A 50,196-nucleotide genomic window follows, 5' to 3' on the forward strand; every position below is an offset into this window, starting at 1 on the left:
AGTTGGTTTAGGACTTATTGGTAATAAAGGAATAAGCAAAATCACTACACTCGCAAATGGTGCGAGTGTAGCAAAATTCTCAGAAGGTATTTCGCATTTTACGAATAAATTGCAAATGGGAGATCGCTTTGCATATGCTAGCGTTAGTGAGTTTAGAGATATTCCAAAAACTTCTTTTAATTCTTTAGAAGATGCACGTAATACATTTATGTTTGCTGATTCTGGTAATTTAAATACACCTAGATTCCAAGAATATCTTAGCCAAGTAGAAGAAATAACAAACAGAAAAATCCCTGAAAATCAAAGAGAATTGCTTCAGGAAGCTTTAGAAAAGAATGCTTATGAACGATTAAGCAAGGAAGAAGTAGATCAAAGAAGGGCTGAGTTCAATACTATAAAAAATAAGCTGATAGCTGAATGGGAAAAAGAAACAGGCCAAATATGGCCTACATATACAGAGGAAGTTATTTCCAGAAGAGGTAAAGTATCACGGAGAATTGATAAGCCATTTGATGCACATCATTTTATTGAAAATGCACATGGCGGAGAACATGAATGGTGGAATATGCACCCAGCTAAATACCCTGATGAACATCAAGGTGGTATACACGCTAAGGACAGTATCTCAAGAGAAATTTTAAAAAAGTAATTAACGGAGGTAACGAAAGCTATGTTTGATTTTTTGAAAAAGTATGTTGTAGCTAATGAAAGTGTAAAATCTGACCAAACACCTATTTTCTATCCTTTAAAAAGTGAGGAAATAGAAGAGGCAGAAGAGCTGTTAAAAATGAAATTCCCTAAAGAATTAAAAGATTTTTACAAGGAAATTGGTTATGGTTTTTTAGAAGCATCAGATAGGTTCTTTTTTAATAGATTTATGGACCCATTTTCGGTTTCTGATTTTCGTTTAAGGGAAGATATTTATGAATACAACCCCAATATAGATGGTGTTGATGATGAAGAATCGCTGGTTTTCTTTGAAGTAACAGAATTAAATTTTTTAACAATTAAATTCAAAGAAGAAAATGAATTAGGCCAATGTCCTATTTACTCGAGTTCTACAAAAATAGCGGATTCTTTAGAGGAATTTATAAATAAAATGGTTGAAAATCCTGATTATTATATTTAATCTTTTTAAACAAAGAGAGAGTCTGCTCAATATAAGCAGACTCTCTTCCTACTTCACATGTACATAGGCTTCATTAGTTGTTACATAGTATGTTTTCCCTTTGCTTTTGTGTAGACAGTTACTTTCGCATCAATCGTAAATTCTAAACCTGCATCTACTGAGCCAATGATACCTTTTGATGAGCATTTAAAAGTTCCTCTTGATAAAGTTTTTGATTAAGGAGTGTTGAGAACAATGGGGAGATATCCACTAATAGCAATCATAAAATAAAATGAGGATAAAGAAAATGTGATTTACAGTTTTGGTCCAGATACCGAATCTTGTATGTTAAATCCAGAGCTTTATAGTAGATGGAATTTTAAAGTTGCAAAGAATGCAACTAACCGTGTCGAAGCATTTATTTTACTAGATGATATGCCTGAGAAACATGTGGCCTTGTTATATAAATGCGTTCATAAAATATATGCTCATATAGAGGAAAATGGTGGTATAGAGAATATGAATAACATTGATTTCCCGGAATATTTCGAGTTTATTGTTTAATAGATATCAGCATTAAACTTTGACATAATAATTATAAGAAACCGACTCTCTTTTATAGGAATCGGTTTCTTTGTCATGCTGTTACTAAATTAATATATATTTACATAGGCCTCATTAGCTGTTACATAGAATATTTTACTTAACCTCATACCACCAACCTTTACGGTCAAGGTATCCTTTAATTGCATTAAGTTGTGTATCTGATGTTGGCTCAGAAACAAAATACAGTTTCTTATTCCCTTCACACATTAAAGAGTCGTTAACTTTTGCTACCTTCTCTTTAATATATGAAAAAAGATAAGACTCTTTAAGATGATTCTTTTTGATTTCTCAATATAAAGAGTCTTAGATTTCCGCTAACAATCCTATACTATATGAACAAAGAGTAAGGTACGATTGAATGATTGAATATATCCACTAGCGATGGCACTATATTCTTTGCCGGCATGTACATGTATAAAGCTAATATTTTATATGAATATTCATAGTCAGTATTCATATATTACAATAGCGTCAGAAGTACCATTAAAACAATTAGAGCAACTACCACAGCTGCCACAACCGCCACAACTAAAACAACCAAAACAACCGAAGCAACCAAAACAACGGAATCCACCACAACGAAATCCACCGCAACGACCTCCACAACGACCACAGCCACCACAACGACGAGCAGCATCTTCAATATAGTAATATGGATATTGGTTTTGCTGGTCCCAATACACAACATTTCCAGACTGGTAATCATTAAGGCTTAACGCTTGTAGTTCTTGTTGAAACTGATTCATTTTCATGACCTCCGTTTATTAACTTTTAACCTTTTGACGCTTTCCTATATTTCCTAAGTAGAAATAGCGCTATAAAGTGAAACGTTAATCAGTGGGGGTTTTGTTCATCATCCACTGATTATTAGTTGAACCAATCGGACGTTAACGGACAGCCCGACTCCCACCTAACTTCTTTGCTCCAACTGAATTTTGAGGTGGGAGTTTTACTGTCCGTTAACGCGGGATAAACTAAGTTCAATACATACACCTACAAAATATGACCTATCACTAGATAATGCACCTTGTTCATGTACCTATTTTTCCACGGGCTCATTTTTATAAATTAAAAAAAGACGCATTTAGATTGATGCGCCTTTTTGCGATACTTCTTTTGTTAAGTATTATTCATACCTGTGAATAGCAATACCTCTTCTCTTTATCCTATTACGTTTTGCTCTTCTGTACTTACCGGCCACTTTTCTAATGTATAAGCCATTTCCCAAAATGAATATTCATATTGACTACTAATAATAAAATGTTGTCTCATTCGATTTCGGTCTGCCTCTGTTACTTTTTCAGCTATTGCATCTAATCGTGTAATTTGCTCTTCAACTAGTGTTCGGAACCAATCGGATCCATAAGCAGAAATCCATTCCTTATAAATTGGCTCTTCTGGCTTACACTCTTTTAAACGCTCACCAATTTCATAATATAACCAATAGCAAGGTAAAATTGCTGCAATAACATCGCCTAAATGTCCTTCATACGCAGCACGATACATATGTGAAGTGTACGCATATGCAGTTGGAGCAGGGATAAAATTATCTTTTTCTTCTTGTGTTATCCCTAGTTTCTTCGCAAAATTCTCATGTAATGATAATTCCGCCTCATATGTATTTTGGGCATGGTGTGCCATACGAGCTGTCGTTTCTAATTCCAGTGCTTTTGCAGCTCCTAATGTTTGTACTCTAGCAAAGTGACTTAAATAATATGAATCTTGAAGCACGTAATAGCGAAAACTAGCTAAATCTAACGTTCCTTCACCAAGCTTTTTTACAAAAGGATGATGAAAACTAGCTTCCCAAATTGAGTCTACTTCTTTACGTAATGATTGTGAAAAAGTCATGTAAATCCCTCCAATTATGTATGAAATTTAAGTATTTACCCACCATTATTAAATCTGTAAAACAAAAAAACTTTCTTTACAGACGTAAAGAAAGTGAAATTGACAGTATTTATTCATAAAATAACAATGTCTTTCCCACTTCCCTACGCTGGCATTAACCAGATCAGGTACTAAGAGTCTCAAATTCCAATTTGATCTCAGCCTATAATAGGCCCCCCTAGTGGATAAATATATAAATTTCGTATCGTATTCATCATAACATACTTCATGTTACTGTCAAAAGTATTCATGGTACTGCTACTTAAAACCCTTCTTCTTCCCTTACTCTTAATGAAGTTTCAATAATCATATCTAATAGTTTACTATAGTCAATTCCCGCTGCAGCTGCACTTTTGGGAAGTAAACTCGCTTGTGTCATCCCTGGTAATGTATTAACCTCCATTACATATGGAATACCGTCCTTCACCATCATATCAACCCTTGCATAAACACTACATTTTAATGCTTTATAGCAAGCCAGTGACGCTTTGTTTACACGTTCCTTAAGTTCAGCTGGAAGTTCAATAACTTCTTCAATAGTACCTACATCATCATATTTCGCATTGTAATCAAAGAACTCCGCCGCATGTCGAATTGAAATGATGGGTAACTGTTTACCATCAAAAATGGAACATGTAATCTCATCACCTTTTATATATTTCTCTATTACTACTTCAGAATCCCATTCGAACACAGTTTCCAACATTGAAATTAATTCATCTTTACCATAGACAATCTTTACCCCAACACTAGAACCACCAGAGTTTGGTTTTACCACTAATGGAAATCCTAACTTATCTAATTCATCAACATTTAGATCCTCCATTTTTGTAAGTTCAATCCAATCTGGTGTTTCTATTCCTTCATAACGTAAAATCTTTTTTGACATGTTTTTGTCCATACATATACCGCTAGATAACATATTGCTCCCGCTATAAGGAATACCTAAACTTTCAAGCGTTCCTTGAACTGTCCCATCTTCTCCGTATTTTCCGTGTAATGCGAGCAATGCAAAATCAATGTCTTTCGCTTTTTCGATTAAATCCATTTTTTCATTTAATGTAATTGGTACAATTTCATATTTATTTTTATCTAAATTTGCAATCATTTCATTTCCAGTCATAATTGATACTTGTTTTTCAGAGGATACTCCTCCCATAATAACACCAATTCTCATTTCCTCAACTCCAAATTTCTTTTTTTATCCCGCATTAACGGGCAGTAAGACCCCCACCTCAAAATTCAGCGGAAACAATGCAGTTAGGTGGGGGATCAACTGCCTGTAAAAGCCCGATTGGTGAGGGCTAATAATCAGTGGGGGATGAACACCCCCCCACTGATTAAAGTTTCACTTTATTGTATCACCGATTATTTTGATTCCCCGAACTATTTCTTCTTCTTTCAAACGTGAAAATCCTAATCGAAACGTGTTCGCTCCTCCTCCATCAGAATAAAACACATCTCCAGGAGAAAATGTAACCCCTTGCTCATAACACTTTTGCAAAAGCCTACGGGCATGAATTTTTTCTTCTAACTCTATAAATAAATGAAGTCCACCATCACCGGTCATTCTTTGAAACGGAATGTACTCGTTACACGCCCCAACAGCTAACTCATATTTTTTCTTATAAACAGACCTTGCCTTTTTTAAATATTTTTCAAAATATCCTTCATGTAAATATTGAAAAAGAACAGCTTGATCTAAAGTAGATGTGTGAATAGTTCTTGCTCTTTTCACACTTTCTAAATAATGAATTAGTTCTTTATCTGCAATGATCCAACCTACACGCAAGCCAGGGAAAAGTACCTTTGAAAAGCTACTAATATAAATCACATTATTACCAGCACCAGCAAAAGTTAATAATGGTGCTAAATGTGAACCTGAATAACGTAACTCTTCATTAAATCCATCTTCTATAATAGGAATCTTATATTTTGAAAATAATCTCATCAGTTCCGTTCTTTTCTCTGAACTCGTCACAATGCCGGTTGGATTATGATAGGAAGGAATTAAATACGCAAAATCAAACTCTTTTTCACGCAAGCTTTTTTCAACTTGATTCGTATCAATACCATCTTCATTCATATCAATACCGTGAACTTCAAGGCCATGTAAGCGGAATAGTTTCAGCGCAGCATGGTGAGTTGGATTCTCACAAATAACTCGACCTGATCTCTTTGACAACGAGGATATTACAATGTCTAACCCTTCTGTAAATCCATTTGTAATTAAAATATCTTTGTTCGAAATATCTACACCTTTCATTTCCATATAATGAAGTAGATATTTCATTAACGGTCTATAGCCTTTTGCGTATCCGTAATTTAATACGACATCACCTTCAATGGACATACGAGTAAGAAAAGCTCTTTTGAAATTTTCCACATCAAATAGCTTTTCGTCCGGAGCAATACTGTTAAAAACAATCATTCCTTTTTCCCAACGAACACCATGTTTCATTAAATCTAATTCATCAGCTAATAAAGTAACTGTATTAAGTTTATTTTTCCAATCTATTTCAACAGACGAAGTGTTCGATATATCAACCTTCGCAACAAAATTTCCTTTTCCTTTAACTGCATAAATGAGCCCTTCTTGCTCTAAATCTGCATAAGCAGCGAGTACAGTGTTTCTGCTTACACTAAGTAATTCACTTAGTTCCCTTGTTGAAGGAATTTTTTGATCCCCGAGCAAATGCCCTTTCATAATCATCTTCTTTAAATAATCTTTTAATTGAATATAAACGGGACGATCTTTCACAACTTTAAAATCTTTAAACAATTCCTTACCCCCTGCAATCATTTTTGCATAATTATTTCATTCTCAAAAGGTCCACTACATATGTATTTTTTATAAAGGGCGGTACGGTTTTATAAAATACAACTTTAATCAATTAGTAACTTTACTCCCCGTTAATACGTGACAAATCTTTACGATATAAATTAATTATATCTTTTAAAGCTGCTGCTGCGGCTCCGCGTGGATTTGATGCACCACCAATTGTAGTAACTTGGCCCATCGTATCTGTAAAGAACGTAATCCCTTTTTCTGTCCCATTTACATTTGCTAGCGGATGATCTTTATCTATTTCGCACGGTTCAACATTTAAATTCACATTGCCATCCTCATCTTTATATGCTGATGCAATTAATTTAATAAATTTATTTTGTTCCTTAGCATTTCGAATGTGTTGTTTTGTAACATGTTCGATTCCTTTTATAGGTATATCGGTAAGCGTATTCTCTGCTCCCATTAAACTGTTTGTCAAGAGTAACAATTTACACGCACTATCAGAACCACTTACATCTAATATTGGGTTCGTTTCAGCAATTCCTTTACTTTGCGCTTCTTTCAATGCTTCTTCAAACGTAATATCTTCCTCATTCATTTTCGAAAGAATATAATTTGTAGTCCCGTTTAATATTCCTTCTATTTTTTCAATACGGCAACCGGCCAAACTAAATTGACCAATATCAAGTGTCGGTAATGCCGCAGCAGTTGCACCACTATATCGAATTCGTACATTTGCGATTTTTGCAGCTTCATTTATTTCTCTCCAGTTTGTAACAAGCGCACCTTTTGAAATTGCTACTATATCCATTTGTTTTTCAATCGCTTGTTTTATATATTGTTTCCCTGGATTTCCATCTTTAAGGTTTGTAACTGTTGATTCTACCAGTACTGTACCACTTATGTTATCTGTTGCACGTTCCTCAGGATGATATTCTATATACTTCTCAATTGCTGCGCTACTGCTACCATACGTTAATAAGTCCTGAATAGATAACCCATCCTCATTATGTATTGCAACATTTCTACCTAATAAGCCACTTACAACTAACTCTATACCATATGTTTCATATATATATGAACATTTTTCATGTAGTAATTTTATAAACTCTCTTCCTACTGTTCCATATCCTGATAATACAACTTGAATTTTCATAATATCCCCCCATATTTTTCTACCAAATCCCACTTTCAATATAATGTCAACTACCCCCACTGAGATAAAGCCTTTCAGTGGGGGCTTGAGTTCGAACACTAGGTCTTTTCGTCTATCGCTAGACAGTTTGACGCTCTAGCATTCATGCCACCTTATGGTAACACCCCAAGTATATTTTTGGTTGGTACTAACAACGAACGATTGTTTTCCCACTTGCACCACCCTTTCGAAAAAAAGCAGTTCTCCCTTGTGGAAAAAGCCACCACTCAGATGAATCTGGCGTGTGCTACAAGCCCCGACAAGTCGAGTACACATAGATGGTTGACGCACCCACTAAGCTATGCGCGAGGCAACAGCCTTACGTTTTTACACTTCTAATAGAATCGGCGTTCTCACTTTGAGATTTTCATCTAATTCTACAACTCTCGATTTTTGCAATGTATTCAGCGCACCATTAATATCAGCATGGATACATGTTCCTGCTTTACTTTGGTACAGACCACGCGTGATTCGTTTGCCACTAAAGAGATACTGCATCTTATCATCCTTAGACCAAACTGGAACCGGATCTTTATCCAGAAAACTAGCTTTTGAAGTATAGCTTTCTTCTTGTTTTAAAAAACGAATGCCTTCTTTTATACATTTATTCTCAATTGCTGCAATCAATTTCTGAAATGGGATTTGAACAAACTTTTGATTATTCTTTTTCCCTATATCAGATTTTTGTTTCCAACCCGTGTTATACCCTACAACAATCGTATCTATATCAAATTCTTTCACTTTTTTGAACAACAGGCCTACCGCTTGTGAAATGTAACTATTTATTTGTCGTTCTCGTTTATGCCAAAGTACAGCCATTTTATTCGTTACAATTCGTTTAGAAAGTCCGTTTTCTACATTTTTCAGTTGTAGATTACGTATCACTTTGTTGAAGTACTGGTTAATAGATTTTAGTTTTTTTCCATCAATTAAAAATGCATCACCTGTATTTGTTACGCAACTTACTAATCTATCTACACCTAAATCGCAACTCAAAGCGTTACTTGTAGTCGTGGATGGTTTCTTCATTTGAGAAATGTGCATTTCATATGTGTAATGCACCTCAAAGAACCGACCTTTTTGCTTCGGTACAATCTCAATATAGGAAATTTTTTTATGTCTTAAGTTTTTTGGCATACGTATTTTAATGGAACCGAATTTTTTTCTGAATGCAATATTCATCGGAATAATCCAATACCCGCTCTCATCCACTTTTGGAACTTGGTAGATTTCAATAATTCGTTTGTCAGTGGAACGAGAATAATTGGGAAACTTCGGACGACCTGTGAACTTCTCAGGATTTTTCTTCCACTGTTCCATTGCTTTAAAAAAACTCTTCACTTCTGTAAATAAGGATCTACGAATCGCTTGAACAGAGTTTGATTGCATGCCCCAGTAGTTCATATCGGCTTGCATGGCAGTGTCCACTTCTTTTACGGTAGCCATCTTATTATCATTCAAATAGCTTTGTTTCATGGTATACAAGCCAACATTTCGCAACGCTTTTGAGCTATGTGACATGCGCCTAAGTAAACGAAACTCTTTAGCTGTGAGGCAAGCTCGTCCGATATTCTGTTTCTGCGTGAATCGTTGCATCGTTTCTCTTTTCTTTTGTTTCCGTAATACTTTCACCGCTTTCTTTCTAGCCATTGTTTTCACCACCTTTCTTAGAGCGTTCATTAAAATTATTTTTGACAAATTAATATTTAGAAAGAAATGAAACAAGAACATGTTCTGCATCGTAATTCCTTTTGGATCAAGTAGCGGAATGATAATCATTATCCAATTTCGTTGCCTTACAATCTATTCCCTCCTCATCTACATTATATCGTAAGACAAAAAGAAACAAACATTCGCACTCAAAAAATTACTATGAGCGAAACAAAAGAGTTCAACCTACCTTCTGACGGCAATTCATCTCCACCTGAATTGTTGGGCTTCACCCGTAACACAAATCAGATGGAGTCTTCTTCCCAAAATAGGTAATCCGAAACCACTATAAGCCGATTATGTCCATGTTTCTCAGCATGTGTGGCACCGTAGTCCACTGTACCACCGTTAATTTGGGCATATAATTCACATGCACGGTCCCAATTACTAGAAACTGGCCCAACAGCTGCGGTATGAACTGTATAACCATTACGTTTCAACTCTTCCTGTATATCATGAACACCACCCCAATAGTTTACGCCAAGTATTTCTTCTCTACCCCATCCAGCAAATCCATTCACTAATATGATCGGATAATTATTTTGTTGACTCTCTTCAGCGTATATTACTTTCGTGGCGAATGAACATACAGTCATCAATGCAAAAAAACATATTTTAAAAAATAACTTCCCCATACTTCCTCCCTCTAATAAAGCGTTTACACTTTTTAGTTTACAGCATGCTTTAATAACTTAAACATAATGTAAAGTATTTTATATACGTTGTATATATAGAAAACATATACAGATGTTGATAAATATTACTTCAACTAAACATTTACTTTTTACAATACAGCTTGTAAATCTGTTTATTTGAATTTATAATTAGATATAGTTTCCTCATGTTAAAAAGATTTAAAAACCATAAGAAAACTAATCTCATTGCTTGAAAAGGAGGAAAAAGCATGCAAATCGGATCAAATATTCATACATTATCTCAACCTACTAAAATAACTCCATCTACTCTTGAGCATAATACGATCTCTTCTACTAAACTTGAAGATAAAAAATCAAATGATCCCATCAAATTTGATATTCGTTCATCTGAAAAAGAGATGAAACAACCTGAGCATAAATTTAATGAATTAGATTTATGGAAGATGCTAAAAGATAAAGGTGTTCCTTTATGGATTATACTTGAAATGCTACAAAAGGCTCGTAAAGAAAAAGAAGCACAAAATAATTCAGTTCAAAATTCAAATGCGATTGAAGAAACGAGTGAGACTCGATTAAATGAAGTAATGTAAGTTATTTAAACGGTATTAAAAAGAGCTCGAGCTTGATAAAGTATCCATCAACCTCGAGCTCTTTTTTAAGATTTTTCTCCAATCGTTACAAACTGAACTGATACCTCATCTCTATAACCTTCAATTAACTTTCTTACTTTTACATATTCATTAGTCAATGTATTATCTGTCGACATTTTAGGTTTTTCGTCGCCTAAAGATTTTTTCAAATGAAGAAGTTGTATTTTTGTTTCATTTGCTTTTATTTCATTATACACATTATTTTCCGCGACAATTACATACGATAGTAGTCCATAGTTTCGATTATTACCAAGCCAAGCATCCCTATCATATGTAACTGGTATCGCTTTTCCTTCTATTTCAATACTTTTTATATTCTTTTCTTCTTCATTTATAAATAGTAGCGAACTTTCTTTTGGAAAATTTGGCAACGTATCTAAAGGTTTGGAAAGAGATGATTGATCTCTTTCACGAAAAATTTTTGCTTTAATCATCGCTTTTGCAGTAGATTCATTTAATATTAAAACCCTCTTTTGGTCAAAGCTACCTGTTTTCACAGAAAAAACTTCATGTTCTTTCGTGTTTTCCTTATAACGATCTATAATAGTTGAAGTATTGTCCTCATCTCCAATAACTAGTACGCCGTTTGCTGGAAATCTGTTTTCATTTTTAGAGCATGCGCTTACATTTATTAACAATAATATACTTAATATGAAAATAGATATTGTTTTTTTCATCACAGTTCCTTTCATAACCAAAATTGTTTTTTTACATGCTTTTCTGCAATCTTACTTGCTCATAATCTCTATTGCTCCATAGTTTTATAAAGCTTTTTTAAATAGCGCCAACGAGTTATATAGAAATATAAAACTTGTATACAAATAAATGAAATTAGAATTAAGATAGAACTATTTAAAATAGAAAATTCGACCAATTGTTGCAATGCCATATAAGCAACCACTGTGTGAATTACTGCAATGATAATCGGTAAAAAGAACATTAATAATAACTGTCTCGTTACAACTTTTTTCAACTCTCGTTTACTTAATCCCATTTTCGAAATCATTTTATATTGTTGTTGATCGCGATCCAAATCAGTATATAACCTGAAGTAAATAAAACTAGCGGCGAATGTGAAGAAGACGATTCCAACTAAAACACTTGCCATCAGTAATAATCCATTTGTTTGTTTTGCACTTAACAACTCTATAGTTAGAGCTCTAAATTCAAAATGTATGTCTCTAGGCTCTTTTTCGAATATATTATTTAATTGATTTGAAATTTCTTTCGTTTTTAACCAATCATCTACAACAAATCCATACGTTCGATATTGAATTATATTTTCATAATCTGGACTACTATTAAGCGGAATTTCATCATACACATAATCTTGAATAGCAATATAAATCCCTTCCGTATCATGTGGCAAAACTAAATTATCTACAGTTTTTTTCACATGAAATGTCTTTGTCCACTCTCCTTGAATGACCTCAATATCCTTTTTATAATCACCATTTTTAAATTCCTGTTTTTGTGATACCATTCCTGGGATTAATAACATTTCATCTTCTTTTTCAATTGTTTCTTGTTGATAACCGAGTGCTCTCGCAAGTTCGTTATATTCACTTAGTTTCATTACATATACATTACTTTCAGTATATATGTATGAGGATGAAGCCATTCGATATGGAATATTAGCATCAGCAAAATATTTTTTTATTGTAGAGAGATGTTTATCCGCTATTTTGTTTTTTTCAGGAGCTACATATAGCAATGTATACGGGTTTGTCATCCTTACCAAATCTTTATTTCCAAGAGCAGCTGTCGTTCCAATTGCTGTAAAAGCAACTGCTGAAATAATAGATACTATAAAAAACATTGTTGCATTATCTTTCATACGATAAATTAATTCTGAAAATGTTAATATATTCGTTCTTTTTAAAAAGAAAGATTCACTCCTTTTCGCAAGATGCAATATATAAACGCTACACTGTGTATATAAAAAGTATGTTCCTATAATTACTAAGAGCACACCCATTCCGAGTGTAATAAAACTATAACTTGGGATAAAGCGAAATACTAAAATATAGCCATACCCTATACTAAACAAAGAGAAAATTGATAATAAAATTGACGATTTTGGTTCAGGTTTTGGCTTTTCCCCTGCTTGAATCAGTTCCACAAGCTCTGTAACTTTTATCATTTTAAATGTTACTAGCGAAACAATTAAAAATAAGAACAGAAATGTAATGACTGTTAATAATACAGCCTGTACTGGTATATAAAAAGGTAATCCATTGCTAATCATTAATACACTGGCGCTTATTAATAAAACTAGTTTAGAAAAAATGAGTCCAATAAGAATACCTATACAAATTGAACCAATTCCAATTAACATATTTTCAATTAACAATAACTTCTTAAGCTGTCTCATTGACATACCTTGCATCATTAAAATGCCAAATTCTTTCTTACGCGTTTTTAAAAATGAACTAACTGAATATAGAATGAAGAAAAATGAAAATACAAATATCAACCCTTGCGAAACTTTAAATCCTAATGTACCAAATGTACTTATTGTTGAGCTTGTTGATTTCAACTCCCCCTGTAAATCAGGATGAAATAATAAAAGTGCATACGTAAAGAAAATCATAATCGAAAATGCACTACTTAAAAAATGAGCAGCATATGTACGCTTATTTCGAAAAATATTATTAAATGCGAACTGCCGAAAAGTCATGCCTTTTCCCTCCTAACAAAGAAAGGACATCCATAATCTTTTGATAAAAGGTTTGCCGACTTTCACCACGATAAATTTCGTTATACAGTTGACCATCTTTTATGAAGATTACTCGGCTGCAAAAACTAGCTGCATACGGATCATGTGTAACTAACATCATCGTTGCCTTTTCTTCCTTATTAAGCGTATCCAGCATCTCCATTACATCATTTGAAGATTTAGAGTCTAAATTCCCGGTCGGTTCATCAGCAAGTAATAATTGCGGCTTATGAACAATTGCACGAGCAATTGCTGTTCTTTGAGCTTGTCCCCCTGAAATTTCAAACGTTCTTTTATTCAATATATCTGTAATATTTAATTTCTCTGCAATTTCTTCTACTCGTTTATTCATTTCTTGCACAGAAACACCATCTAACGTCATCGGCAATACGATATTTTCCTTCACTGTAAGCGTACTAAGTAAATTAAATGATTGGAATACAAATCCTAATTGTTTTCTACGGAATAAAGCCAAATCTTCAGATGATAACTGGAAAGGATTCGTACCATTTATTACTATTTCTCCCGATGTTGGAGAGTCGATAGTAGATACCATATTTAATAATGTTGTTTTTCCGCTACCAGATGGGCCCATGATCCCTATAAATTCACCTTCTTGGATTAATAAATCAATATCTACTAATGCTTTAAAAGGTATTTTCCCTTTATATACTTTACTAATATTTTTTGCATGTAAAATTTCCATTTCTATTCTCCCTTCATTTGCACTTCTCACAATAGAGTGTAAATGAATTCTCTTATAGCTCATATTGATTCATCTTTCATTTATCTTACACGCTTGTAAGATTTCTAAAAAAACCGATAATAACATTATTTACAAATTAAAATTAACGCATAACTATCTTATAATAATTGTATAGTGGTAAGAAATACAATCTCCTATCTTTATTATACGAAAAAGAAAAGACCGATAATGGTCTTTTCCTTCCCAAAGTTATATTTTTAACTTACGCCTTTAATTGAAATGTATTTGATAAATACTCTCTGCATCATTGACCGTAAACTCTTGTAGGTATAGATCTCCACAATCTATTCTAAATAACTTAGTCACACTCTCTTCTCCCATGTTAATCCCCCTTACTTATATTAAAGCTCCTTAATCTGCTTCGTAAGTTCCATAAATCGTTCATCCAGAGCTTTATATTCTTTGTCTTTAGAAGTTAAAAAGCTTAATTTCCCTAATACTTCTTGTCTTTCTGTTTCTAACGTTAAACGTAGCTCTTCAATTTCATCTCTAGTTTTCGTAGGTTCTTCAAGCTGCTTTTGTATCGTATTGTTTACAAACACAAGTTTTGTGTTTGTTGTTTTCTCCAGAAAATATCGATCATGAGAAACGATAACGAGTGTTCCGTTATACTCAGCTAATGTATTTTCGAGCTGTTCACGTGAAGGCAGATCAAGATGATTCGTTGGTTCATCTAAAATAAGTACATCTTTTTCATCTAAAATATAAGCCATTAGCTTACATTTTACTCGTTCTCCCATACTCATATATCGTATCGGCTCTTTCCATTGGGAAGGTTCAAACCCTAAATGTTTCATTAAATTTTGGACTTTTCCTCTTTCTTCAAACGTCTCTTTGAAAAATAAATCTTCTGGTGTTTTTTCCAGCGGTAAATCAAATACTTCTTGTGTTAAATAACCGATGTTTGCTGAAGGTGAAATCCATACTTCTCCTTCAGCAGTTTCGTTTCCCATAATCATCTTCAGTAAAGTTGTTTTCCCGCTACCGTTTGGTCCAACAATCGCAATCTTCTCACCGTGTTGAATTGTAAAATTAACGTTTTCAAATAATATTCGATTATTAAATTCTTTCCGCAATTGTTTTACTTCTAAAAAACGTTTTCCTACTTTTTTACTCGCTTGAATAGAGAATTCAACTGAATACTCCTCTTTCACAAGTTCTACCTTCGTTTTCTCTAGCTCTTTTTCGAGACGTTTTCGTTTCGACTTCACTTGTGCATCCATGCGCTTCGCTTTTACACGATAAAATTCTTTAACTCCTTCTTGTTTTGTAGACTGCGCATGTGCCTTTTGTGACCATGAACTTAGTTCTTTTATATGAGTTTCTACTTGTTCTATCTTTTTTTGTTGTTTTTCATATTCACGCTGCTGCGTCATTCTTTTATGCTCACGTGCTTTCATATAACTCGTATAATTACCGCTATGGTCAATTAATTTCTTATCCTCAATTGACCATATTCTAGTCGCGACAACATCTAAAAAATATCGATCATGCGATACGACGATAACTGTACCTTTCATATTTTTAATTTGCTTAATGAGAAATTCTGTACTCATCTCATCTAAATGATTTGTCGGTTCGTCTAATATTAAGACATTAGGATTTTCAGCAAATCCTTTTGCTAATCGAACTTTTAGCTTTTCACCACCACTTAAAGTACGAAAATCATTCGTTGGCACGCCCCATTTCGCAAGAAGTTCTGCTTCTTTTGCAATTATATCCTTACTAACAAAAGATTCTTTTTCTTGTTCAACATATGCTGTTGTCATGTTCATTTGCATCCATTCAACAGTACCTTTTGAAGGCTCAATCTTCCCATTTATTAATTGAAGTAACGTTGATTTACCGGCACCATTTTTACCAATTAATCCGATAACATCCCCTTGTTTTACTGTCACATTCATTTTCTCTAACAACATATTTTCCTTTATTTCAACATAAACATCATTTAATTTTAATAGTTCTTTCATAATACCGATCCCTTTCATTAAGGGAGAATAAAAAAATCCTCCCAAATAAATTTGGCAGGATTAGTCGTTAAAATATTTATACCCAAATAAGCTATTACGCAAATCAAATAGCAATACCGTTGTATGGAAATTGGGCAGACTAATCCTATTTTTTAGAAATTGAAATGTATTGAATTTCAACATTTAAAAATAAGATTAGTTAATCATCGTCCACCCATCATTCCTTTCCGTCATTAGTAACCATATTGTACCATAATAGTACTGTATGAGTAAATGCAATTATTTGTGCTGTTAAAAAGATTGCTTTCTTTTAGACTTATTTATCATTTTTCAACTTCATATTGAACAAGCAAAAATTACATTGATTGTAATACGTCCTTTAGATTTCCCCTGTAAAAAACTTCTAAACACTCTATTATATAAAAATAAAATGTTATTCGTTACCCAATAATAACTTATTGTTTTTCAATAAATTATTATTGATTACTCCCCTTTAATAAGCTATTATATAGTTGCAGAAAATATTAATGTAAGGATTGAATTTATGGACAGGACATTAGAAATCACAAAGTTAAATATGTTTGTAAGGATTTTTATCCTCCCGATTATAGTAGGGATACTTGTTGGTATACTAACGAAATTGGGGCAAGGTATACTTCCAGGAAATTGGCATTCATTAGCTAACTTAGGAAGCGTTTGGTTAGTTCCATCCTTTTTCGTGGCTAGCCTTAGTTATTCTAAGCGTACAGCTATGCTTTCTGGTATCCTTGCACTACTCGGTATGGTATTAGGCTATTATGGTTATGCAATAGTTATTAAAAATGTAGCTCACTCTATTTATTTTATATCTGTATGGATTGTATGTGCATGTATAGGAGGAACTATCTTTGGAATTGCAGGTTTTCTATGGAAAGATACTACAAATCCACTTCATAAATTCGGAAGCGCACTTTTAAGTGGAGTTTTTGTAGCGGACGGACTTCACATTCTATTAAACTTTGAAGATTACAGTCACATGTTACCTGTTGGATATACGGAAGTGATAGTCGGAATTATCTTGATTCTTGTATTAGAACGCTCTAATGCTTATCGTGTGTCTTCTTTCTTAATGATGATTCCTATCACTATTTTGGGGTTAATTGGGTATAAATTATTAAGTTTGTTTACTTAATTACAATACTGTATCATGAAAAAACAAAAGACTAATTGTATTATAGTCCACAAAACATATCACGTATTCGAACATTATACTTATACATAGGATAGGATCCATGAAGCTATCTCTTTCAAAGGGGTGGCTTTTTTCTTACAAAAATATTTATCAGCTTTTTATTAAATCCTTCAAATTTAACAATCGTATTTATTAGTGTGTCATTATACATACTAATATGACGTTTTACCATTTCATATAACCGCTAAAAAAAGGCTAAAAAACTTATTTCCAAAGCTCTTTAGCCTAGATCACTTATTTATACATTATAAAATTTAATTCGTACAACCGTACCTTTACCAACTTCTGAATGGATTTCTACACTATGTCCTAATTGCTTCGTAATTTCATATACGAGATATAGCCCCATTCCAGTTGATTCTTTAAAATCTCTACCATTTTCTCCTGTAAAGAAAGGTTTAAACACTCTTGGCAAATCTTGCTTCGGTATGCCTACACCGTTATCAGCAATTTCAAGTATAACATTATTACCTTCCTTACAAGCTTTCACTTTAATCTTCTCTCGACTACCAGATGAATATTTAATCGCATTTGATAGTATTTGTCCAATTAAAAATTGTAACCATTTCGCATCACTTTCTACTGTAATGTCCTTATCAATTTTAAGCTCTGGATATACAAAATTCCGGATAAAGAAGCGTTTATGTTCATGCACAGAATCATTCACTATTTTATGTAATTGTACTCTTTCCACATAAAAATCTTGTGTAAATGCTTCTAAACGTGCGACATACAGTGCCATCTCTAGCCCCTTTTTCAGCCTATCTGTTTCCTCATTTATACTTTCAAAACGTGGATCCACTTCATCCTGTGTAATTAATTCTATTACAGATAAAGGTGTTTTCATTTGATGAATCCACTGATTCATAAAAGTTAAATGATCATTATTTTTTCTTTCTTGTATGTGGAGCTGATTTTGATAATGGCGATATTGTACCTCAAGTAAGTCTTGAAGCGCAGCAGATATAGCTGCAAAATCAGATTTTTGAACAGATTCATCTAAAGATTGCATCGGGTTTGCTAATCGTTCATAGAAAGTACGATGAGTAAAGTAACGAAGTACTAAATAGCCTACCATAAAAAAGGCACCTAAAAACATTGCATACAATGCCGTCGCGATATGCTTATGCCCATCAAACCAATAAACGAGAAATATGGATAATAGTTGAATGACTGTAAAACAAATAAGAGGTATATGATCACGTATAAACAGCCTTATCATTTTTCCATACCAGTATCCCAAGTAATATGTAGTCTATATCCAACACTACGAATCGTTTCAATCGCATCCTCAATATGTAATGTTTTTAACTTTTTTCGCACACGTGTTGTATTTACACTTAATGTATTATCATCAACATATGATTCGCTATCCCATAATTTATTTAACAACACTTCTCTACTCACAAAACGCGGATAATTTTTCATTAACATTTCTAATAAAATAGCTTCATTTCTCGTTATATCAATTTCTTGATTCTTAAGCTTCAATACAAGCCTTTCAGGATATAAACAAAGACCCTGTTGCTCAACCATCCGTTCTTCTACTTTCGGTGCATAATCTCCGTAAGCACGTCTTAAATGACTTCGAATTTTAGCCATTACAACTTCGTAATGAAAGGGCTTTGAAATGAAATCATCTCCACCGTTTTCTAACGCCATAACTTGATCCATCGTACCTTCACGAGCTGAAATAAATAATATCGGACACGTGGAAACTCCGCGAATTTGACGACACCAATAGTACCCATCAAAACTCGGTAAATTAATATCTAATAAAACTAACTCTGGTTGTTCTTCTAAAAAAATATTTAATACATTTTGAAAATCCGATACAATAATTCCTTCATACCCATATTTCGCAACATGTGTTGATAATAGTTCTGCAATTTTCATATCGTCTTCTACAATCATAATTTTAACCATGTGTTTACTCCTTTTTCGATCCACAATCTTATATTCAATTATATAAAATAAATACTACCTTTTTTTATATAATCCGTAAATCAAAAAAGATACTTTTATACAAAATCATCCTTCTTCTATCATTTCTTATTTAATATGGAATTCACTCATAGTAAACCCCAATTTCTCCACATAATTCATCCCTAATTCCATTCGAGCAGTCTTCAGCGGGTCAACCACTTGACAAACTTTTAAATTGCCGGCAGCCGATAATAAAAGTGTTGCATCAGCTTTAGACATTTCTAATTCTTCATGTAAAAATGTCACCATATTACGTACAGCACGATTCGCTGCATCATCTAGCAATTTTTCTGAAGCTATCGTCATTACTTTTTCTTTTTGAATAGCCATTGGTAGTGGCCATTTTTTCCCTTTTATAATTTGGACTGTTACGGTTACCTCACCAGCAACCTCTACTCCACTAACCCCAATTTCACCATCGCCCATCGCTGCGTGTAAATCACCTAATGCTAATAGAGCACCAGGAACATTTACAGGTAATAATAATGTTGTCCCTTCTTTTATCTCTTTACAGTCCATATTCCCGCCGTGATCATGTGGTGTGCCACATGAAATGCTCGCTTCTTTCGGCGCTGTTCCAATTACACCGATCATTGGATTAATCGGGATTTGTAGTTCATTTGAAAACAAAACATGTTCATTATGTACTGAGACAATTTTCACTGTATTTTCATGTAGCTTTTCACCCATTACACCAAGATTTGCACCTGTAGTTAAAACGCCTTTCTCTGCAATTTTTATCTTTTCAATCGTAACAACTAATATATCACCAGGTTCTGTACCATTAATATATACTGGACCAGTCGCTGGATTAATCCGGTTCCAATCTAACTCTTGGAACACAACATCTTCAGAATTAATTTGATTTTCAAAGCAATCATATGTTTCAAATATAAGGCGACTCCCAATTTCTACTTCCATACATGGTTTATTTTCTGGTGACATTGCGTAAATGATATGGTCTTTCTGAATTCGATGCATATTATCTCTCCTCTTTATATTAGTCTACAATTACTAATTAGCTTTTTTCATAAAAGCTCCTTTTAATAATTAATGAATTTACATATAGAAAAGCACTTAGCTTATTTTCATACATACACTCTTTACTATAACAGGTAAAGAAAGTTGGTATCACTATGCCCCTTATTCCATATAACGAAAGCGATGTTGATTTACTAGCTCGTTTAATGCGTGCTGAAGCTGAAGGCGAAGGTCGACAAGGTGAACAACTTGTTGGCTGCGTAGTAGTAAATCGTGTATTTTGTGATTGCTTAGATTTTAAACAACTCCGTACCGTACGTGATGCTGTATATCAAAGCCCTGGTGGATTCGAAGCAGTGCAATACGGATATTTTTATCAACGCGCTCGTGAATCAGAAAAAGAAATCGCACGAAAAGTTTTACAAGGTGAGTGGCGCTGGCCTGCACGATGGGCTCTTTGGTATTTCCGTCCAGTTGGAGCTTGTCCGCCCGAATGGTATAATCAGCCGTTTGTAGGACAGTTTAAAAGTCATTGTTTTTATGAACCTAGTGGTGATGAATGTCCGAAATTGTATTCACGGTAGTAAAATTTGGAACGCAAGTACTTAGCTAATTACTTGCGTTGCTTTTTTTAGAAATCTAATAATTCGATAATTTTTTCGATACCTACAACATGTATTAATAACGGTATACGAGGACCACTGGACTGATTCATAATAAGCCTATAAATTATAATAAATAATTGTTTTTGATTTTCTTTCATTATTTTTTTATTTTCATGATGACAAAGCGCGTACAATTGTTCCATTAAGTTAGAGTAATCTTTGTTAGAACGAAGTATGTTGCAGACTTCTACTAGCCGTTCTTTCTGTCTTTCATTTAATGTGTTGTAAAACTCTGTATTTCTCTCTTGATTTACTGCAATTAATTTTTCAGATTGAAAGTTTCTTATCCAATACTCTGCACGATTACATATCGCAATCATTTCAGGTAATCCGTAACTACTATCTATTTCCCCAAATATATTTTGTAAAATAGATGAGTCAAAATTTAATAACGGCAACGTTCCTGCTACTTGATTAAATCTCGGATATTCTTTAAACTGGCTATCAACTTTTGAGAGTTTAATTGCATCAAATAAATCTTCATTTTTGAGCGTTTTATTTTTATAACTATCTTTTAATCGTTCATACTCTGTATAATTGCGAATCACATCTTCATCAAGACCGATATGAAACGCTGCGTCTGGCCTATATTTTGCAAACATAAATAGAATCACTTCGGGCAAATACACTTTTAGCAACTCGCTAGGTGTAATACTATTCCCTGAGGAACTAGACATTTTTTCATGATGCCCTTTAATTCCAATAAAATCGTAAGCAATGTAATGAGGCGCTTCACGATTGAATATTTTTCTCGCAATTTCTTTTGATACATTATAACTACCCGTTTCTGATGAATGATCTCTTCCGCCCGGCTCAAAAACAACATCCTCTATCATCCATCTCATCGGCCAATCGATTTTCCAATTCAGTTTCATTTCATTTGTATTTAATACCGATAATTCAGTTTGATTTCCGCATTCACATTCATACCGAACTGTTTTTAATACTTCATCAAAATGTGTAATCGTTGTCGCATCTTTCCCGCATTTCTCACAATATAATGTAACCGGATAAAAGCCCTCTCGCTCTTCTTCACTACACTCTCCCGTTTTAAAACTCATTAAAATATCATATATTTCTTTTCTTTTATATAAAGCCTCCAATATGTTTTTGTTATATCTTCCATTTCTATATTCAGCATGTTGATATATGAATTCCACTTCAATCCCAAATACTTGAAGCGATTCCTCAAACTCTTTTTCAAAATGCTCGGCATATGAATTATGACATCCATACGGATCTGGTATATCACAGTATGGCATTCCGATATACTTTACAAAAGATGAATCAACATTTTTAGGGACTTTTCTAAATCTGTCGTAATCATCCCATGAAAATATAAAACGAGTCTTTTTCCCTAAATCTTGAAGCGCCCTTACAACAAAATAAGTCGTTACGATTTCACGAAAGTTCCCAATATGAACAGAACCAGATGGACTAATTCCAGATGCACAAACAAAAGTTTCTTTGTTTGGATGTTTTCTAATTAATTCGTGTGCTACTTCATACGCCCAATGCATATACTACTCACCTCAATTATATTTTTGTTCTCACATTTTCATTTTTTTGCACTAAAAAAACTCCCACCCCCAAGATTATTCATCTTGAGGACGAGAGTTATTAGCTTCGCGGTACCACCTCAGTTTGTTAATATGTCGCCATATTAACCTCTTCAGGTACGGCAAAATATGCTTATACCCTATCTCTATAACGGGAGATCCCGTCGCACCATCCCTAAATAAATTAGTTCCTTGCGCAGCTCCAAGTCTTTTTTCATTAAGATGTATACTGCTCTTTCTCAGCTACCAGAGCTCTCTGTACGTATTCTTTCTTAACTACTCTTCTCTTCCATGCCATTTTACATATTAGTTTTTTCATATGATAATTTAAAATAGTTTTATTGTCAAACTTTTCCGAATCAAAAACGTATACTTATCTAAAAAAATTCTTTATCGCCTCTAATTGAATTTTATGACTACACTCATCACAACAATATACCCCTTTTGGTTTCTCTTTAAATCGCTTATATTTTTCACTGCCTTCATAAACACGAAATATATTTTTACAAGAAAAACAAACAATTTCATAAAACATCATATGCATTTTCCTCTCAATATTTATACATTTTTTTAATCACTCGAGAAAATCAGTTTTTCCATAGTACAAATCTTAATATTTTCTGATTAAAAGGTTTGCCCCTATTCTTATCGAATTATATAAATATCTTATAAAACGAGGTGAACATCTTGGACAGTAATATAGAATTAGTTTTAGATGCGAAAGCAAGTTTAGCTGAAGGACCATCTTGGAATGAAAAAAAGCAACTTTTATACTGGGTTGATATTGTGGAGAAACAATTATGCATATTTAGTCCTACCGCTAATACAAACCGAGTAATTGCTCTCAATCAACAAATTGGCTGTGTTGTTCCATATTTAGATGACATACTACTCCTAGCTATGGAAAATGGCTTTTATTCTATTAATGTAGAAACAGAAAAACTGACACATATTTTTGACCCTGAACCACATTTATTTAAAAATCGTTTTAATGATGGAAAATGCGATCCGGCAGGACGTTTTTGGGCAGGTACTACAGATACATACGGTATTAATGCTGCTGGCTCCTTGTATTGTTTAAATAATAATTTAAAGGTAGAGAAAAAAGTTTCACATGTAAATACATCAAATGGCATAGCTTGGTCACCTGACCATACATACCTTTACTATATCGATACACCTACTAAAAAAGTAGTTCGTTTTCATTATGATATATGCTCTGGAGTAATTCGTAATCCAAGTGATGTAATTATTTTCCCCGAAAATGACGGTCTACCTGATGGTATGACAATTGACGAGGAAGGTTGCTTATGGGTTGCTCATTGGGGAGGTTCAAAGATTACTAGATGGAACCCTTCAACTGGTGAACAAATATTAAGTATCCCGATTCCAGCGCTATATGTAACATCTTGTACATTTGGAGGGCCTAATTTAACCGACCTATATGTTACAACAGCCAGAACAAGAATGACGGATGACGAATTAAAGCAATATCCACATGCTGGTGGTATTTTTCGAATTCAAACAAATGTAAAAGGTTGTCCTACCCATTCATTTTACAATAATAATATTGGAGCTGAAACACTATGAATCGCATTAATTTTATAAGACAAGAAGAAAAGAAATATCATGACCTTTGCTATGAACAATACAAACTATTTGAAACTGGTTCTTGGCTGTACAAGCCGGTTAAAACAGTTATGGATTTGATGGATTATTTTGAAGGAAACAACAACTTGCAAGTACTTGATCTCGGCTCTGGCGTTGGAAGAAATAGTATTCCCATTGCCCAAAAGATTCAAAATGCGAGTGGTACTGTTACATGTGTGGATTTACTTGATTCTGCTTTAACAAAATTACAAACTTATTGTAAAGAATATGGTGTAATTAATAATATTAAAACGGAACAAGTAGCAATTGAAAACTACTACATCCAACCTAATACTTATGATTATATCGTTGCAGTATCCAGTTTAGAGCATGTTCAATCAGAAGAAGATTTAAAAAAAGTGCTCCATTCCATAAAAGAAGGTACAAAAAGCGGCGGTATGAATTGTTTAATTATTAATTCGAACATACAAGAAATTGACTTACATACAAATGAAGAGTTAGATGCTTTAATTGAAATTAACCTTCCTACTGAAGATATGATACATCTATTAAAAAGTATTTATAAGGAATGGAAAGAAATTAAAGTTGAAATAAAAGAATTAGTCTATGATATTGTTCGCGCTGAAAGGCATATTCAATTAAAAACAAATGCTATTACGTTTGTTGTTCAGAAATAAAACTATAAAAGGTAAGGTTTTTCCCTCATATATTCAGAGAAACACCCTTACCTTTCAATTATAAATTCTTCAAAAAATTGCTTCGTTATTAGTTTTAGCTTTATCTAAAACATTATTTTTATTAGAAATACTATTCAGCTATTAATTGAATTCATTCATTTATTAATAATTGCTTGTCGAGCTTTTTCTTTATCATCAAAATGAATAGTTGAACCTTTTAAAATTTGATACGTTTCATGCCCTTTGCCTGCAATCAAAACGATATCATTAGAAGATGCCATGTTTATTGCGTGAGTTATTGCAAGTTCACGATCTACTTCTACTTTATAATTCAAATTATTATTTTGCAAAAATCCTTTTTCAATATCTTTCATTATTGCCTGCGGATCTTCCGAACGTGGATTATCAGAAGTAATAAAAACAAAATCGCTATAACTTCCAGCAATTCCGCCCATTATAGATCGTTTTTTTGTGTCTCTATCTCCACCACAACCGAAAACAGTGATAACTTTACCTGTTGAAAACTCGCTAATTGTAGAGAGAACATTTTCTAACGCATCCGGTGTATGAGCATAGTCCACTATTACAAGAAAATCTTGATTTTCATCTATAATTTCCATTCTACCTTCAATACTCTTTAAGTTAGATAAGCTATCACAAATGTTTGTAAGTGGAATACCTTCAACCATTGCAACTGTTATTGCTGCTAATGCATTATAAACATTAAAACGACCTACAAGATTAAGGCTAACCTCTATTTCTCCATTAAAGGACGAAACTAAAAAACGAATTCCTTTTGGGCTTAAAGTTATGTTCTTCGCTTGAACATCTGCTCTATTATGTATTCCATATGTGATAACCTCAGCTGAAGTAATTTTTTTAAAGTATTCTACCGATGGATCGTCTGCATTCAAAACAGCTATTTTTTTATCCGTAGTAGATAAATCATTTCCTAATCTTGAAAAAAGAAGACCTTTTACATGCTTATATTCATGAAATGTTCCATGATAATCCAAATGATCTTGCGTTAAATTTGTAAAAACAGCTATTTTAAAGTTACATCCTTTCACTCTTTCCATATGTAAACCTTGTGACGTAACTTCCATAACACAATAATCTGCATTTTGATTTTTCATCATTTGCAAATTCCGTTGAAGTGTTGGAGGTTCTTGCGTATTAATATCAGTAGGATACCATTTTGAATCAACTTTCACTCCGTTATTCCCCATGATCCCCGTGTGATATCCATAATCACTTAAAATTTTTTCAAGTAAATAGGAAGTAGTTGTTTTTCCATTTGTACCTGTAATTCCAATTAGCTTCATTTTATTAGATGGATAACCATAGAAGTGTGACGCAATAACTGCCATAGCATATCTAGCATCTTTAACAATTATTTTAGGTATCTCAATATTTACATCCCTTTCTACAATTAACGCTACAGCACCATTCTTCACTGCATCTTCAACAAATTGATGTCGATCTTCAAGAAAACCATCGATACCTGATACACATATAAATAGATCTCCATCAGTTATCTTTCTAGAATCCATTTCTAACCCCGTAATTTCTACATCCATATCGCCAATAGTTTCTTTAATCAATAACAAATTCGCCAGCTCTTTTAGTTTCAAATGTCCCGCCCCCTTAAACATTTTCCTTATTTATTTTACCATTTTATATAAAATAATGGCTTAAAATACCATATTGATTTAACGAAATTTATTCATCTTAAATAAACAAAAAATAAAAGAGCACTTGTTTCCGCAAGTGCTCTTTTGGGGATTTTGAGATACCCTATTAACGAAAGTTAAGGTTACTTAAAGTTAAAAGGTATTTCTATTATATGCTTGTCCTCTTTATTTGTGCATAATTAATATATAAACATACTTAATCATTCTTAATAACTTTTAGTTATCGTTCTTTCTTACATATTATCTTTAAGAAATTGATTGAAGGTTTATTTGCCATGTTCTTATTTGGTTCATCAATTTCCGAAACTTGTACTAGTCCATATTTTTTAAAATCCTGTTTTATAGATTCAGAATCATAGAAGAACATTTTTACGCCTTCCATTATCTCATAATAATCTTGCTCCAACTGTTTTCCTTTTCCGTACATTGGAGCTTTTTTAGAAACAGTTGTAAAAACCATATATCCACCAGGTTTTAACTGATTATAACAATCTTTAATAAATTTCTCTCTTTCCTGCTCATTCAACAAATGAAGAAGTGCATGACTAAATATCCCATCATACAGTTTATTATCAAAAGGCATTTCGTTTACTGAACCGTGATAGATACTAACATCTTCTAGTCCGTTTTCTCTTGCTAAATCGATCGCTGTTTTCGAAATTTCAATACCTGTTACATTTATACTATTTTCGATAAATACCTTTGCGTTTCTTCCATAGCCAATACCCGGAACTAATATGTCTTTAACATTGTTTTCCACAAAAAAATCTTTTGTCAAAATTGCAGATTCTGTAGGTTCAAACCCCCACATTGTTTGCTTCTCAATAAAGCTTGATTCCCAAAATTCCATTATGATTCTATCTCCTTGTTCTAATCCTATTTTTAGTATCACATTAAAAACTTATAAATTTTAGTGCTGCGGTTACCTATGCCAAATTAATTTTTTACCACATTCACTATAGGTTCATTGAATATAGCATAATAATAAGCCTATATCTAATTTTAAGATTGGCTTATTATTTCCCCTATATTAATGTGTAAAAAAATAGAAAAACCAATACTTCCGTTGTAGTATTGGTTTTTCTTAAGATAAATTATCTTTTTATATTGTACTGATCTATTACTTTTTCTAACATTTCTAAAGTTATCGGTTGAGCTTTCTCTATTAATTGATAACCAATACGTCCATTCGGTTCAGCTGTAACTTGCTGTAAACTCTTTAAATCATGAATCCCTTTTTCTCTTAATTGCATATATAGTTGTTGTTCCGACATTTTCGCCTTCATCAAATTCTCTTTTACAATCTCTCCATTTTCTACTACTATAATGCTACTGCCATTTAGGAATTGTTCCATCTTCTTTGATTTCAATTCAAAGAAATGAATGATAAGAAGGACGCCTGCAAATATTACAGCTACAAATATAGATGGGCCTACTTTCCGACTTAATACAGGCTCCACAATAATACGTGCAATTGATACTACTATAATAATTTCAGCTCTTGTCATTTGGCTAACAGATTTACTACCTGTCATTTTTAATGCAATAATCCCAGTCAGAATTAAAATAATGCTTTCAAAAATCATATTCATAATAGCCCAATCCTTTAATGGTGAATGTTACTAGCATTCCCATTTCATATAGCATTCTAAATGTATTTTAATTAAACTTTTTTGTAAAAATCAAACTTACATATACTGAAAAAGAATCTATTTTGACCAACCTTTTTTCAATAAGGATTTGATGTTCCATCTTCCATTGTCAAAAAAATAAAAAGCACCCGAATGGATGCATATAGATTAAACTTATTCATTATTACTTTCTTCACTTTCATCATCAACTGATTTGGAGTCTAACATGCTGCCTATATCAGGCGGTAAAGCTAACTCTATTCCAGCTACTGGTTGATTATCTTCATTAAACCATTGTTTCTTAAATTTAATCAATTCTTCATTTTTCTTATTTTCATTCATATTATCCCCCCTTTTATGTTTGATATTAAACTCTTTACTTAATATGTACACTGAGAAAGATAATATACTATTTGTACATAATGAAAGAGCAAAAACCATTCTCTGTTTTCACAACCCGTTGTACCTATTAAAGAATCCCCGTACATGTTACTCCGCGCTCTGCTATCATATTAGTGTCTAAACATATGTGGGCTATGTGACAAGTACCTGGTCATTTTGTTCATTATTCATATGAGACAAATACTTTTAAAGGGGTAATTATTCCTTGACTTAATTCCTCAAAACATTGAATGAGTCCTGTATGTTGTATTTCATGTTGAAAAATCTCTTCTATCCATGGTGTTTGTTCTATTTGACTAAAAAACCAATCTGCATGTTGTTGATAATTATATCCGTCACTTGAACCAATGATCCGCAGTTCTTTCTCATAAAAATCAGCGGTTAATGTTAGTTCCTCTAAATTCCCATCAGAAAGTATACATATTTCACTATTACTGTTAAGTGCTTTTTGTAATGTATGAAATCCGATATTTGTAGCAGAACATTCGAAACCGTAATTATATGTTTCTATTATTTGTTCTTCTGATTCATATATGTTTTTCGCACCAAAATTCTTTGCAAAATCTCTTCTATTTTTATTAGGTTCAACAACATCTACATGCTTAACACCTACATAGTATTTTAAAAAATAACAAGCGAATAAACCAATAACTCCCATTCCAGTTATAAGTACTTTTTCATCCTGTCGCATATTTAGTTTTAATACTCCTTTAGCAGCATCACACGAAAGAATAGATAATAAAGCAACTTTAGGTTTTATTGAATTAGGAACTCGAATCACTTTATGTCCCTTAACTATTCCTATCGTTTCATGTCCATAAAAAGAAACTACTTTATCGCCTATGTTTAAATTCGTTACTTTATTACCAACTCGAATCACTTCACCATAACTTTCATATCCAGTTTTTCTTGGATAAATAGGATTTGTATCTGAAACATCCGATTCTTTATACTGTGGTAACTCTGCTCCAATACTTATTGCACCTGCAATTGTTTTAACGATAATTTCATCATCCTGTATAGAATTAATTTCGCGCGTTTCCCACTTAAGACGTTTTGGTCCTTCTAAAACTAATTTATTTTGTTCCATTTATAACCCTCACATTTTATAAAAATATATTCTCACTAAATTTCAAACAATGTATAATAAATTCATCTAAAATTTAAGCTATAACGTTGACTAGCACCCAACAGTGATAAAATGATAATTGAATTTGATGGATATGGTATAAATGAGTATGTAGCTGGACAATGCGTTTCAATTACGAAATTAAAAAGGATGTATTTGAATGTAAAACATGAGGGGATTTCTAACGGTGGTGTCATCGATCTGTTTTGTGTTCGACATAATTATGAATGTCTTCCCCGCTCTTTTTGTAAAGACATTATAAGTGATATTGTAATCGATCTAGATACCGACTATATTTATTTACCTAACCTATAAGCCTATCTTTGTCCTTTTCCTTTATTTACCGTACATTTCTGCCCAGCACCTAATAAACAATTAACCATAAATTAACTATTCTGATAACATTTTAAGAAAAGTTGTTGCCGCCCAAATGAAATACGCAATTTGCGTCACGATATACATCGTAATTTCAAAACCTGTAAGCTTTCTTTCCCTTTTTATTTTCTTTAAATATCTATAAAAACAAAATGAACATAGAAGTAATAAAACAATAGACATTTGATATAGGTTTTCCACTAAAAGAACTGCCATTTATTTCATCACCTTTCCAATAAAAAAGTATATAGTTCAAGCATATCATATCAATGGAATTAATTACCATAATTTCAAATTAAATAATCTTCCTAAGTAAAAGAAGTCACTTTTTTTTAATGTTTCAATACAATATTATGTAATTCACTACGCTCTATATAATATTAGATTACTTTTTCTCTTAATGTACATGCTTAGGAGGAAGTTTTACATGCAATTGATTCATAACATCAAAAAAGCGTTTCATAACTTATGTGACTACGATACGGCCAATCTAATATCCGCTATTCAATCATTAAATATTACACTTCATAAAATATCTCCTTTTATTACTTCACCAATTAACCTTGAATACGGAAGAAATGTTATCTATAAGTCTGAATTTGTGGAGATTTTAGTATTAAATTTCCCTAGCAAAGCAAAGACTCTTATTCATGATCACGGAATATCTATAGGATGTATATTAATAGTCAATGGTACGCTACAAAATATTACGTACGAAAAAAATAGCAAACGGATTGAAGAGTTTACAGAGGGAAATATTTTCACCGTAAAAAAAGATACTGTGCATAAAATGTATAATGCTACAGATTCAACAGCAATAACATTCCACGTATATTCACCACCATTAAAAGATGTACAAATATATGAGTAATCTTTAAAAGGAGGAAATATGCAAAATTTAAAGGATCACTATATAAAGAGCTTACAAGATGGTCGAAATGTTTGGCTCTATGGAAAAAAAGTAGATGTAACTACAGACAACAATTTTGCGGGGACACTATGTACTATTTCTAATTTATTTTCGTTATTTGATGATCCCAAACAGAGAGATTCTATTGGATATGTGAGCCCAAAAACGAAAGACTTTGTTCATAAATCATTTTTAGTTCCCAATTCCTATAATGAATTATTAATGAGAAGAACTGCATTTGAAACATGGAGTTATGCTACAGACGGTGTAATGAGTAGACTATCTGATTACGCAAGATCGAGACTTACTGGCTGGTACGTATCAAGAGATTTTTATAAAAAGTTCGATGCACAGTTTCTAGATAAAATCGCATCTTATTATGAAAAAGCTAGGGATAATCACTTGTTTTTAAGTGTAGTCCAACGTGATCCACAAATAAATCGCTCAACAGAATCAATGTTAAATGCAAATGACTTAGGGTTGCTAAGAGTTACAAAAGAAACTTCTGATGGAATTTATTTAAGTGGTGCGAAAATGATAGGAACTGCTTCTCCTTATTCAAATGATTTATTAATCTACCCATTAACAAAACTGACTGACGCTCAAAAAGATTTAGCTCACTTTCTTATCGTGGCAGCCAATTCTCCAGGATTACATATGGTTTGTAGAGAACCATATGCAAATACAACTTCAAGCACAGTTGATTCCCCTATTAGCTCACAGTATGATGAAATGGATGCACTATTAATCTTTGATAATGTATTTGTCCCTTGGGAACGTGTTTTACTTTATAACAATCCAGAAGCAATTTGGGCTATAAAATCAGATACAGCTTCTAGTAGTTTAGCTTATCATCAAGCTATAGTACGATTACTAATAAAGCTAGAATTTATAACTGCGATTGCTTTTGAAATTGCTGAAGCAATTGGAGCTCACACTTATTTGCATGTTCAAGAAAAACTTGGAGAATTAATTATGCAAATCGAAACAATTCGCGCACTTTTAATTGCTGCAGAAGTTGAAGGTAGTACAAATGAAACAAAAACTTATTTACCAAACTTTAAATATATCGAAACTGCAAGGAATCTTGGTTCTAAATATTATCCCCGCGCAATAGAAATTTTACAATTAATTGGAGCAGGTGGCTTCATTCAACTTCCTTCAAGCTCGATTGATTTCCAGAGTCCAATAGCTGATTTATTAAAAAAGCACTTTAAAGGAACAAATATAGATGCCGAACAACGCACAAAATTATTTAAGTTAGCCTGGGATATTATTGGAAGCCCATTAGGATCAAGACACGAATTATACGAAAGATTTTACGCGGGAGATCCAATACGAAATACAGCTACACAATATGTAAATTTTGATAAAAATCACTTTAAAAAGATGCTAAGTAAATATTTATGATGAAAAAGAGCACCCTTTGCTAAGAGTGCTCTTAAAAAATATATAATTATCCAGTTACATATATAGTTGCTCCGACCACAACTGCTACTTTTTCCGTAATGGTTTCATCTTATTCACCTTTATGTTTCTAATTAAGCTTTATAACTTTTGGTATATGCTTCCTATCATATTTCCTCGTATAGATTTCTCCATCTGGAGTAACGAATTGTAAAACAATCTCACCACATACCCCATCTAGTATTTCAAATTCACCTTCTGCATTTGAAATACTGCGTTCCTTACCATTAATAGAACCTTCATAAATTTTCACATTAAATATAGGTTCTTTATTTTGACCTATGATAATACCTCTTGAATACTTACCAACTGCAATGCATTGATCATCTTTTTTATAATAATGAGTCACAACTATAGCTCAAATTATTACAACGGTACACACAAACAAGAGAATTATTTTACGCTTCACAACAAACCTCCTTATTCATTTTATTCTTTTTTAAATTGAAAATTTAGACGTTCCACTTGTTTGATTTCCTCCATTACTTTACGAATTCCTTCCTCAATCCTATCTTCCTTTACATTCGTTACGTTCAACTTTAATAGTCTTTGTTTCGGAAAACCTCTCACATAATTTTTATCAATCGTATCAACACTGATTTGCATTTCACTTAGTCTTTGTATCAACATTTCCGAAATGCTTGTTTTATGTACTTCTAAACAAGTATGGATTCCAATTGTATTTTGCTTTTTATATGTGAATAAAAGCGGGTTTTCACTATGCATTCTTTCTAATGCTTCTGCTAGTTTTTTAGATCTATTATTATAGGAAGATTTAATTTTATTTTTATGGCGTTCGAACATGCCACTCTTTATATAAATTTCTAAAGCAGCTTGGGATATCATTGGGCTATCGATATCTAAAATCTTTTTATATGTATGGAAAGCACTCGAAATAATCGGTGGAATAACTGCTACACCAACTCGTAAACCTGGAAAAATAATTTTCGAATAACTCTTTAAATATATGACATGATTACCATGATCCAGGCTATATAATGGATCGGCTTTTGAATCTGTTTCTAAATCTGCTAAATAATCATCTTCCACTATAAATACATTATATTTCTTAGCCAATAACACGATCTTTTCTTTCTCGTCTTTAGAATAAGAAGTTCCAAGCGGATGATGATATCTCGGTATTGTATAAAAGAATTTTATTTTACCTGTTCGAAAAATACGTTCCAATTCATTTAAGTCAATACCTTCATTCGTACGTTTAATACCGATTACTGGAACTTTATTTATTTCTAGATATTCTATATATAAATGATACGTTGGCTGTTCAACTAATATTGTTTCATTTTCATTTGGAAATGAGATAGAAGTTAATATTGCAAGTGCCTGTTGCACGCCTGACGTTATAAAAATATTGTCTTCTTTCGTGAACACTTGATAATTTGCCAACTGTTTTTGAATGACTGGAATTAAAGATGGTAACCCTTTCGGTGTTCCGTATACGAACAAATCATTTTTATAAGTATCAATAGCCTTATTAATGCAATGCTGAAAATCTAAATATGGGAAAACATCTGAATCTGGTGCTGAAGAAGCGAAATCAATTATCTCGTTATTTTCTATAGTACTCCCTGATTTTTTAACAACGTAGTATCCACTTTGAGGGACAGAATATATAATATGACGCTTTTCCAATTCATAAAGCGCACGTATAACTGTCGCCTTATTACATTCATATTGCGTAACAAGTGACCGTATTGATGGTAATTTCTGTCCTTCATTTATCGCTCCATTTTGAATCATTTTTTCTATATCGTTTAAAATATGTAAATACTTATACATATTACACCTCCTTCAGCAATTCTATATTTAATTACACCGACTTTTTATTTATATACCATCCATTCCTCAATTAGTTAATTTTTCGATCTTCTATATCGTAAATCCCAATAGCATATGAATCATTTTCAATCTATTTCTTTACTGCTTCTGTTTTAAGTACACCTTCAACTTCTTTTTCTATTTTCTGTCCAAATTCTCTTGCCCCTACTTCATCATCTCTAATCTTAGTTTTTATATCAATGGTAACAGGTTGATTCTTTTTATAATTTATTTGCTGAATACCAAACCCTTCATATCCATTCTTTCTGAATACATCATCAAATATCTGTCCAAAAACTAACTCCCATCTATTTTCTGCATTTACAATCTCCTTGTTTCTTGAGATATATTTACTTTATAGGACATAATGCCTTGAATTTGCAATCTTTTATTAATTTCTTTTTTTATTTCGTTAGCATTTTCGCTATCAGCAATCTCTAAATCTACTATTCTTGCCTTTTCATCCCATATAGCAGCACTAAAAAAAGATTCCTCCTTTACCGCTGCTGTAGCAATATCCATAACTATAGAATCTTCACTTTTGGATTCTTCCATTTCAGGCTCACAAGCACACAATACAGCAATTGAAAATAAAAATACAATCAACTTCTTTCCTCTTTTCATTGCACTTCCCTCCGTAAATTTTCATTTACGATAAACTTTTACTTTCACATATAAATACCTTCTATAATTTTTAAATTTAACATTTTTTTACATTTTCTCCTCTTAAAAAGGAAATTATAATTAATAAATAGAATATCTTCATGAATAAATAAAAAGTGAGGGATATGTCATGCAGCGTTTAAATACGATTGATATTAGTAACGTTCTAGAATTAGAAAATACTCTTTCTACTTTATTGAATGAAATGATTTCTTCAAAACTAGACCTAGAAAACTGGTTAAAAGAGCAGTCAAAAGTGATTTGGGAAATCGAAGAACAATTAAGATCACATTATATCGCCTTTCAATGTAATACGGATGATGAAAAAATAAAGGATACTTTTGAACATGATCAACAATTTGTAAAGCCACTTTTAAAACGGTACCAAAATTTATTGGATAATAAATATTTAGAGTCACCTTTTCGAATGGAATTAGATTCTAACGTATATGGTTTATTAGATACAAAAATAAAAAATGCTCAAAAGTTATTTTGTGAGGAAAATATCGAATTAGAAATAAAGGAAGACAAATTAGTCACAGAGTATTTTGAAATCACTGGAGGTTTAAGCGGAATTTGGGACGGAGAAGAAAAAACGATAACAGAATTACAATCCTATTTACAAGATTCGAATCGTGACATCCGTAAAAAGGCAAAAACCATTATTTCTGAACAATTTTTATCTGTTGAAAAAGAACTCCAAAACATATTAAATCAATTAATTGAAATTCGCCATCAAAAAGCAAAAAATATTCAACTAGAGAATTATCGTGATTATATGTTCAAGAAATACGAACGTTTTGATTATTCAGCGAAGGATTGCTATGAACTAGCTGAATCCATACGTAAGTATGTTGTGCCTCTTAAAGATAAAATATTACTAGAGAAAAAAGAGAAACTACAAGTCAATACGCTTCGCCCGTGGGATGTATCAGCTGTAACTCCAGATCAAAAAGTACTTAAACCAATTGCAACTGAAAATGATTTAATTGAAAAGAGCACTCATATCTTTAATAAACTAGATGTTGAATTTTCAGCACTTTTAAACCGAATGTATAAACATAATTGTCTTGATTTAACAAGCCGCAAAGGAAAAGCATCTGGAGGCTTTTGTGAGTACTTACCAGCTTCACAATTATCATTTATTTTTATGAACTTAAATTATACACAAGATGATATTATCACTTTTATACATGAAATGGGTCATAGTATTCATAACGAACTCATAAAATCATTAAAATTACGACAGTATATAGAAATTCCAGCTGAAACAGCTGAACTAGCCAGTATGACAATGGAGTTATTCTCGCTTAATTATTGGGATACCTTCTATACAGACAAAAAAGATTTAAAACAAGCAAAAATTAACTTCTTTAAAGATGTTATTTCATATTTACCTATTATGCTTATTGTCGATCAATTTCAACACTGGCTGTATGAAAATCCAAGTCATACTTCTGAAGAAAGAAATGAAAAATACTTACAACTTCAAAAACATTATCAGTCTAGCGTCATACATATTGATGGCTACGAAAACTGGATAGCAACGAGTTGGTTACCTGTACTCCATATCTTTGAAGTACCATTTTATTATATTGAATATGCGATCGCCCAACTTGGTGCATTACAAATGTATAAACAATATAAAGAGGATCCAAAGCAAGCACTTGAAAATTATAAAAAGGCCTTATCATTAGGTAGCTCTAAATCTTTAACGGAAGTATATGAAGCTGCTGGAATTCATTTTGATTTTTCTGGCGAAATAATTAAAGAACTAATGTTATTTGTAGAGGGAGAATTAGAGTTACTTGAGCAATTATAAGAAGAAAGCTACACCTATATTTTTGGTGTAGCTTTCTTCTTTATTTTATTAATCAGCTCTATGTACTGAGAATCCCCATATCCGATTGTTGGAAAAAGATGAAACAACTTCGTTAATAATTCTTGAGTTGATAAATCTTTATTTTTAGAGATAAATTTTATTACATTATTATCTTCTTTTAGCATTTTTAAATATAGATCTATAGCCTGATACATTACAGGTGGTACCTTATAGAAAGTCTTTTTATGATTTACTAATACTTCATTGTATACCGAAGAATAATTTCCTAATTCAAGTTCAATTTGATTTACTTTAAATTCATCTTCTCTAAAGCTATTTAAGTATACCTTCCCCTCATAACGAGACTGTTCAAGGTATGAAAGTATTGTAAGTAAGTTCATTTGACAAAACATATCTTCACCAAACCATAAAACAATACATTTATACTCTTTCGTAAAAAGTTTCTTTAATGGATCTATAACCTTTTTTGTGTAACTTTCTACTGAACTGTTATGTCCTGCTGCCCTTGTCTTAATAAATTCTTCATCAAAAACTAGTGTAGTAACTCGGTTTACACACATCGCTTCATTAAATGGTGCGTAATCAGAATCACCCATTAGCTTTTCATTTTTAAATTCTTCATACATCATTTGGCCATTCAATATGTTTAATACATCTTTATCAAACAGCTCGCTCTTCGCATTTCGTAATTGTTCAACCTCTATTTTTCTAGAAATATTCATATTAAACTCTCCTTCCTTATTTATATTGAGTTTAACAAATGATTGAATAGGCAATTGGTTAAGTTGAAATTCTCTTGGATTCATTCCAAAAACATTCTTGAAAGCTCTACTATAGGCCTCTTGCGAAGAATAACTATAATCCAATGCGATATCTATTATCTTCCTACCATTCTTTAAATCTTCTATAGATAAGTATAACCTTCTAAGAAGAATATAGCGTCTAATACTGAAACCCGTTACTTGGTGAAATTTAAAAGAACAATAATAAGGAGAATACCCCATATAACGGGACAATTCATCTAATGAAAATTCCTTTTTTAAATTGACCTCAATCCAGTCAATCATCTGCTGTATATGTTCATTCATTTCCTCCACTCCTTATTTAAAAGTATAAGAGAAGTGCATTTCTTTCTTTTGATATTTCTTGTGTTTTATAACATAAGACTTTCTGTAATATCTTTAAATTTTATATATAAATATTGACTTTATTTTTTCATCTATCTTATTTTGACATACCTTCTATTCATTTTTCAATTTAGCCTTAATTAATATGCTGGCAACACTTAACTAATTATTAAAAGACAATTTATATCATATTTCATTTTAAAGGATTTCGAAAATTAAACTCGAATTTTGTAAAATAAGATTCTTTTAATTCTCTAGTTAAAAAATAAAAGTTTTGAAAGGAAATTATAATGAAAGAACTAGAAAAAGAAATACTTCAATTCATAAATGAACTATATCCGTTGAATTTTATTAACATTCAACCAATAACAAATGAAATGTATAAATGTCTCACTGAACAAGGTACATACTTCATTAGAATTACAAACTATAAAACGTATGAAGAACAATTAGAAGAAGTTACATATACGAATTTTTTATACCAAAACGGTTTAGATGTTCCACCAATACTCCCTTCTTTACAAGGGAATCTTGTAGAAAAATTAACATTAGACAAGGAGCTTTTTACAGTATTATATAAAGCTGCTCCTGGTATACATTTACCAAGATGCGAATGGAATTCTACTATATTTAAAAAGCTTGGTCAACAAATCGGAAAATTGCATCGTATATCTAAAATCTTTGAAAAAGCTAAACCGATTAAATATATTAACGACTGGTATGAGAATGAGGAATATAATTTCCTTAAGTATATTCCTAAAGAAGAAACTACTATTAGGGAAATTGCATCTGAAGTTTTAAATTCTATAAAAGAGCTACAAAAATCCACTTCAAATTACGGCTTAATTCACGGAGATTTATGGCTAGAAAATATTTTAGTTGAAAACAATTCAACCATAACAATGATTGATTTTCAAGATTGCGAAAAACATTTTTACCTATTCGATTTAGCTGTTCCTATTTATAGTGCGATAGAATATTCATTTGCTGGAAATGCAAATATCGTTGAGTATGAGCATTCCATTACAAAAGCACTATTTGAAGGGTACCAAGAAGAAAATGAACTACCTAAAGAGATGATCGAGAAGTTTCCATTGTTTATTAAATTAAAAGAGATTTTTGAATATAGCTTAATGCATATGTATTGGGATAAAGAAGAATTAACTGATGAACAAGTACGGATAATGAACCTTTATAGAATGAAGATTGAAAATAAATATACGTATATCAAAATTTAAAAATGCTGTTGTTTAACTACAAGGAAACTTTAGTTAAACACCAGCGTTTATTAATTAGCTGACAACCTTTTTTATGACTTATAAATACTGATTCAATAATCTTTTCAAATACACTTCATTTTGCGGTGTTACTTTTTCAGAAAATCTAGCTGCAATTATAATAGGAGCCCATTCAAAGATCTCATCTCTTAACAAACTAGTATTTTTGCAATATAAGTGTAAATACATTTCAGCTAATTCTAAAGAAGTCTGAGCATACAATAAATATGTTCGAAATATATCTGCACGAATATCACCTGAACTAGCATCTACCCAGTCTATAACTTTCACTTTCCCTTCCTTACTCAAAATCAAATTAAATGGATGAAAGTCTCCATGACATAGCCTAAAATCAAATGTAATAGAATCTAATTTTTGTAATATATTCTTCTTTTTGTTTTCATCCAATTGATGTACAGATTTAATTTGACGCTCTAACCTTTTCCTCATTAACTCCATTTCATCTGTATTCACACGTATATCATGGATCTTTTTTTGCTCATTAACACAAAGTCCGATATAACGCTCTGCCTCATTCAAATTATTAAGCAGGAGATCACCAATGTTCTCCCCTTTTACATATTCCATAATAATTGCCTGTCTATTTTGTATCTTTGTCACTTCAAATACCTTTGGAACTAGCAGCCCACATGAATAAGCATATTTTTGTTTTTTTGCTTCATTTATAGACTCTGTATCTGGAAGATATTCTTTAAATAATTTTACAATCTTTTTATCATATAGATAAATTTCCGCTGTATTCCCTTTTGCAATTGGATTACCTAAAACCACTTCATTTCTCCCCTTAACATAAATTAGAATAGCACCTTATACCTCTCTTTACATTCACTATAACCCTAGCTAAAACCTTCTTCACGACTATACAAAAAACTTACCGCTTTCCATCATTAAATAGAAAGCGGTAAGTTTAATTGTTTAGGAATATCAGAATGAAACTCTGATGTATGCACAATTGAAAATGTATATCCTTGCTCAATAAATGATACTTCATTACGTTTACATTCAAATAGTACACTATTTTTCTTAAAGTTATTTTGGATTCGCTGTAAAAATGCGACGTCTGGTGTTCCAAAAGAAACATGTACTTTCGGTGGTAAAGCTTTCATCGCAATTGGGATCCAAGGTCGCTGCCACCAAGTTGCGACGATATATGCAGTGCCGCCAACTACAAAGTTGAAAATATCTCCATCTTCCATCGTTTTCATATCGAGATTTAATTTCAACCATTCCGTAAATACAGGTACACTTTTAACAGGAAGACCAATTTCCCTTACATATAAAATGTTTAAAGGTGACTGCGGTACTAATACATCCTCCTTAACATAACTATGTGCGATAATTTCGAGTAGATTTCCATCTCCGTCTTTAAAGTATAAATTGAATAGCTCGTTCTCCTCACCAATTGTATTTCCATCTTTCCATTTCACAATAAGTAACCCAGACTTTTCAAGCCATTTTGCTGTTTCATGAAATTTTGAATATGAAATTTCAAAGGCGAAATGTGCTGGAGCGATTGGCTCATACACTTCTTGAAAACTAATTGTTGTGTAAGGTGTTACTTTAAATTGAATAAATGATGCCGTTTCTTTTTTTATTGGAAAAGATAATATGTCCTTATAAACTTGTTTTACCCCTTCTATAGAAACCGTTTGTAGTTTTATATCTGATATATGTGTAATCACATTGCATACCCCCTTGCTTCTTATTATCTATTTGTATTGTATTACACTTATAAATAGATAAAATCAAACAGAAGGATGGATTTTTCAAATGCAAACTACAACTTTAGTATGAATATTTAAGTTTATCCTGCATTGTTTCCATACAAAAAAGCTGCCTTTTCTTAAACAAAGAGCAGCTTTTACAACAAAACATATTATGATTTTACAGCAATAATCATAAATCTTTTTGAATTCGTACGAATACCTTTTTCAGAACTATTAGCTTTAATGAACTTTTGCAAAATATTAAAATCCTCTTCCTCTTCTCCAAAATTAGGAATAATAGGCGTATGTTTTAATAAGAAAATAAGATCCTCACGCGTACTGTAATAATCAGTAACATCATATTCACGTACTTGCACGAGTTCAAATCCTGCACTAATAAGTTCACTCATATACTTTTCTTTTAATGTACCATCTCTTTCACCTAAGCATTGTCCTCTTCCAAATGCTTCTTTAAGATTCAATTTATCATGTTCGCTAACTTGTTGTGTTAAGAAAAAAGCACCTTGTTTCATTACTTTTGCTAATTCAGATGCTATAAATGGTGCGTGACAACTAGAAGCGATATCAAAATGGGCAAGCGGAAACGTTAACGCTTCAGAATTCATTTGAAAAAACTCAACATTTTGTACACCTGATTTTTTTAAATTGGAATGTGCCGTTTCAATCATGCCATTAGAATTATCAATTCCAATTAGCAATTTAGCTGAAGATGCTATGTTAAGTACATTTTCCCCTCCACCTGTACCAACATCAAGTAGAGTGTCTGTTAGTTTACATCTTTCTTTCACTTCTCCATAAAAGTCCCATGTATCTCCTACAGTTTCACATTTTATTTTACTAAAATCCCACCCATTTACTCTTCCTACTTTATCATAAAAGTTTTTGTACTCTAATTCGTTCATTTTGTATTTTCCCCTCTATTAACGCTTATGCTATTGATTCTTTGTGAAAAAGATCCTCCAATTTCCCCTATATATGCCAGCCAATCTTCATAAAACGCTTGAACAGTGCGATATCTTTTATTTTTTTCTTTATGTAGAGCTTTTTTACACATATTATATAATTCTAGTGTGCTCTCCCATTTCTCATAGCTTTTATCATTTTTCCCGCCAATAAAAGCAAAAGCAATTCCGGCTAACACATACACATTCGTTTCGCTTGTAATTTGTGCATGCAGTTCATATTCTTCAGGTGCTTTGAAACGACCTGCTCCCCAAAAATCCTCCCCAACTTTATTGAATACAGGTTTTTTTTGAAAGAAATCAATATCACAGATTGTAAGTTTTGATTGCTCAAAATTATATAAAATACTACCGTCATAAAAATCAACCATGACATATCCTAATGACTCCACATAGGCTGCAAACTCAAAAATTTGTGTCAATATGTTAAGTCTCTCCGTCACTGATAATTGTCTTAGCTTAACAAAAGGCGAATTTGGTGCATGGTGCTTTTCAAACGGTGTAAAGTCCCAATGATTGTGCATGCATTCCCCATCAATCCAATGAAACTTTAAACAAAATCCGTTTTGCATTTGAATAGGATTAATATATGGAACTAGTAAAGGATGTTGAATTTGTTCATACACTTCTTTTGCCTTCATTAATCGTTGGATCGCGTCCTCTATCTTGCCTTTGTATTCTAAATTGCGTGCACCTGCATACTTCAAAAAATAACGTTTTCCATTTTCAATAATACCAAAGCTAATATTTCCTGAATCTTGCTGATCAAACACAGTAAACACTTCTACATCCTTTAACCAATCAAAATTATGCTCCTCAGCCAATGTTAATGGGTATTGATTTTTTCCAATTCTAATATTTATCATGTGCTGCTCCTAGCTTTGAGCGAACGTAGTTGATAGAGGTATGATACGCATACTCAATTTATTTTTACCTCATGCTTGATTTTCTTCTGTTTGTTCATAAAACATCACTCCTTTCAAATAACCGTCCTTAATTACTTTCTATTATATATTATAAAATACAAATTATAAGGAAAATATATTCCATATGCACAAATAGTTTACATAACATTTTTATGGTTTATTTATGTGTGTAATCTACATCTCTCCCCAACCACACATACTATTTAAAACAGTACAGACTGCTTTTACATTCTTCATTTTTATTTCCTCCTTAAAATACATGTAAAAAGTAGGATTAACCAAAAAATTAAAGAATTCTATATATGACAAGTATTGGACGAATTATTTTCAAATTTCTTTATAATAAAGGTGGTATAAACAGTGTGAAACTTATGCAACAACGTAGCCTTACCGTAAAGACAACTTTTTCTAAAGAATACAAGATTTTTATTTTTGGTTTACTCATTTCACGAATTGGAGACTCATTGTATACTTTTTCGTTACCTTGGATTGCCTATCAATTAACCGGTTCAGCTGTAATAATGAGTTCTTTATTTGCTATTAACGTATTACCAATCGTTTTATTTGGCCCTTTAGTTGGTGTAATAATTGATCGTTATGATCGAAAAAAGTTACTTTTGGTAGCGGATATTACTAATATTATTTTAGTAAGTCTTGTTCCAATACTACATTCATTACATCTATTACAAATCTGGCATTTATACATAATTACTTTTATGTTAACAGTTATGTCCATGCTTTTTGATGTAACAACTGTTACAGTCATCCCGCAAATTGCCGGAGCATCCTTAACGAAAGCCAATTCTTTCTATCAAATGGTCAATCAATTAGCCAGTTTATTTGGTCCAATGATAGCTGGAGTTTTCGTTTCTTTTATTGGTAGCTTTCAGTTGCTTTGGATTAATGTTCTTTCATTTATTGCAACATTAATTGCTGTGATATTATTACCGTCTATGAAAACCGTAAACAAGAAATACCAAGATAAAAATACACTTCAAAATGTACTAGCTGATTTGGTTAATGGATGTAAATGGCTCAAAAATGACCGTTTAAATTTAGCTTTATCTTTTCAAGCTATGATTGGAAACTTTGGAGCAAGTGCGGTTTTAGGTGTGTTCATGTATTATTTACTATCCACATTGCAACTTACGCCGGAACAAAGTGGCTTTAATTATTCACTAATTGGAATAGGCGGGCTCTTAGGAAGCTTGATTGCAGTTCCTTTAGAAAAAAGGTTACAGCGCGGCATACTAATTCCTTTACTCCTATTTGTTGGAGCAATTGGCTTAACTTTCGCGCTTTGGAATACATATTGGCTCGCTCCTAGAATTGCTTTCGGTATCGCAATGACTTGCAATATTGCATGGAATACAATTGTAGCCACCGTTCGCCAGGAAACAGTTCCATTAAATGTGCAAGGGAGAGTTTTAGGATTTTCGCGTGTACTTACACGATTAGCTATGCCACTCGGAGCATTAGCAGGAGGCATTATTTCAGCTTATAATCCAGTGTTTGTATTTGCTTTAGCTGCTTTTACTAAATTAATTGAAGTCTTTATTGCTTTATATAGTCCGATACGAAAACTATAATAGTAGGAAAGATAATTATGATTGGTTAATTGCAATTACGGATAAGTTGATAAAGAAAAAAGGCATATCATAATGCCTTTTTCTTTATCATCATTTTACTGGATAACAAACTTCTGTAACCCACTTATTAGGATCCGATTCCATCGCTGGGCTCACATGATAAATATTAAACATTGGGCCTGCTAATTCGTAACCTTCTGTCTCAATCCATTTTGCCGCAGCTTCATTTACAGCTGTCATTTGTTCATAACTTCCATTAACCGTTATGGAAGCTACATTAGCTGATTCCACATTTTTAAATGTAACGTCTTTTGTATTTTCATGCTTTCCTAGAATACTTAGCTGTATTTCTATATCTACATCATTTTCTTTGTATTCACGATCATGGAAAACCGCAATACTATAACTCGGATGGTCAATACTAATATTCTCCATTTGAATTTCTTGCATTAATATACTCCATAAATCACCTTCGCAATTATACGATGGAATAATCTTTCTAACACTAGCTACAGTTCTTTCTGGAACTTCTTTTATTGAAACATGATAATTCATCTCAACAACATCCTCTCTCATCGTTTTCATTGAGTCTTCGAGGAGACGTAATTGTTTTTTGAGGTTAGTCATGTCTTTTTTAATTTGAGCACTACGATTTAAAAACTGCTCCTTAATACCATCTATATTATCGCATTCTATTATTTCTTTAATGGTAGCGATATTAAATCCCATATTTTTTAACGTTTGAATTTGATTTACTTTCTTTAATTGGGCTGCTGAATAGTATCGGTATCCACTCTGCTCATCAACTTTTATTGGTTGTAATAATTCAACTTTATCGTAGTGTCTCAACATACGTATACTAATGGAAGATAGTTTCGAAAAATCCCCTATTTTAAACATGATTTCCTCCTATAAGTTACATCTACTTTGAAGCTCAACTTTATCTTAAACAATGACATTGTGTGAGAGTCAACTGTTTATAACACTTGAATTATATTTCTTTAATTATTTATCCTTATACCGTCTTATGCCTATAAAGATTGATAATAATCCGTTCACAGCTAATAAAATTACTATAATACTTGTAAATAAACCTACATCTGCCGCAAATATTTTAATCGTACGCCATGGTGAACTCGTACTATAAGTAAGCAGTGGGATAAAAATAATAGATAATAGTAGGAATAGACTCCCTATGAATAACCAAATTACCTTTTTTACAGTTTTCACATGTTTATACTTTTTCATTAACATAATTGATATTATGAAAAGTATGAGTGTAACTATCAACAAAATAATTTGTGTTAATGGTATGTTTTTAGAGATATCAATCAGTTCTTCTCCATTCAAAATACTAATAATCCCCTTTTTCAATTCTGATAGTGCGGTTTCTTCTAATACATGATTTTTATTTGTTAAAATCACACCACTCCAGCCACTTTTATTTAAAGTAAATATTTCTGCACGAGCATCGGGCGTTGATCCTGAATGCCAAATCATCGTTTCGCTTTCATTTATATTTGTTGTTCTTAATCCAAAACCATAACTTTTTTCTGAATTTGTTTGATAAAGTGGTGAAAGATAAAGATTCATGTTTTCTTGCTTTAAAAATTGAGGATTTTCTTGGCGATTCAAAAACATAATGAATTGAATCATATCTTCCAAATTCGCGGTAATATAACCATATGGTGCCCCGGCATTATCATAGGACACTACACTTTTTCTTGGTATGCCAAACCACGACTGATAACCTGTTAAATAGCCTTTTTCATATGCAATTTCTTTACTTGCTGCCGCGCCATTCATATTTAACGGCTGAAAAATATACTTTTCCATATATGATGAATATATTTCATTTGTGACTTCTTCAATAAGTGCGCCTAAAACCATATAATTCGCATTACTATATTGATATTTTTCACCTGGTGGAGCAGTTACTTTTACATTTGAAAGCTCCATTACATTTTCTTTTAATGCTGTAGAACTTTTGGATTGCTTATCTGATAATGCTAAGCCTTCATATGTGCTGATTCCGCTTGTATGAGTTAGTAGATGTTGGATTGTTATAGTTGAGGATATTTGAGGATTCTTTAGTTTAAACCAAGGGAGATATCGTTGAACTGGATCCTCTAATTTTATTTTTTTATCTTCTATTAATTTCACTATAGCTAAAGCTGTTAAAGATTTACTTATAGAGCCGATTGCAAATGGTGTTTTACTAGTTACCTTTTTTCCAGATTCTCCAGTAACCCCCATCGTTTTTGTGAAGAATACATCTCTATTATGTACAATTGCAACAGAAGCTCCCGGAATGTTCTGCTCTTTTATAAATTTTTCAATATACTTATCTAATGTAACTTTAATATTTTGCTGAGCATAAACTTTGGGAGGTGTGATACATAATATTAATACATTAAAAAGAACAAAAATTAGAGACAGTTTATAGATTGTATTCTTCATTATACTTTAGATGCTTTCTTTTTTTATAACTTACTAAGCTAATAAATACTACTATAGAGAGCGTCAAACTAGTCATTATTAATAATGCGTTCCACCATTGATACTCTGATATTCGATATAAAAGATTATACTGAAATGCACTTTTACTATTATTTTGATTAAATGATTCAGTTAAAAATATTGAAAATATAATTTGCGAGCTGAGGTAAGTAATAATTGCGATGAATATGCCACGTAACATAAATGTGTTGAATTTGCCCTTTTCATTTTGAAGTTGTTTCATTTTAACTTGTGAATCAATTTCATTTATTTCTAAAAAATCTTGAACAAATAATTCAGGTGTACCTAAATCATCTATACTATCTTCTCCATGTTCACGACACTCTTGAATATGTTCTAATATTTGTCGCTTAATATTTTCCCTTTCTTCTAGACTAATATCGTATTGCTTTAATTCCTTAAGTACGTCTGTTAAAAATTGCTTTTCTTTACCTATCAATTTATTCCTCATTTCAGAAGGTCTCCTTTCAAACCGCTTTTTAGTAATGTTTGAATATCCGATTGCAATTCTAACCACTCATTAATTTTCTTCTCAAGACGTATTTTACCGTTTTCATTAAGTTCATAATAAATTCTAACTTTACCACTGTCTGTTACTTCTTGGTAAGTGTTAACCCACTCTTGATTTTTCAACTTAGTTAGAATTGGATAAATGCTTCCTACTCCTTTCAACTTTAAATTATGTACTTCTAGCTCTTTCATAATCTCATAGCCATAACTTTTCTTTTTCGACAAAATAGATAATACACACATTTCTAAATGACCTTTAATTAAGCTTGTTCTATCCATAGGATAAATTTAACAGAAATATATACTTCATTCAAGTATATATTTCTGTTAAATGCAAAAAAACAGACAATAAAACGAAAAGATTAACAAACAACAACAATACCACTTATCAACTGTTTTTAATCTTAATAATCACTTTTATAATATAATAATTACACAATTAATATAACCTTTAAGGTAATAATCCTCTCACTTCAATAACCTTATCTTTATATATTTCAAACCATTGTTGCCATTCATCTTTAGAAAATTCTTTTTCTTCTCCTTCTAGAACGGCAGAAAAAAGATCTAAACAAATATGCCAACCTGCTATATCTTTCGGTGTATGATCAGTTAATTCATGAATGTATTCTTTAAGAAGTAAAAAAGAACCATTTTCCTCTTTATGTATTTCAAATCGGACACGATCTTTATCCCAAGTAAATTCAAGTACTGAGTTTACTTGACATTCTAAAATATCAATATTTATGAATGTACCATCCATCATATCAAACTTTATGACTCCACCTGTTTTAAGGCTTTCAATCTGTAAATTAGACATCCATTTTTTCAGCTTACTGTTTTCTGTTAAAGCAGACCAAACTTCCTCTATTGTATATGGAAATTCGCGTTCAAATTTTACAATATATCCATCAGTTAGTTTCCCAATTTCAGCTATCATATTGATTGCCCCCTTGTATAGAATGTATGTTCTTGTTTCGTTTTACACGAATATAAATATAAAATAAATCTTTATGTCAATGAAGTATTAATTTAAAGTTAATGGTGATGATAAAAACTTAAATATTTTATAAATCGAGTTATATAATCGTGAGAATTAATTATCATGTATGTACGTTTCCCTATTAAATATAGACTTACGCACAAATAAAAAGAGCCGCATTTGCGACTCATAAAATTATAAAATTAACTCCTGCTTTTGTTGAATGATTTACCTCTTAATCGCATCAACAATTAAAGACGGAAAACCAAGTTTATCGCCTTTATTTCTAGAATCATATCTTTTCGAGCGGAAAATCAAACCGTCGTTTGCATCCCATTCATTGTAATAAAACTGACCATTTTCATCACAATATTCAAGCAAAACTACCTCAAATCCAGCAGTTTCAAACATTTTCGTTAATGTTTTATAATTATGAACGATTTTATGACTTGCTGCTGGGTGATCTTTTGGGCCAGGTCCACCTATTTGAACTACATTTTGGTATGCCTCATCTCGAAAAAATGCATCAGGAACGCCGCACCGAATATGCCCCTCTTGCTTTAAAAATTCATAGCAAATTTCAGCAGCTCTTACACCTTCTTCAAACGTAAGGTGTTCCCATACATGCTCAGCTAAGATAGCTGAAATAGAATTGTATTCAAATCTTTCTTCCCACGTAGCTTTATCTAGTAAATTAAGTTCATTTTCTTGCGTTTGTATCCATCCAGGATTATTATTAAACACCCCTGCTCCGACTACTACTTTAATTTCGTCTTGTTTTATTGCCATCACCTTCACTTCGTAAACATATTAATTTATTAATATGTTCTATGTTTAGTATTATCTTTCCTTCTTCAACCAATTTAATAGCATGAGTACAGTACAATACCGAACTCATGCCTGAAATTTGTCTAACAAAACGATTTTCTAACTTTATAGAATCAGTTCATGAAATACAACTATTTTTATACAATTTATATACGATTTTTCTTACATAAACATAAAACACCAAACATTAACATAAAACCAATCACGTAAAAACTTGTTGTTCCACTGCCACCAGTGTTAGGGATTACCCAATTATTTTTCACATTTTTCACTGTTAGTTTTTGTGTCCTTACCGCTTCTATAATTTCTATTTCTATTGGATCTCTAAGTAACATATATCCGTTTGGTGCTTTTATTTCTTGAATCGTATACTTTCCAAGTGCTAATTGGTCGGAAATCACCTTTCCTTTTTCATCCGTTGTTAATCTACTAACTTCTTTACCTTCTTTATCTAAGACTTGAAATACAGCACCTTTTAGTTTTAAATTAATATCCTTATCATCGACTTTCTCAATTTCAATTTGCCCAGTCGGATCTGGTAATTTCTTATTTGCTATTTTAATTTCTACTACTACATCTTTTTCTATTTTTACAGCTATTTTATCTTTTAATAATTCGTAACCTTTTGGTGCTTCTACTTCCACTAAGGTATAGTTACCTATTGGCAAATCTTTTGATATCGCTTCTCCTTTTTCATCTGTTACTAACTCCCCAACTACTTTTTTATTTGAATCTTCAATATGAAATTTTGCTCCTGCTAGCTGTTTATTTTTATCACTCGTATCTACTTTCACTAACTTCATTTTCCCCATCGGATCTGGTAATTTCTTATTTGCTATTTTAATTTCTACTACTACATCTTTTTCTATTTTTACAGCTATTTTATCTTTTGATAATTCGTAACCTTTTGGTGCTTCTACTTCCACTAAGGTATAGTTACCTATTGGCAAATCTTTTGATATCGCTTCTCCTTTTTCATCTGTTACTAACTCCCCAACTACTT

48 protein-coding genes, 6 pseudogenes, 1 riboswitch and 1 other annotated feature (1 of these 56 only partly in view) are annotated in these 50,196 nt (G+C 32.1%); of the genes and pseudogenes, 14 read left to right on the plus strand and 40 right to left on the minus strand.

Annotated features, from left to right (window positions below; all coding sequences use genetic code 11):
• Together ACTFRN_RS16630 and ACTFRN_RS16635 are read left to right on the plus strand one after the other, a co-directional pair.
• Positions 1-649 (plus strand): annotated as a pseudogene (locus ACTFRN_RS16630) (hypothetical protein) (its annotated part extends 95 nt beyond the left edge of the window); the annotation flags it as partial.
• 21 nt (positions 650-670) lie between these two features.
• Positions 671-1,129 (plus strand): SMI1/KNR4 family protein, encoded by a 459-nt coding sequence (locus ACTFRN_RS16635; RefSeq protein WP_000459261.1) that lies wholly within the window; start codon positions 671-673, stop codon positions 1,127-1,129.
• Positions 1,130-1,177: 48 nt separating this feature from the next.
• Here the strand turns inward: ACTFRN_RS16635 and ACTFRN_RS16640 are convergent.
• Positions 1,178-1,305 (minus strand): annotated as a pseudogene (locus tag ACTFRN_RS16640) (N-acetylmuramoyl-L-alanine amidase); the annotation flags it as partial.
• Between the two features lie 112 nt (positions 1,306-1,417).
• On the opposite strand from ACTFRN_RS16640, the gene ACTFRN_RS16645 reads away from it, so the two are divergent.
• Positions 1,418-1,672 carry a hypothetical protein gene (locus ACTFRN_RS16645; RefSeq protein WP_000640477.1) on the plus strand — a complete coding sequence of 85 codons (255 nt, stop codon included), beginning with the start codon at positions 1,418-1,420 and terminating at the stop codon, positions 1,670-1,672.
• Positions 1,673-1,807: 135 nt separating this feature from the next.
• Here ACTFRN_RS16645 and ACTFRN_RS16650 read toward each other — a convergent pair.
• The 8 genes and pseudogenes from ACTFRN_RS16650 to ACTFRN_RS16685 form a co-directional block, all read right to left on the minus strand.
• A pseudogene (locus ACTFRN_RS16650) lies at positions 1,808-1,897 on the minus strand (N-acetylmuramoyl-L-alanine amidase C-terminal domain-containing protein); the annotation flags it as partial.
• Positions 1,898-2,160: 263 nt separating this feature from the next.
• Positions 2,161-2,466, minus strand: coding sequence for a heterocycloanthracin/sonorensin family bacteriocin (locus ACTFRN_RS16655; protein WP_080495756.1), 306 nt, complete (start codon positions 2,464-2,466; stop codon positions 2,161-2,163).
• Between the two features lie 409 nt (positions 2,467-2,875).
• The gene (tenA, locus tag ACTFRN_RS16660) at positions 2,876-3,565 is read right to left on the minus strand and encodes a thiaminase II (RefSeq protein WP_088106770.1); all 690 of its coding nucleotides are present in this window, start codon (positions 3,563-3,565) and stop codon (positions 2,876-2,878) included.
• 123 nt (positions 3,566-3,688) lie between these two features.
• A riboswitch (TPP riboswitch) is annotated at positions 3,689-3,794 on the minus strand.
• Positions 3,795-3,866: 72 nt separating this feature from the next.
• Positions 3,867-4,781, minus strand: coding sequence for a D-alanine--D-alanine ligase (ddlB, locus tag ACTFRN_RS16665; RefSeq protein WP_001219733.1), 915 nt, complete (start codon positions 4,779-4,781; stop codon positions 3,867-3,869).
• A gap of 171 nt (positions 4,782-4,952) precedes the next feature.
• Complete coding sequence (pdxR, locus tag ACTFRN_RS16670; protein ID WP_074615363.1) at positions 4,953-6,386, minus strand: MocR-like pyridoxine biosynthesis transcription factor PdxR; 1,434 nt, start codon at positions 6,384-6,386, stop codon at positions 4,953-4,955.
• Positions 6,387-6,507: 121 nt separating this feature from the next.
• On the minus strand, positions 6,508-7,551 hold the full coding sequence (locus ACTFRN_RS16675; RefSeq protein ID WP_088106784.1) for a homoserine dehydrogenase: 1,044 nt from the start codon (positions 7,549-7,551) through the stop codon (positions 6,508-6,510).
• Positions 7,552-7,917: 366 nt separating this feature from the next.
• The gene (locus ACTFRN_RS16680; RefSeq protein ID WP_088106785.1) at positions 7,918-9,240 is read right to left on the minus strand and encodes an RNA-guided endonuclease TnpB family protein; all 1,323 of its coding nucleotides are present in this window, start codon (positions 9,238-9,240) and stop codon (positions 7,918-7,920) included.
• Positions 9,241-9,593: 353 nt separating this feature from the next.
• A pseudogene (locus tag ACTFRN_RS16685) lies at positions 9,594-9,935 on the minus strand (esterase/lipase family protein); the annotation flags it as partial.
• Between the two features lie 269 nt (positions 9,936-10,204).
• Between ACTFRN_RS16685 and ACTFRN_RS16690 the strand changes: the two are divergent.
• Positions 10,205-10,546 carry a DUF3914 domain-containing protein gene (locus ACTFRN_RS16690; protein ID WP_001165513.1) on the plus strand — a complete coding sequence of 114 codons (342 nt, stop codon included), beginning with the start codon at positions 10,205-10,207 and terminating at the stop codon, positions 10,544-10,546.
• A gap of 65 nt (positions 10,547-10,611) precedes the next feature.
• Here ACTFRN_RS16690 and ACTFRN_RS16695 read toward each other — a convergent pair whose 3' ends face one another.
• From ACTFRN_RS16695 to abc-f, 5 genes and pseudogenes are all read right to left on the minus strand, one after another.
• The gene (locus tag ACTFRN_RS16695; RefSeq protein WP_074567932.1) at positions 10,612-11,283 is read right to left on the minus strand and encodes a lipoprotein BA_5634 family protein; all 672 of its coding nucleotides are present in this window, start codon (positions 11,281-11,283) and stop codon (positions 10,612-10,614) included.
• Positions 11,284-11,351: 68 nt separating this feature from the next.
• On the minus strand, positions 11,352-13,286 hold the full coding sequence (locus tag ACTFRN_RS16700; RefSeq protein ID WP_074567931.1) for an ABC transporter permease: 1,935 nt from the start codon (positions 13,284-13,286) through the stop codon (positions 11,352-11,354).
• Entirely contained in the window at positions 13,261-14,031 is a 771-nt protein-coding gene (locus ACTFRN_RS16705) for an ABC transporter ATP-binding protein (RefSeq protein WP_000404252.1), read from the minus strand. The genes ACTFRN_RS16700 and ACTFRN_RS16705 overlap by 26 nt, the downstream gene beginning before the upstream one ends.
• A gap of 282 nt (positions 14,032-14,313) precedes the next feature.
• Positions 14,314-14,412: pseudogene (locus ACTFRN_RS16710) on the minus strand (acetyltransferase); the annotation flags it as partial.
• Between the two features lie 20 nt (positions 14,413-14,432).
• Positions 14,433-16,061: a ribosomal protection-like ABC-F family protein gene (gene abc-f, locus ACTFRN_RS16715; RefSeq protein WP_014893696.1), complete on the minus strand. Its 1,629-nt coding sequence runs from the start codon at positions 16,059-16,061 to the stop codon at positions 14,433-14,435.
• 544 nt (positions 16,062-16,605) lie between these two features.
• Here abc-f and ACTFRN_RS16720 point away from each other — a divergent pair.
• Positions 16,606-17,232 carry a DUF6518 family protein gene (locus ACTFRN_RS16720; protein ID WP_000376250.1) on the plus strand — a complete coding sequence of 209 codons (627 nt, stop codon included), beginning with the start codon at positions 16,606-16,608 and terminating at the stop codon, positions 17,230-17,232.
• A 298-nt stretch (positions 17,233-17,530) separates the two neighbouring features.
• On the opposite strand, the gene ACTFRN_RS16725 is transcribed toward ACTFRN_RS16720, so the two are convergent.
• The 3 genes from ACTFRN_RS16725 to ACTFRN_RS16735 all read right to left on the minus strand — a co-directional run bounded on the left by ACTFRN_RS16725 (position 17,531) and on the right by ACTFRN_RS16735 (position 20,259).
• Positions 17,531-18,514 carry a sensor histidine kinase gene (locus tag ACTFRN_RS16725; RefSeq protein WP_001992193.1) on the minus strand — a complete coding sequence of 328 codons (984 nt, stop codon included), beginning with the start codon at positions 18,512-18,514 and terminating at the stop codon, positions 17,531-17,533.
• Positions 18,511-19,218, minus strand: a complete 708-nt coding sequence (locus tag ACTFRN_RS16730) for a response regulator transcription factor (protein WP_074567929.1) — start codon at positions 19,216-19,218, stop codon at positions 18,511-18,513. The genes ACTFRN_RS16725 and ACTFRN_RS16730 overlap by 4 nt, the downstream gene beginning before the upstream one ends.
• Before the next feature lie 126 nt (positions 19,219-19,344).
• On the minus strand, positions 19,345-20,259 hold the full coding sequence (locus ACTFRN_RS16735; RefSeq protein WP_049111248.1) for an acetamidase/formamidase family protein: 915 nt from the start codon (positions 20,257-20,259) through the stop codon (positions 19,345-19,347).
• Between the two features lie 155 nt (positions 20,260-20,414).
• Here ACTFRN_RS16735 and ACTFRN_RS16740 point away from each other — a divergent pair, with 155 nt between their 5' ends.
• Entirely contained in the window at positions 20,415-20,843 is a 429-nt protein-coding gene (locus ACTFRN_RS16740; protein WP_001128419.1) for a cell wall hydrolase, read from the plus strand.
• A 47-nt stretch (positions 20,844-20,890) separates the two neighbouring features.
• Here ACTFRN_RS16740 and lysS read toward each other — a convergent pair whose 3' ends face one another.
• Both lysS and ACTFRN_RS16750 read right to left on the minus strand, forming a co-directional pair.
• Positions 20,891-22,444 carry a lysine--tRNA ligase gene (gene lysS, locus ACTFRN_RS16745; RefSeq protein WP_074567928.1) on the minus strand — a complete coding sequence of 518 codons (1,554 nt, stop codon included), beginning with the start codon at positions 22,442-22,444 and terminating at the stop codon, positions 20,891-20,893.
• 83 nt (positions 22,445-22,527) lie between these two features.
• Positions 22,528-22,784 (minus strand) — a binding site (T-box leader).
• 72 nt (positions 22,785-22,856) lie between these two features.
• The gene (locus ACTFRN_RS16750) at positions 22,857-23,027 is read right to left on the minus strand and encodes a DUF2197 domain-containing protein (RefSeq protein WP_000551046.1); all 171 of its coding nucleotides are present in this window, start codon (positions 23,025-23,027) and stop codon (positions 22,857-22,859) included.
• Between the two features lie 143 nt (positions 23,028-23,170).
• Between ACTFRN_RS16750 and ACTFRN_RS16755 the strand changes: the two genes are divergently transcribed.
• Positions 23,171-24,073, plus strand: coding sequence for an SMP-30/gluconolactonase/LRE family protein (locus tag ACTFRN_RS16755; RefSeq protein ID WP_140383379.1), 903 nt, complete (start codon positions 23,171-23,173; stop codon positions 24,071-24,073).
• Complete coding sequence (locus tag ACTFRN_RS16760) at positions 24,070-24,771, plus strand: class I SAM-dependent methyltransferase (RefSeq protein ID WP_088106772.1); 702 nt, start codon at positions 24,070-24,072, stop codon at positions 24,769-24,771. The genes ACTFRN_RS16755 and ACTFRN_RS16760 overlap by 4 nt, the downstream gene beginning before the upstream one ends.
• A gap of 155 nt (positions 24,772-24,926) precedes the next feature.
• On the opposite strand, the gene ACTFRN_RS16765 is transcribed toward ACTFRN_RS16760, so the two are convergent.
• From ACTFRN_RS16765 to ACTFRN_RS16785, 5 genes are all read right to left on the minus strand, one after another.
• A complete protein-coding gene (locus tag ACTFRN_RS16765) occupies positions 24,927-26,405 on the minus strand; it encodes a UDP-N-acetylmuramoyl-L-alanyl-D-glutamate--2,6-diaminopimelate ligase (protein WP_074567925.1) in 1,479 nt (492 codons plus the stop codon).
• 280 nt (positions 26,406-26,685) lie between these two features.
• Positions 26,686-27,315: a class I SAM-dependent methyltransferase gene (locus tag ACTFRN_RS16770; protein WP_074567924.1), complete on the minus strand. Its 630-nt coding sequence runs from the start codon at positions 27,313-27,315 to the stop codon at positions 26,686-26,688.
• A gap of 244 nt (positions 27,316-27,559) precedes the next feature.
• Positions 27,560-28,057 (minus strand): DUF421 domain-containing protein, encoded by a 498-nt coding sequence (locus ACTFRN_RS16775; protein ID WP_074567923.1) that lies wholly within the window; start codon positions 28,055-28,057, stop codon positions 27,560-27,562.
• Between the two features lie 213 nt (positions 28,058-28,270).
• Positions 28,271-28,438 carry a hypothetical protein gene (locus ACTFRN_RS16780; RefSeq protein WP_014893697.1) on the minus strand — a complete coding sequence of 56 codons (168 nt, stop codon included), beginning with the start codon at positions 28,436-28,438 and terminating at the stop codon, positions 28,271-28,273.
• Between the two features lie 223 nt (positions 28,439-28,661).
• Positions 28,662-29,588 carry an alcohol dehydrogenase catalytic domain-containing protein gene (locus ACTFRN_RS16785; protein WP_074567922.1) on the minus strand — a complete coding sequence of 309 codons (927 nt, stop codon included), beginning with the start codon at positions 29,586-29,588 and terminating at the stop codon, positions 28,662-28,664.
• Between the two features lie 111 nt (positions 29,589-29,699).
• On the opposite strand from ACTFRN_RS16785, the gene ACTFRN_RS16790 reads away from it, so the two are divergent.
• Complete coding sequence (locus tag ACTFRN_RS16790) at positions 29,700-29,942, plus strand: hypothetical protein (RefSeq protein ID WP_049111239.1); 243 nt, start codon at positions 29,700-29,702, stop codon at positions 29,940-29,942.
• 75 nt (positions 29,943-30,017) lie between these two features.
• Here the strand turns inward: ACTFRN_RS16790 and ACTFRN_RS16795 are convergent, their stop codons facing one another.
• Entirely contained in the window at positions 30,018-30,218 is a 201-nt protein-coding gene (locus ACTFRN_RS16795) for a hypothetical protein (protein WP_049122638.1), read from the minus strand.
• Positions 30,219-30,429: 211 nt separating this feature from the next.
• On the opposite strand from ACTFRN_RS16795, the gene ACTFRN_RS16800 reads away from it, so the two are divergent.
• Entirely contained in the window at positions 30,430-30,873 is a 444-nt protein-coding gene (locus tag ACTFRN_RS16800; protein ID WP_049112675.1) for a cysteine dioxygenase, read from the plus strand.
• Positions 30,874-30,891: 18 nt separating this feature from the next.
• Positions 30,892-32,322, plus strand: a complete 1,431-nt coding sequence (locus ACTFRN_RS16805; protein WP_049112677.1) for a 4-hydroxyphenylacetate 3-hydroxylase family protein — start codon at positions 30,892-30,894, stop codon at positions 32,320-32,322.
• A gap of 127 nt (positions 32,323-32,449) precedes the next feature.
• On the opposite strand, the gene ACTFRN_RS16810 is transcribed toward ACTFRN_RS16805, so the two are convergent.
• The 3 genes and pseudogenes from ACTFRN_RS16810 to ACTFRN_RS16820 all read right to left on the minus strand — a co-directional run bounded on the left by ACTFRN_RS16810 (position 32,450) and on the right by ACTFRN_RS16820 (position 34,842).
• On the minus strand, positions 32,450-32,734 hold the full coding sequence (locus tag ACTFRN_RS16810) for a hypothetical protein (RefSeq protein ID WP_049112679.1): 285 nt from the start codon (positions 32,732-32,734) through the stop codon (positions 32,450-32,452).
• 74 nt (positions 32,735-32,808) lie between these two features.
• Positions 32,809-34,179: an aminotransferase-like domain-containing protein gene (locus tag ACTFRN_RS16815; protein WP_000280103.1), complete on the minus strand. Its 1,371-nt coding sequence runs from the start codon at positions 34,177-34,179 to the stop codon at positions 32,809-32,811.
• 130 nt (positions 34,180-34,309) lie between these two features.
• Positions 34,310-34,842, minus strand: a pseudogene (locus tag ACTFRN_RS16820) (DUF4030 domain-containing protein).
• A 169-nt stretch (positions 34,843-35,011) separates the two neighbouring features.
• Between ACTFRN_RS16820 and ACTFRN_RS16825 the strand changes: the two are divergent.
• Positions 35,012-36,703, plus strand: a complete 1,692-nt coding sequence (locus tag ACTFRN_RS16825) for a M3 family oligoendopeptidase (protein ID WP_074567921.1) — start codon at positions 35,012-35,014, stop codon at positions 36,701-36,703.
• A gap of 14 nt (positions 36,704-36,717) precedes the next feature.
• On the opposite strand, the gene ACTFRN_RS16830 is transcribed toward ACTFRN_RS16825, so the two are convergent.
• A complete protein-coding gene (locus ACTFRN_RS16830) occupies positions 36,718-37,812 on the minus strand; it encodes a helix-turn-helix domain-containing protein (protein WP_001002100.1) in 1,095 nt (364 codons plus the stop codon).
• A 329-nt stretch (positions 37,813-38,141) separates the two neighbouring features.
• On the opposite strand from ACTFRN_RS16830, the gene ACTFRN_RS16835 reads away from it, so the two are divergent.
• Positions 38,142-39,089 (plus strand): phosphotransferase enzyme family protein, encoded by a 948-nt coding sequence (locus tag ACTFRN_RS16835; RefSeq protein ID WP_074567919.1) that lies wholly within the window; start codon positions 38,142-38,144, stop codon positions 39,087-39,089.
• Positions 39,090-39,167: 78 nt separating this feature from the next.
• Here ACTFRN_RS16835 and ACTFRN_RS16840 read toward each other — a convergent pair whose 3' ends face one another.
• The 4 genes from ACTFRN_RS16840 to ACTFRN_RS16855 form a co-directional block, all read right to left on the minus strand.
• Positions 39,168-39,920 carry an aminoglycoside phosphotransferase family protein gene (locus ACTFRN_RS16840; protein ID WP_000242845.1) on the minus strand — a complete coding sequence of 251 codons (753 nt, stop codon included), beginning with the start codon at positions 39,918-39,920 and terminating at the stop codon, positions 39,168-39,170.
• A 116-nt stretch (positions 39,921-40,036) separates the two neighbouring features.
• Positions 40,037-40,831, minus strand: a complete 795-nt coding sequence (locus ACTFRN_RS16845) for a VOC family protein (protein WP_000627940.1) — start codon at positions 40,829-40,831, stop codon at positions 40,037-40,039.
• Between the two features lie 194 nt (positions 40,832-41,025).
• On the minus strand, positions 41,026-41,778 hold the full coding sequence (locus ACTFRN_RS16850; RefSeq protein ID WP_088106773.1) for a class I SAM-dependent methyltransferase: 753 nt from the start codon (positions 41,776-41,778) through the stop codon (positions 41,026-41,028).
• Positions 41,775-42,704, minus strand: a complete 930-nt coding sequence (locus ACTFRN_RS16855) for a serine/threonine protein kinase (RefSeq protein WP_000608315.1) — start codon at positions 42,702-42,704, stop codon at positions 41,775-41,777. Before ACTFRN_RS16855 ends, ACTFRN_RS16850 begins: the two co-directional genes overlap by 4 nt.
• 422 nt (positions 42,705-43,126) lie before the next feature.
• Between ACTFRN_RS16855 and ACTFRN_RS16860 the strand changes: the two genes are divergently transcribed.
• The gene (locus ACTFRN_RS16860; RefSeq protein ID WP_088106774.1) at positions 43,127-44,353 is read left to right on the plus strand and encodes an MFS transporter; all 1,227 of its coding nucleotides are present in this window, start codon (positions 43,127-43,129) and stop codon (positions 44,351-44,353) included.
• 90 nt (positions 44,354-44,443) lie between these two features.
• Here the strand turns inward: ACTFRN_RS16860 and ACTFRN_RS16865 are convergent, their stop codons facing one another.
• The 7 genes from ACTFRN_RS16865 to ACTFRN_RS16895 all read right to left on the minus strand — a co-directional run.
• Positions 44,444-45,253, minus strand: a complete 810-nt coding sequence (locus ACTFRN_RS16865) for a MerR family transcriptional regulator (RefSeq protein WP_000472606.1) — start codon at positions 45,251-45,253, stop codon at positions 44,444-44,446.
• Between the two features lie 105 nt (positions 45,254-45,358).
• The gene (locus ACTFRN_RS16870) at positions 45,359-46,813 is read right to left on the minus strand and encodes a serine hydrolase domain-containing protein (protein ID WP_049112686.1); all 1,455 of its coding nucleotides are present in this window, start codon (positions 46,811-46,813) and stop codon (positions 45,359-45,361) included.
• Positions 46,794-47,324, minus strand: coding sequence for a hypothetical protein (locus tag ACTFRN_RS16875; RefSeq protein WP_014893702.1), 531 nt, complete (start codon positions 47,322-47,324; stop codon positions 46,794-46,796). Before ACTFRN_RS16875 ends, ACTFRN_RS16870 begins: the two co-directional genes overlap by 20 nt.
• Positions 47,321-47,662 (minus strand): PadR family transcriptional regulator, encoded by a 342-nt coding sequence (locus tag ACTFRN_RS16880; RefSeq protein WP_014893703.1) that lies wholly within the window; start codon positions 47,660-47,662, stop codon positions 47,321-47,323. Before ACTFRN_RS16880 ends, ACTFRN_RS16875 begins: the two co-directional genes overlap by 4 nt.
• 172 nt (positions 47,663-47,834) lie before the next feature.
• Positions 47,835-48,323, minus strand: a complete 489-nt coding sequence (locus tag ACTFRN_RS16885; protein ID WP_014893704.1) for an SRPBCC family protein — start codon at positions 48,321-48,323, stop codon at positions 47,835-47,837.
• 270 nt (positions 48,324-48,593) lie between these two features.
• Complete coding sequence (locus ACTFRN_RS16890) at positions 48,594-49,154, minus strand: class I SAM-dependent methyltransferase (RefSeq protein ID WP_014893705.1); 561 nt, start codon at positions 49,152-49,154, stop codon at positions 48,594-48,596.
• Between the two features lie 185 nt (positions 49,155-49,339).
• On the minus strand, positions 49,340-50,196 hold an 857-nt coding region (locus ACTFRN_RS16895), incomplete at its 5' end, for an MSCRAMM family protein (protein ID WP_440038296.1).

The organism is Bacillus cereus group sp. MYBK245-2, from assembly GCF_051916145.1.
GTDB lineage: Bacteria > Bacillota > Bacilli > Bacillales > Bacillaceae_G > Bacillus_A > Bacillus_A pacificus.

Coding starts and splice junctions, on each gene's coding strand:
- ACTFRN_RS16780 (WP_014893697.1), bottom strand. CDS start 28,438: ATGAATGAAAATAAGAAAAATGAAGAATTGATTAAATTTAAGAAACAA.
- ACTFRN_RS16730 (WP_074567929.1), bottom strand. CDS start 19,218: ATGGTTAAAATTATGATTGTAGAAGACGATATGAAAATTGCAGAACTA.
- ACTFRN_RS16690 (WP_001165513.1), top strand. CDS start 10,205: ATGCAAATCGGATCAAATATTCATACATTATCTCAACCTACTAAAATA.
- ACTFRN_RS16870 (WP_049112686.1), bottom strand. CDS start 46,813: ATGAAGAATACAATCTATAAACTGTCTCTAATTTTTGTTCTTTTTAAT.
- ACTFRN_RS16875 (WP_014893702.1), bottom strand. CDS start 47,324: ATGAGGAATAAATTGATAGGTAAAGAAAAGCAATTTTTAACAGACGTA.
- ACTFRN_RS16635 (WP_000459261.1), top strand. CDS start 671: ATGTTTGATTTTTTGAAAAAGTATGTTGTAGCTAATGAAAGTGTAAAA.
- ACTFRN_RS16805 (WP_049112677.1), top strand. CDS start 30,892: ATGCAAAATTTAAAGGATCACTATATAAAGAGCTTACAAGATGGTCGA.
- ACTFRN_RS16725 (WP_001992193.1), bottom strand. CDS start 18,514: ATGATAAGGCTGTTTATACGTGATCATATACCTCTTATTTGTTTTACA.
- ACTFRN_RS16785 (WP_074567922.1), bottom strand. CDS start 29,588: ATGGAACAAAATAAATTAGTTTTAGAAGGACCAAAACGTCTTAAGTGG.
- ACTFRN_RS16695 (WP_074567932.1), bottom strand. CDS start 11,283: ATGAAAAAAACAATATCTATTTTCATATTAAGTATATTATTGTTAATA.
- ACTFRN_RS16675 (WP_088106784.1), bottom strand. CDS start 7,551: ATGAAAATTCAAGTTGTATTATCAGGATATGGAACAGTAGGAAGAGAG.
- ACTFRN_RS16720 (WP_000376250.1), top strand. CDS start 16,606: ATGGACAGGACATTAGAAATCACAAAGTTAAATATGTTTGTAAGGATT.
- ddlB (WP_001219733.1), bottom strand. CDS start 4,781: ATGAGAATTGGTGTTATTATGGGAGGAGTATCCTCTGAAAAACAAGTA.
- ACTFRN_RS16835 (WP_074567919.1), top strand. CDS start 38,142: ATGAAAGAACTAGAAAAAGAAATACTTCAATTCATAAATGAACTATAT.
- ACTFRN_RS16830 (WP_001002100.1), bottom strand. CDS start 37,812: ATGAATGAACATATACAGCAGATGATTGACTGGATTGAGGTCAATTTA.
- ACTFRN_RS16680 (WP_088106785.1), bottom strand. CDS start 9,240: ATGGCTAGAAAGAAAGCGGTGAAAGTATTACGGAAACAAAAGAAAAGA.
- ACTFRN_RS16850 (WP_088106773.1), bottom strand. CDS start 41,778: ATGAACGAATTAGAGTACAAAAACTTTTATGATAAAGTAGGAAGAGTA.
- ACTFRN_RS16865 (WP_000472606.1), bottom strand. CDS start 45,253: ATGTTTAAAATAGGGGATTTTTCGAAACTATCTTCCATTAGTATACGT.
- ACTFRN_RS16880 (WP_014893703.1), bottom strand. CDS start 47,662: ATGGATAGAACAAGCTTAATTAAAGGTCATTTAGAAATGTGTGTATTA.
- ACTFRN_RS16750 (WP_000551046.1), bottom strand. CDS start 23,027: ATGCATATGATGTTTTATGAAATTGTTTGTTTTTCTTGTAAAAATATA.
- ACTFRN_RS16770 (WP_074567924.1), bottom strand. CDS start 27,315: ATGGAATTTTGGGAATCAAGCTTTATTGAGAAGCAAACAATGTGGGGG.
- ACTFRN_RS16790 (WP_049111239.1), top strand. CDS start 29,700: ATGATAATTGAATTTGATGGATATGGTATAAATGAGTATGTAGCTGGA.
- ACTFRN_RS16825 (WP_074567921.1), top strand. CDS start 35,012: ATGCAGCGTTTAAATACGATTGATATTAGTAACGTTCTAGAATTAGAA.
- ACTFRN_RS16700 (WP_074567931.1), bottom strand. CDS start 13,286: ATGACTTTTCGGCAGTTCGCATTTAATAATATTTTTCGAAATAAGCGT.
- ACTFRN_RS16890 (WP_014893705.1), bottom strand. CDS start 49,154: ATGGCAATAAAACAAGACGAAATTAAAGTAGTAGTCGGAGCAGGGGTG.
- ACTFRN_RS16795 (WP_049122638.1), bottom strand. CDS start 30,218: ATGGCAGTTCTTTTAGTGGAAAACCTATATCAAATGTCTATTGTTTTA.
- ACTFRN_RS16885 (WP_014893704.1), bottom strand. CDS start 48,323: ATGATAGCTGAAATTGGGAAACTAACTGATGGATATATTGTAAAATTT.
- tenA (WP_088106770.1), bottom strand. CDS start 3,565: ATGACTTTTTCACAATCATTACGTAAAGAAGTAGACTCAATTTGGGAA.
- ACTFRN_RS16775 (WP_074567923.1), bottom strand. CDS start 28,057: ATGAATATGATTTTTGAAAGCATTATTTTAATTCTGACTGGGATTATT.
- ACTFRN_RS16705 (WP_000404252.1), bottom strand. CDS start 14,031: ATGGAAATTTTACATGCAAAAAATATTAGTAAAGTATATAAAGGGAAA.
- ACTFRN_RS16740 (WP_001128419.1), top strand. CDS start 20,415: ATGCCCCTTATTCCATATAACGAAAGCGATGTTGATTTACTAGCTCGT.
- abc-f (WP_014893696.1), bottom strand. CDS start 16,061: ATGAAAGAACTATTAAAATTAAATGATGTTTATGTTGAAATAAAGGAA.
- ACTFRN_RS16760 (WP_088106772.1), top strand. CDS start 24,070: ATGAATCGCATTAATTTTATAAGACAAGAAGAAAAGAAATATCATGAC.
- lysS (WP_074567928.1), bottom strand. CDS start 22,444: ATGCATTGGGCGTATGAAGTAGCACACGAATTAATTAGAAAACATCCA.
- ACTFRN_RS16855 (WP_000608315.1), bottom strand. CDS start 42,704: ATGATAAATATTAGAATTGGAAAAAATCAATACCCATTAACATTGGCT.
- ACTFRN_RS16735 (WP_049111248.1), bottom strand. CDS start 20,259: ATGCATCGAATTCAGAAAGACCATATCATTTACGCAATGTCACCAGAA.
- ACTFRN_RS16655 (WP_080495756.1), bottom strand. CDS start 2,466: ATGAAAATGAATCAGTTTCAACAAGAACTACAAGCGTTAAGCCTTAAT.
- ACTFRN_RS16815 (WP_000280103.1), bottom strand. CDS start 34,179: ATGTATAAGTATTTACATATTTTAAACGATATAGAAAAAATGATTCAA.
- ACTFRN_RS16800 (WP_049112675.1), top strand. CDS start 30,430: ATGCAATTGATTCATAACATCAAAAAAGCGTTTCATAACTTATGTGAC.